A 57671-nucleotide genomic window follows, 5' to 3' on the forward strand; every position below is an offset into this window, starting at 1 on the left:
GGACAACGAGTGGATATCTCCGTATACGTCATGGTCATCGCCATCATGGGGCTAGTGCTGTGGAGAAGGACCCGAAGCATGTCTCGTCCGATTGTGGGAAAAGGAATCCGGCTGCTCATACCGATCTTCTTCATTATCCCGGGTATGCTGGCGCTGGTGCTGAACCCGAACGTGCACGCGTATTTGTGGGAATGGGCCGTTGCGCTCGCCGTCGGAGCGGTGCTGTCGGTCCCGCTGATCTGGACGACGAACTACGAGATTCGGGAAGACCGGAATATTTATGCGAAGAAAAACGTCGGCTTTTTCGTGGCGCTGGTGGCCGTCATTCTCATTCGCCTGGTGTTGCGGGACTACTTCACGATGATCGACAATGATACGAAAACGGCCTTATTCGTAGTCGTCGCCGTCGGCTACGTGGTGCCTTGGAGAGTCGTCTCCTACATGAAATTCCGGGTGCTGCACCGGCAGAGAGAAGAGCTCGCGTGACGTTGGTCGCGCGAGCTTTTTTCAACAGGTGTTAAGGGATATCCCTTGATAATCAAAACGTATGTAAGCCTAAGTGTTAGTGCTTAGGTACCCTTTTCGACACTAATTTAATAAAGAAGCGTTTTACCTGGACCGCTTTGCTGCAATCCTACAAATAACGCTGCCGCATAACGCTACTCCTCGAAATCAACCCCATCGTGGAAAAATAACGTTACGGCATCACCCTAATGCCCTTAGACCGGCTCTTTTTGGGCAAAAGCGGAGGAATAACGCTGTCGCATATCGCTATTTTCCCAGATAAGGTCGTATCAGGAAGAATAGCGTTTTCCCATCACTCTATTGGTTCACACCACCTGGTTTTCACGGACAATTAAGACGGGTACCTTAACTATTTTCACGCCATTTTGGCGGTTTTCGCCGGATAGTAAGGCTATCTTTGATTATTAGTAAAGCGCACATTATTATTAACGCAAGGTAGGTTAACAATTCGACTCGAAGCGTTCCAAACAAGCCCTAACCTATTAGGGGACTATGCTTATTTGTAAACATTGATTAACAACATGGACGGCGCGTACGATCCACATGATATTCAACAGCGGTCGGAACCCCTCTGCCTGCCAGTCCACGCGCCTGCGCGTCCAACGCTGGATCGCCGAGCGGCTCGGCTTGAGCGGCAAGACGGTCGCCAACTACATCACGAACATCCTGAACAAGCTGCAGCTCGCGGACCGGCAGAAGGCGATGCGCCACGCCCGCGATTCGCGGCGGGACACGTCATAGAACGGCCTGCAAGCAGACCAAACCCGCGATTTCGCCCATTTTTCCACGACTCCGCACCAAGACGGGGCGCCTTTCATAAACTACACTGACTGTATCCCTTTACCTTGTAACTATAAACAAAGCCCAAGCAAGGAGGGGTGGCACTATTGAAAGGTAGCGACCATAAAAACAAATTTTTATTAACGAATCGTGAACGCGAAGTCTTTGAACTGCTTGTGCAGGACAAAACGACCAAAGATATCGCCCAGCAGTTGTTCATCAGTGAAAAGACTGTGCGCAATCATATCTCCAATGTGATGCAGAAACTAAACGTAAAAGGTCGTTCACAAGCGGTCGTCGAGCTAATCAAGCTTGGGGAATTGAAGATTTGACGATTCAAGCCACTAGAGAAAGCTTTCCAGCTGCGCTTCCCAAATCCCAGGAGCGCACGGGAAGGCTTTTTTGACTGGTGGCCATTTTTTAATTGACACTGAGAATCAATATCAATTATATTTATGATAATGAGAATCGTTATCACCAATTGCGTTACATAAAATACCCGAATACCCAATCGCGAAAAGATGGAAGGGGGAGTTTCCGATTTACCGCTTAGTTACGGAGAAGCTCAACATTGCTTACGGAGACCGGCTGATCGTAGAAGATTTGAACTTGAGCATCCCCACGGGGAAAATCACGGCGCTTGTGGGGGCGAACGGGTCGGGGAAGTCGACGATTCTCAAATCGATGGCGCGCATCATGAAGCCGCAGCACGGCGCCGTGCTGCTCGACGGCAAGTCGATCCATAGCCAATCGACCAAGGAAGTGGCCAAACAGCTGGCCATCCTGCCGCAGAATCCGATCGCGCCGGAAGGGTTGACCGTAGCGGAGCTCGTCGGATACGGCCGCTTCCCGTACCAGCGGGCGATGGGCACGGCATCCGCGGAGGACCGCCGGTATGTGCAGTGGGCGATCGAAGTGACCGGCATGGCCGACTTCGCCGACCGCCCGGTGGACCAATTGTCCGGCGGACAGCGTCAGCGGGCCTGGATCGCGATGGCGCTCGCGCAGCAGACGGACATCCTGTTCCTCGACGAGCCGACGACGTTCCTCGATATGGCGCACCAGCTCGAAGTGCTGAAGCTGCTCGAGAAGCTGAACCGCGAGGAGAACCGGACGATCGTGATGGTCGTTCACGATTTGAATCACGCTACCCGGTACGCTCAGCACGTGGTCGCGATTCAGGCGGGGCGGGTGAAGCGAGAAGGAACGCCAGAGGAAGTCGTCACCTGCGACACGCTCCGGGAGCTGTTCGGCATCGAAGCCGACATCGTCCCCGATCCGCGTACAGGCGTGCCGATCTGCATTCCGTTCGAGCTGGCATCCCGTTCGGCTGATGCCGCGGCATCGGCGACAACAACTCCGCCGCCAACGGCTTCTCGATCGACGGAGCCCTCGACGGAGCGGAGCAAGGAACCGGTCCATGCTGTGTAGCCGCGAAGTCAGCCGCGCAGTCGCCGGGATCCACGACTAGGGAGGAACATGCACGATGGCAGCTGGACCTACGGTATCTTTTGATTTGCTGGAACGTTATTTGCATGTCACCGACAAGGCCCCAGAAGAGGCGATACTGTCCGTCCCCTTGACCGATCTGCTGAAGAAGGACACGATGCGTCAGCTCCTGGAGCTCGGCCGCGAGCAATATAAGGCGACTTCGATGGAACTGCCGGCCTCTTTTCTCGGCTTATCTTTGTTCAGCCTGTGCGGAGCGATACATTACGTATCGGCATCGAACGATGCCTGGCTGGATGTGAACCCGGACAACGTGAATTTCTTCCTCGAATCGCATGGCGATCATGTTCATACCGGCTATCAGCTCCAAGAGGTGCGGCTCGTCCCGCTGCCCGAATCGAACCGGGATGAAGCGCTGAAGGAGGCGTACGAGAGATATTTCACCGAGCACTTCAACGTCTTGCTGCTGTCGATCGCCGAGACCGCCGATGTGAAGCCCGACATGATCTGGAGCCAGTACGCGGCCCGGTTGACCTATATGCAGGATTTCCTGCTGGAGAATGAGACGCGACCGGTGATCCGGGAGCGGTACATAGCGGGGCATCGGGTATTAACGGCCGCGCTCGAGCCGGACGTGTTCGGCCGCAGACGCAATCCGTTCCATCACATGAAGCCGGTGTACCTGGACAGCCCTTATGAGCCGGGCCGACAATTGCTGATGCGGTCCTCCTGCTGCATGTACTACAAGAGGGAAGACGGGGAGATGTGCTTCAATTGTCCCCGGATGCGGGAGGAAGACCGCGAGCGGCTGCGTCAAGAGAAGCTGGCGGCCCGGAATAAGTAGAATTATAGAATACTATAACAAGTTGGAGGTTTATGATCCCGATGATAACCCGATTGCGCTTGACCCCTTTGCTGCTCCTTATTTTCACGATTCTACTCTCTGCCTGCGGCGGCGGAACGGATAAGCCTGCAGCTGCCCCGTCCGGCTCCACGGCTCCGACTGCAAGCGCCGCTCCCTCCGCGGAACCGGCCCGTCCGATCAAAGATGCTCTGGGTACGGTAGACATCAAGGGGACCCCGAAGCGGATCGTCACCCTGGAATGGACGTACACTGAGAACGTCCTAGCGCTCGGCGGCACCCAGGTAGGGGCGGCCGACATCGCGAATTATAAGAAGTACGTGAAGATCAAGCAGGACCTGCCGACCGATGTCCAAGACGTAGGTACCCGCCAAGAGCCGAACCTGGAGAAAATCGCCGCGCTGAAGCCGGACCTGATCATCGGCGTGAAATTCCGCCACGAGAAAATTTTGAGCCAATTGAAGGCGATCGCGCCTACCCTGATTTTTGACCCGTATTCCCCGACGTCTTCCGCCGACCAATACAAGGAAATGGAAGAAACGTTCAATACGATTGCCGACGCGCTGAACAAAAAGCCGGAAGCGCAAAAAGTAATGAGCGACTTGACGGCCAAGATCACCCAAGGCGCCGATAAGGTGAAAGCCGCGAACAAAGCCGGTGCCGAAGTTGTCCTCACGCAAGCTTACAGCGACCAGAATGCAGCCGTCTTCCGCTTGTTCACGCCGGAGTCGCTGCCAGGTAAAATCTTGACGAAGATGGGCTTGAAAAACGCCTACAGCGCAGGAAAGGTGGAAATGTACGGCTACTCGACTGCGGGCGTAGAAGCCCTGTCGGCGATCCAAAACGCAAACCTGCTGCATATCATCCAGGATTCGGACAACGTCATCGAGAAAATTTTGAAGGACAACGCCGTTTGGAAGAGCCTCGGCTTCGTAAAGGATAACCGGCTGTACGCGCTCGGCGGCGACACATGGCCGTTCGGCGGTCCCTGGTCGATGGAAACCTTCGTGGATCGCGTCGTCGCTACCTTCGCCAAATGAGCCGATCTCTAACCGTCACGCAAACCGGCCCGGCAACAGGCCGGTTTGCTTTGTCGTTACGCTATTTGCTCGTGTTCGGCGGAGGTCTTGCCCTGCTGCTAATGCTCTGGATTGTGCACATCGGCCACGGGGAGACTGACATCAGCACCCATACGGTGCTGAAGGCGGCGCTGAACCCCGATCACAGTCCGGAGCAGCTGTCGGTCCGGACGCTCCGGATGTCGCGTGCTACGCTCGCCGTGCTGGCCGGTGCCGCCCTAGCCGCTGCCGGGGTCCTGCTGCAGACGATAACGCGCAACCCGCTGTCTTCCGCTTCGACGCTCGGGATCAACTCCGGCGCGTTCCTGGCCGTTACGATTGCCATGATCGCGTTCCCCACGCTCAAAAACGAGCATCCGCTTGCCATCGCCTTTATCGGCGGGGTCGCCGCGCTCGCACTCGTCTATGCCATGGGAGGAGGAAGCTCGGCCTCGCCGGTCCGGCTGACGCTCGCCGGAATGGCGGTCACGATGGCGATTGCAGCGGTGACCGGCGCGCTGCAGCTGATCTTCGAGGCGCAGACCGCCCGCTTATTCCTGTGGGGCTCCGGCTCGCTGAAGACGAGCGATTGGAGCGGCGTGGGCTTCGTTACCCCTTGGATCGGGGCGGGGGCGCTGTGCGCCTTGCTCATGAGCCGCTCCCTCGATCTGTTCCAGATGGGCGACGAGATGGCGCGAGGCCTCGGCCAGCGCGTCGGCCTTATTCGCCTAGGTGCGATGCTACTGGCGGTGCTGCTGGCCGCTTCCACCGTCAGCGTGGCGGGCGGCATCGGCTTCATCGGCCTCATCGCGCCCCACTTGGTGCGGCTGCTCGGGATTCGCCGCCATATGCCGCTGCTGCTGGCGTCGATGATTTGGGGCGGCGCCGTCCTCGTCGGAGCGGACCTGATCACCCGGATGTTCCGCGACGCTTACGGCGAGTTGCCTGTCGGCGCCGTCACCGCGATGATCGGCGCGCCGTGGATGATCCTACTCGCCTTGCGTGCGCGCAGCGGGGGCCGGCCGGTGCAGCGGGCGGACGAAACCTCGATGTCGTCCGGGCTCGCCGGCCGCATCCCGTACTCGCTGCTGCTGGGCTTGCTGCTTATAGGCTGCACAGCTGTATGGATCGCGGGCGTTTCGTTCGGCGAGCTCCGGTTCTCCGTCAGCCAGGTGCTGCATGTGGCGATGGGCAGCGGGGATGACCTGGCCCGCAACATCATGCTGAACATGCGGATGCCGCGGATGCTGATCGCGGCGTTCGCCGGCGCGGCGCTGGCGATCAGCGGCGTGCTGCTGCAGAGCGTCGTGCGCAACCCGATGGCCGATCCATCCGTCGTCGGCGTGACCTCCGGAGCGGGCGTAGGGGCCATCTCGCTCTTGATCCTGTTCCCGGCGGTCAGCCTCTCGTGGATCCCTATCGCGGCGTTCGCCGGTGCGGTGCTGTGCGCGACCATCGTCTATCTGGCCGCGAGGCGTAGCGGCTTGCAGCCCGCGCTGCTCGCGCTCGTGGGCATCGCCGTCTCGGCCTTCGGCTCCGCGATCATCCAGCTGCTCGTCGTGAAGGCGCAGTTCCGCGCCGGCCCGGCGCTCGTCTGGCTCGCGGGCAGCACCTACGCCCGCGTCATGCCGCAGCTGTGGCCGCTCCTCGCCTGGATGGCCGTGCTGCTGCCGATCGCCTGGTGGCTGCATCGGCGCCTCGACCTGCTCGGGCTGTCGGACGAAGCTTCGACCGGGCTCGGCATCCATGTGCCGCGCACGCGGCTGTGGGCCGGCGCCGTCGGGGTCGGCCTGGCGGCCGCAGCCGTGGCGACGGTGGGCGCGGTCGGCTTCATCGGCCTGATCGCCCCGCATGCGGCCCGGCTGCTCGTCGGCCCTCATCACCGCCGCCTGCTGCCGATCGCCGCTCTATTGGGCGCGGTGCTGCTCATGGGTGGCGACCTGGTCGGCCGAGTGGCGCTCAGCCCGAAGGAAATCCCGTCCGGCCTCGTCGTGGCGCTGCTCGGCGCGCCCTACTTCATCGGATTGATGCGGGCCTCGCAGCGAGGCAAAGCCTAGCGAATACGTTCTACTATTGAACAGCCCGACCGGAGCGTGATCCGGTCGGGCTGTTGCGTCTGACTAACCGTGCTTCGCATTGCGCTAAGAGGACCATTTGGTGTTAAATAGTAGAGACGGAGGGGATATTCGGATGAAGGCGTGGTATGAAGAAAGCTTTGGTACAGACTACCTGCTGGTCTATAAACACCGGGACAAGGCAGGAGCCAGTGACGAAGTCCGCACGATGATCGGCTGGCTCGGGCTGCCCGAGGGGGCGTCGGTGCTCGATCTGTGCTGCGGCATGGGACGCCATGCGCTGGCTCTGGCCGATGCGGGATGCCGGGTGACGGGCATCGATCTGTCCGGTGCGTTGCTGTACGAGGCGGAGCGGCTGGATGTCGCGAGGCGCGTGAAGTGGCGGCAGGGGGATATGCGCGAGCTGCCTTACCAGGCCGAGACGTTCGACGCGGTCGTGAACTTGTTCACCTCCTTCGGCTATTTTCAGGATGACGAGCAGAATTTGCTTGTCTTGAAGGAGCTTCACCGGGTGTTGAAACGAGGCGGCCGGTTCCTCATTGATTTCTTGAACCCGGAGGACGTCCGGGCTCGGCTAGTTCCCCATTCTGTCCGCATCGAGGAAGGGAAGAGGATCGAAGAGACGCGCACGATCGAGGACGGGTATGTCCGCAAGCGGATCGTAGTGAGCGAGGAAGGCCGAGAGGACCGGCGATACATAGAGCAGGTGAAGCTGTACGAGCTGTCCGAATTCCGACGCTTCCTGCAGGAGGCCGGACTGGTGCTGGAGGACGTCCGGGGCGGCTATGACGGACTCCCGTACTGCCCGGACAGCTCCAGACGGTTGATCCTGATCGGCTCGAAGCCGAAATCCAATAGAGATAGAGGGACCGCATGAGAACGACTAGAATAGAGATTCGAGATGGGTTCTGGCAGGTGAAGGTGCCGCTGCCTTTCCCGCTTCGCTGGGTGAACAGTTACATGCTCCGAGGCCGGGACGGCTGGACCGTCATCGATCCCGGTCTGCATACGCCGGAGTCGGAGGCGCTTTGGGTGGAGACGCTCAGCGCGCTCGGCATCGGGCTTGGCGATGTGGAACAGGTGGTGCTCACTCACCATCATCCCGATCATTACGGCTTGAGCGGCTGGTTTCAAGCCGGGAGCGGAGGCGCACCGGTCTACTTGTCCCGCACGGGTGGGGAGCAGGTTCGCGAGCTGTGGGGCGAAGGGGAACCGATGGGGGAGCGGCTGCTCACCTTATTCCTGCTGCATGGGCTGGACAAGCAGCTCGCGGAGCCGATGGAAGAGCACATGCACAGCTTCATCCCGCAGGTGTCTCCGCAGCCGGAGCTGACCGTTCTGGAGCCGGACGCCATCGTGCGGCTGGGCGACAGGCCGTTCCGATCGATCCATACGCCAGGCCACGCCGACGGGCATCTGAGCCTCCTCGACGAGGAACGGGCGGAGCTCATCTGCGGGGACCATGTGCTGCCGCATATTACGCCGAACGTCGGCTTCTTGCCGGGGTTCGATCCGAACCCGCTCCGCACCTACCTGGCGAGCCTCGAGGAGGCGGCCGACCGTCGTGTCGAGCGGGCGTATCCGGGCCACCGGGAGCCGTTCGCCGGCTATGCCGAGCGCGCGGTCGAGATCGTCCGCCATCACGAGGAGCGGCTGCAGCGGATGCAGGAGCTGCTGGGCGAGCGGCCGCACAACGCGTACGCGCTGTGCCGGGCGCTGTTCGGTGACCGGCTGTCCGTGCATCAGCTACGCTTCGCCTTGTCGGAGACGATTGCGCACGTCATCTACATGCACGAGCTCGGTCAAGTGCGTGAGCTGCAGGCTGAAGACGGGACCCTCTTATACGGAATCCCGGCCAACCATTAAGAGAACGAGAGGAGCAAGTGAACATGGCTTCGTCAACAAAAACAACTACCTCAACTGTCGAGTGGGAGTTGGCGGATACGTACGAGGAAGCGGCGGCGGTCATCGCCCGAGTCGGCATTCTCCCTTTATCCTCCTTATTCCCGGAGCATCCGTCGCTGGAATCGATAACCCGCCGGGAAGCGTGGCATACCGGCCTGGCTACCGACCCTTGGCTGTGGAGGGACCGGTTCGCCGGCGAGGGAGTCGCCGCGTATGGCCGGTTTATGGCGAAAAAGCCGATCCTGGCGGATGCGGCCTTGTTCCCGCTCCTGCAAGCGGCGCTGCAACCGGCTAAGGGCCTTAGAAGCCGCTACGCGGACGGGCTTGTGTCGAAGGATATGCTGAGGATCTACGACATTGTGGAAGGGCATGAGGGCGTCGATGTCCGGGAGCTTCGCCGCGCGTCCGGGCTGCAGGACAAGGAGTCCAAGAAGCGGTTCGACGCCGCCCTGATCGAGCTACAGAGCACAGGCGACATCGTCATCTCCGGCATCTCGGACCGGTTGAACGACCAAGGCGTGAAGAGCGGCTGGAACAGCACCTGCTACATGCTCGCTACGCAGTGGATGGCCCGGCATGGTTTGGAGCCGGTCCATATGGACCGCACCTCAGCGCGAAACGAGCTGTTAGCTCGGTTCGGCGAGGTTAGCCGGGAAGCCGCCGTTCAGAAGCTTGACAAGCTGCTGCGGTGATCGATCGGGGTTATCTCCGCCGCTAGTTCTGCGTCTGCAGCCGTCGCTCCACCCAATCGACCATCGCCGTGAATACGGTGTCGCGGTCCAGCTCGTTGTGCAGCTCATGCTTGAGGCCCGGCCATTCCCGGAACTCGGCTTTCCCCAGGGAACGCTCCGAGAATTGCCGGCTCGCGTGGATCGAGGTGACCTTATCGTTCCCGCCGTGCAGGAGCAGGATGGGCACACCGAGCTCGCCCGCATGCTGGAGCGCCCATCGCCCGGCACGCGCCACCCCGAAGAAGAACCTTGCCGTAATGTGGCCATGGCGAACGGTATCCTCCTCGATCCGGCGGATCATGACCGGATCCGAGGTCAAGTTGTTCGGCCTCATCGGCCGGTAATTGGAGTACTGGGGATACAACCGTTCCATGAGGCTTCCCATCACGTATGTCAGCTTCGGCGGATCGAAAGCCAGCTTGAGCCAGGGGCTCGAGATGATCGCCCCTTGGATGTCCGGCTTGCGCCGCAGCAAGTAGTTAAGCGTCACATTGCCGCCCATGCTGTGTCCGTACAGGAACCGGGGCACGCCCGGATAACGCTTGTCGGCTTCCTCCAGCATCCGGTCGATGCCTTCCAGGAGATGCTCATACGTGGGCGCATGCCCGCGCTGTCCCTCGGTCTGGCCGTGCCCCCGTTGGTCGAAGAGCAGCACGGCGTAGCCTTGCTCCACGAACATCTCCGCCACGTGCCTATACAGCTCCGTATGCTCTCCCATGCCGTGTACGATGCCGATCACGGCCCGAACGCCGCTCCGGGTCTCGGGTTCGTGGGCGCACGCGAACATCCGGGTCCCGTCCCCGCAACGCCATTCGAACGATTCATAAGCCATCCAGGCCGCCCCCTTGTAACAAACTAATTGATTAGCGCCAACATCTGGTACACCGGCCGGTTGTCCCCAGCGAGGCGGACTTGCCTGCTCCGCAGCTGCGAAGAACCGTCCCCATCGAGGAATATTCCGTCCACCAAACCGCGATGACCTAATGTCTCTAGAATCGCGGCGCGGAATTGCGGGACTGTGCACGGGGTCGGAGTCACGATCATGTACACGTTCTGCCGAGTGTCGTACACAAGCCCGGAACGAAGCCGCTCTTCGTCATACGCCGGCATCTGCTCCTCGATCATGCTCGCTTCCCAGCTCGTCTCCCGGTCCAGCCCCATGCTGACGCCGCCCTGCGCCCAGAAGCGCCGAGGGTCGGTCACCCGCAGCTCGCTCGCATCCGCCGCCACCTGCACGGAGAACCGCTGCGCAGCCTCATCCCAGACGAGCGTCCCGCGCCGTAGGTCGGAGTCCACGCCTCGGTTGAACCAGCCGGAGCCGTACTGCTCCGGTTCGCCCTTCACCGGCCGGCCGTTCTTCACGGCGATGCTCAGCAAATAGCCTTCCCAGAAAAAACCTCCGTTGATTCCATAGAAAGGAGCCGCGGTCACATTGCTCTCGATCGGCACCAGCTGAATGTTATCCGGTCGAGTCTCCATCATATGCAGCACAATCCCGTCGGCGGAACGAAGCTTCATGTAAGTATAGTGGGTCGGATAGATCGGTTCCTGTCGCGGATGGAAGACGATTAGAGTCGTCGCGAGGCTGATCAGGAAGACGATGGCCACGAGGGCCCTATGCGATCTCAGAGGGGCTGGAAGCCGGGCCAGCCATACTCTCGTTTGGGAAGCGATGGATGGTTTCATACTTTGGATTATACTGGATTTCGGTTCGCGAAAATAGATGGTTCCCCATCACTTCCGAAGGCTTACCGGGATTCTTCGTTCTGATTCAGGATACCGTAGAAAAACAGGTCGATGATTTCCTCCACGCCCCCCGGCCGGTCCAACTGGCTTATGACTTCCTCCGAGAACGCGGCTATCGCTTGAGTGAGCAAATTCATATACATGAGCAGCGCCTCGTCATGAATGTGGCTTCGCACTTTCCCGTACGCCCTGCCCTCCTGAACCAGCTTCAGGAATAACGGAATCGAGTGCTCGTGATTAAAGGCTTGGACGTAAGCGTGCATCTCCGGATTGTCCGCAATAAGCCTCACGTAAGTATCCGGATGCACGAGCTGGGACGCTTCGCGCTTCATCAGGATCATCCGCTTCAGCTTCTCGTCGAAGGACAGGCCGCTTTCCACCAGCTGTTTGAACTGCTCGACTCTGTCGCCGAACATCCGCTTGAGCGCGGCGATCAGCAGCGCTTCCTTGCTGCCGTAGTAATTATAGATCGTCACCTGGGAGACGCGGGCAAGCTTTGCGATCTCGGCGACCGCGATGTCCTGCACCGGCTTATGAAGCATTTGGATGGCGCATTGCTCGATTTGGTCCATTTTGGCTTTCGTTCGTTTCTGAAACCCGTTCAACGCGGTGGCCCCCAGACTTTCGATATGTGCTTCTAGTATACCATGTTTTGAAATATTTTTGCATTCATAGTTTAAAACTACTTCACAAATCGGAGGGGAAGGTGTATATTGGTTTTGAACTAATCGATGTATCATATTTCAAAAAAAGAAGGTGCAAGCATGATTAAACTGGATCGGTTGACGCGTACGTTCAAGAACGGCAAAGGGATTTTCGATGTGTCGTTCGAGGTAGGGCGCGGCGAGGTGTTCGGATTCATAGGTCCGAACGGCGCCGGGAAGTCGACCACCATTCGCCACCTGATGGGCTTCGCCCGGGCGGATCGGGGCCAGGCCATTGTGAACGGAATGGACGCATGGAAGGATGCGCCGGAGATTAAACGTTATGTCGGCTATTTGCCTGGGGAGATTGCGTTTCTCGAGCGAATGAGCGGCTTGGAATTCCTCCAACTGCTGGGCGACATGCGCGGGATGAAGTCCACCAAGAAACGCGAGACGCTCATACAGCGGTTCGAGTTCGATCCGGGTACTCCGATCGTGAAGATGTCCAAGGGGATGAAGCAAAAGGTAGGGCTTGTCGCCGCCTTCATGCACGATCCATATATCGTCGTGTTAGATGAGCCGACCTCGGGTCTCGATCCGCTCATGCAGCAACGGTTCATCGAGCTGATCCTGGAGGAGAAGCAGGCAGGCAAGACGATCTTCATGTCCTCCCATATTTTCACCGAGATGGAGAAGACGTGCGACCGGGCCGCGATGATCAAGGATGGACGCATCATTCTCGAGGAATCGATCGAAGCGATCCGCGCCCGACGGAAGCAAAAGCTGTTCGTGACGCTGGCGGACGAAGAAGAGGCAAGGCGGTTCGTCGGTCATCCGCTCGTCGCCTCCGTGAACGGGAGAGTCGCCGAATTTCATATACAGGACAATTGGAATGAGATAATCCGGCTGCTGTCGACGGTCCGGGTCGTGAAGCTCCAGGAGATCGAGCAAGACCTGGAGGACTTGTTCTTGAACTATTACGCAAAGGAGGGCTCGCAATGAGCTTGGTGTTGTTCCGGGCACTGCTGAAGCGCAATACGAAGCTGATCGCTGGCTATGGCATCGGGTCTTCGCTGTACTTGCTTATGATGGCTGCCATCTTCCCAAGCATCAAGACGGCATTGGAAGCGAAGATGGAGCTATACGAGGATATGCCGGAGGGATTCCGGGCAGCCTTCGGGATGGAGAACGGCATGGCCATTCAGAATGTAACTGACGTGCTGTCGATGCAATATTACAGTCTGATCTTCCTGCTGCTCATGACGCTGTTCACGCTGTCCCTCGCAGGCAAAATGCTGGCGCATTTCATGGAACAAGGCAGCATGGCCTACCTGCTGTCCGCTCCCATTCGCCGAACGACGGTGCTCGGGACGCTGATGGCGGTGTTCCTCACCGGCCTGTTCATCGTGATCGCGCTGAACGTCTTGTTCAGCTTTGCCGGCGGCTGGCTCGTCGGGGAACCGATCGGGAACGGCGGCGCGTTTCTTACGCTGCATGTGATGGGATTCCTCCTGTTCGCTGCGGTAGGCGGGTATTGCTTTCTCCTCGCGGTCTTGACCGGCGACGAGCGCAAGACGGTTGCGTATGCCGGCGGTCTGACGCTCGTATTCTACGCGCTGGATTTGATCGGGAAGCTGAGCGACACTTTCGCATCCAAGCGGTACGCGTCCGTGTTCTACTGGTTCCAGCCGAACGAAATCCTGGATGGCACCGCCTCGTTCCTGAACGCCGTGCTCGTATATGCGGCCATCGGCGTCGTCTGCTACGTGCTCGCCCTGGTGCTGTTCCGGCGCAAGAGCATGATGCTGTAAAGGGAGCTGCTTCTTTTGCTCGCATCCCCACCTCTGGAGAATTCTCCAGAGGTTTTTTGAAGTCGACAAATGGGTGGCGTGAGTTGGAGCTGCTTAGTTCGAATTTGGAGACAGTCACTCTTGGAGGAAGCTCCTTCTGCCGAATCTGCCCTCCGAGTAAGAATGACGTGTAGTTTGATTTTGCCAAACTGGAGTCGGGGCCCAAGGAAAGACCATGCTATGCAGTTCGATATTGCCTAACTAAATGGCGGTATTCCACGGCCCGTGTTCTTAACGTGCGTTGCAATTCGGCGAAATCGAACTAGAGCTCATCCATAGTAAATCTAGCCTTCTGTAAGTTGATGAAATCGAACTAATTCGGCAAAACTCGAACTGCGTGTGGCAATCCGGCATTCAGAAACCATGTATGTGGGAGTAATCGAACTGCGCTTGGCAATTGAGGTTGACAGACGGCCCCACTAGCGCATATAACTAATATATGAACACTTATTCATATGTTATTGTTCGCCTTTCCGGGCAACCTAATGGATTCTAGGCACATACATATGGTAAGGAGCTTGAGTAGGGGGCGTATTCCAATGTCGATTCATGAGGACCGGTATCATAATAAGTCCAACGCTAAGCACGACCATAAATCTGGCTGTGACCACGAGCATGAGCACGATCACCATCACGACCACAAGGACCCCAAGCATGACCATCGTGACGGACAGGAACGCCATCACAGCCATCATAGCCATCACGATCATGATCACTTCGGGCATGCGCATCATCACCACGGGTCCGACGGCAGCCGCAGAGGGCTCATGATCGCCTTGATCATTACCTCCGGCATTTTGCTGCTCGAGTTTATAGGCGGACTCGTGACCCGCAGCCTGGCCTTGCTCTCCGACAGCGGGCATATGCTGAGCGACGCGGCGTCGCTGCTACTTAGCCTCGTAGCCGTCGGATTCGCAGCCAAAGCGCCGTCTCCGGGGAAAACGTACGGGTACTACCGGTTTGAAATTTTAGCTGCCCTCATCAACGGCATTACCCTTGTCATCGTGTCGGGGTTTATCCTATGGGAGGCGATCGGCAGGCTGCAGGCACCGCCGGAAGTGAGCAGCGGCTGGATGATGCTGATCGCATGCGTCGGCTTGCTCGCCAACCTCGCCAGCGCATGGTCGCTCCTGCGGCAGGGCAACCTAGAAGACAACTTGAACGTGCGAAGCGCCTACTTGCACGTCATGGGGGATGCCCTTGGATCGGTCGGGGCGTTGCTGGCGGGTGCGGTGATGGCCTTATTCGGCTGGTACATCGCCGACCCCATCATCAGCATGATTGTGGCGCTGCTCATCCTCAAGAGCGCATGGGGCATTCTGAATCGCTCGGTGCATATTCTTATGGAAGGGACACCTTCCCGCGTGGATCAAAATCAAGTGAAAGAATCGCTGCTGACGATCGAGGGCGTGCTGAGCGTGCACGACGTGCATATCTGGTCGCTTACCTCAGGGATGGACGCGTTCAGCTGCCACCTGGTCATCCGCGATGAAGCGGACAGTCAGACGGTACTCCAGGCGGCGATCGAAGCAATGGCCCAGCGTTTCCATATTACGCATACGACGATTCAAGTAGAGACCGCTCGCATTCAGCATGCGGAGTTGCATTAGCCTTTTTTTCGCTAGATGTCCCAAAAGTTGCGTTTGACAAACTTTTTTTGCTATGTACAATAAAGATAGGAAACATTAGAATGTTGCCGTCATAAATTGAGTGAGAGCTCGATTTTTTTTCGAATGAAAGTTGGCCTGAACCAACTTATTGTCCCTAGACAAACATTAATTGAGGTGAGTACGATGAATGACACGACCGCGCAAACTCGCGAGCTCGGCTGGAGACAATCTCGGGATGCCGAGACGCTTCCCGAAGTGTACCGGTCGATGCGGATCCCGACCAAAGGGTCCGTTATCAAAAAATTTCTCGCCTTTGCCGGGCCCGGCTACCTGGTAGCCGTAGGCTATATGGATCCCGGCAACTGGGCTACCGATATTGCCGGCGGTTCCATGTTCGGCTACACGCTCTTATCCGTTATCTTGCTTTCCAACCTAATGGCGATCCTGCTGCAGGCTCTGGCCGGGAAATTAGGGATCGTCACCGGCCGCGACTTGGCACAGGCGTGCCGGGACCATTACAGCAAGCCGGTCTCCATGGTCTTGTGGGTGCTGTGCGAGCTGGCGATTGCCGCCTGCGACTTGGCGGAGGTCATCGGGACCGCGATCGCCTTGAATTTGTTATTCGGCATCCCGCTTATTTGGGGCGTGATCATTACGGCGGTCGATGTGCTGATCGTCCTGCTGTTGCAGCATAAAGGGTTCCGGTATATCGAAGCGCTGGTGATCACCCTTATGGGGACGATCGGCGTCTGCTTCCTGATCGAAGTGATTTGGTCCCGTCCGGAAATCGGCGGGGTGCTCCAAGGCTTCGTGCCTAGCGCCGAGATCATTAAGAACCCCGAGATGCTGTACATCGCCATCGGGATTCTGGGAGCTACGGTGATGCCGCATAACCTGTACTTGCATTCGTCTATCGTGCAAACGCGGCAGTATGAGCAGACCTCGCTAGGCAAGCGTGAAGCGATTCGGTTCTCCACGTGGGATTCCACGATCGCCTTGTTTTTCGCCCTGCTGATCAACGCCTCGATCCTGATCGTATCCGCAGCGGCCTTCCATACGGCCGGATTTACGGATATCGCGGACATCAACGATGCTTATCATTTGCTCACTCCGATATTAGGGTCTACGATCGCCAGCATCTTATTCGGGGTCGCTCTGCTCGCCGCCGGGCAGAACTCGACCTTAACCGGCACTCTGGCCGGTCAGATCGTCATGGAGGGCTTCCTGAATATCCGGCTGCCAGCATGGCTGAGACGGCTGATTACACGCTTGATCGCGATCATCCCGGCCGTCATCGTAACGGCGATCGCCGGCGAGGACGGCACGATGGACCTGCTCATCCTGAGCCAAGTCATCTTGAGCTTCCAGCTCTCGTTTGCCGTCATCCCGCTCGTGAAATTCACGAATGACAAGAAGAAGATGGGCGAATTCGCCAACCCGCTCTGGATGAAGATATTGGCGTGGACCGTAGCTGTTTTTATCGCCGTGTTGAATGCGTACTTGCTTGTCATGACGGTATTCTGATCAAGAAAAACATATCCTCCGTCACCAATAAACCGTGTCCCCTTTTCCGGCGGCACGGTTTTTAGTTTGTTCGGGACCGATAACAAGTTCAGCCGCTTCCTCTGATTTGATAGCACATGAATAGCGAAATATTAAACTTTTGACAATGTCACATTTGACCATAACGATGTCATGAATTCGTCATTTGAAGTTCTCCAGGGTGGTTCTATAATTTGTTTTGCTTAACCAGATTTTATTTCAGAGAAAGGAGGAAGCGCTTACAAACGGGCATTTTAATTCGATAACGGGAGGAATTGAAAAGATGACCCAAATGAGTAAGTTTATCAAGACATGGACGAAATATGGGATCGGGCTGATGACGATAGGGGTTACCGGATTTGGTCTGGCATCGGTCGCAAGTGCACAAACGGAGGTGATGCAGTACCCTGCAGGCGATCCTACTCAAATCGTCTGGAAAGCCCAAGATTCCGGGGGAGTCCGCGAGTTGTCGCAGTTTCCGTTCGCGTATTCCTTCGATACGGTAAATCCGCAGGGTGATACGGTTCGCAAAGTATTTGTCAGTTGGTCGGCTTCGCTTGATACCAGCTCTACTCCGCCGTTATATCGTTACTCCGTGTCTGACGACGGTGGAGTCACCTATCGAAAGGACTCGAACGGCAACCAGATCGTGAAGGAGGAAGGAGTCACATTCACCAATTCAATCAAGAAGAGGGACGGAAGTATCGTTAGCGTTGACTTCGTCCCCGTTCCGTCAAGCACGACATCGTCCGATTGGGATATTAATTATCACACTTCAACGGACAACGGTGAAACATGGACTCATCATGTGACGGCAGGAGATATCGGGAAGGTGACTTTCCCTGTGAATGTAGATTGGTTTCGTCTGCATAGGGGAATCGTCGAGAATAGCGACGGATCGCTGCTGGCGGTTGCCTACGGCAACTTCAACACCGACCCAACCGACACCATTGAGCAGCAGCAGGGGTCGTCGATCGTGACCGGATCTACCCGAAGGGATCGCGCCATGCTTATTAAATCGGTCGACGGCGGAGTCAATTGGTCGTACGTATCCACCATTGCTTATGATCGAAATTTGTACAACAGCTACAAACAGACCGGGGTCATCGACCGATATGACCGGTATGAGGGTTTCAATGAGACGGCGCTTGCGCGAACCAAAGACGGGAATCTTCTGGCTGTCTTGAGAACGGGAGGCTATATATCACTGTACCAAAGCCGTTCCACAGATAACGGAATAACGTGGTCGGCGCCGCAGCTTCTCCCGAGCGTGACCGACTTTAACGATCAGCAAAGCGTCGACCCCGACTTGCTTCTTATGCCTAACGGAACGCTCGTTTTGAGCTATGGACGAAGCTATACGAAGCTTCTTGTGTCAGACGACGGGAACGGGAATAGCTGGACCGCTCCTCCCTTGATCACCTATAACGAAATTCCCGGCTCGAATACGAAAGAAACATCAGGCTACACAGCGATTGTCCCTGTCGGGCCGAACAGGCTGCAAGTATACGGGGACACGGGAGCAAACTGGTCATATCCTGCCTCGGATCCCGTAAATCGATTCAGTATCTGGAGTAAATATGTGGATATCGCAAATACATCGAGGTTTAACAAGATAGACCTGAAGACCATGCATAAGCTAGGACAAATTGCGGTTTCGACCGATATGAACTATACCGACTCGGCTCATCCGGAAGCGCGCGTCTCCGGAGCATTCGACGGAAGCACCGATTATTGGAGCAGCGCCTTCAAGTCGGGAACCGCAGGCTCTTTTCAGATCGATCTGAATCGGATCTATCGAATCACCGATCTTGGGATCAGTTTAAAGAACGGAAGCTCTCAGTCAGCCTCGATCTATTTCTCCATCGACGGTACGAACTGGGGACAGGCGGTCAAGAGCTATTCGAATGCGAAGCATTATGCCCTCGACTATACCAGGTTCAATGTGCCGATCTCCGCTCGTTACGTAAAAGTGGTCGCCACGGGTACGGACGGTATGGTCAGCTTGAACGAAATCGAACTATACACGGATGAAGACACGTTCGAGAATCATCCGACTCCCAAAGCGCCAACCGGCTATCAGAATGCTAAAATGGCTTGGGTCAGCGAAGGCGATGCTTTCGAGAGCAAGCGTTCACTGATCATCAGTGACACAAGCAGCACCCAAATCGCAGAGATTTTCAAGTATGGCGTGGAAACCGCAACGAAGAGCCTATCCTTCCGAGTAAATCCTAAGACGATAGCCAGTGCGTTTATGTTTGACATTAAAGGAGTCGTCACTTCCGGTACGACTTCCGTCTTTCATTTGGCTGTTTTCCCTGACGGAAGTATTAAATCTTATAACGGCTCCTCCTGGGTGTCCGTCAGTGCGGCGGGAACCGTACCGATGAATTCGTGGAGTTTGATACGGGTTGACGCGACCAAGACGAGCGCAAATCTATATGTTAACAATACTGCGGCAGGTACGGCTTCTCCATATGCCAATCCGGCTAATGTGGAGAGCTTGAACGGATTCAGCTTCTCAAGCGGAGGGACCGTTCCGGTAGGCGATTCGGTGTATGTTGACGACGTACTGTTCCAAGAGTATGCGAGCGCATACTACTCATTTGAAAGCGATACGGTAGGAAGTGCGCCACAAGGCTTTGTTGCCGGCTCCACAATGGCCACCGTGTCCGCAGCCAAGGCATACGCCGGAACCAAGTCGCTAAGAATTTTCGACAATTCTGCATCTGCAATCGCTAAAATTGAAAAGGCGGCCAATGCTTCGGACTACAAGGCCCTGGAATTTCGCGCATTTCTGGAGGCTGTGCCCAGCGCCTTTATCATGAATATTATGGGAGAGGTGACATCCGGGTCCGATACGATTTATCATTTGGCCATTTTCCCGGACGGAAGCGTCAAGTATTACAACGGCAGTTCGTGGATCCAGATTGCCGGGGCAGGAACAGTGTCCAACTTTCATAGTTGGAATTTAATTCGAGTCGAAGCAAACAAAACGGCAGCCAACGTATACATCAATAACAACTGGATTGGAACCGCAGGCATGCAAGTCAATCCTTCGAGCGTGCAATCGTTGACCGGTTTCCAATATGCAAGCGGCGGCACAGTGCCTGCCGGGGATGACGTATACGTCGATGATGTGTATTATGGTCCTTGAGACTTATAAAAGGTTCACAATCCGCGGGATGCATCTGCATCCCGCTTTTTGGGTATATCACGGAATAGCATAAATAACGTTGAAGTATCACTTTGTTTACCAATATCAAATTTTTACCCATTTTAATCATAAACGAGTTATTTTCTTTTACTGAGGGTTTACGTATGCTTGACTTAGGAAACGCTTACATTTGCGTCGTGAAGAAAAGAAGATTGCGGCGTGCGCGCAGCGCAAACAGCCGCCACCGGGAGGGAGCTAATATGTTGAACGAGAATACCCGTACATCGGAACATGGAGTCGTAACGACGAACAGAAGGTTCGCGCGCGAGCAAGAGGGCTTCTTGCGGGCCGTGGGACTCGCCGATAATGAAATTCCCAGATGCAGCACCATCCCGTTCGCGGCAGGGGCAGCATTGTCCGATTTCAGAGGGCGACTACCCGGCCATGCAGGTCCCCAACAATTGCGAACCTGGATCGAGTGGGAAACGACTCCGGCTGAATCCACCGAAGCGACCGTGTTTACATGGATTGGCGGCAGTCAGGTCAGACCGGTACGAGCTGCTTTTCCCTATGTCAAGGCCGCTCTCTTCGTGAATGGCCAGCCCGTGCTAAAGTTTGCGCTCGGTTTAGCCAAATCGTATGAGGTCAGCGAGAACGGCTTCAAGCTGAGCTTCGAGCCGAGAAGGTTTCAGTCGCTAGTGGAAGATAGCCATCGAGTCTGGCATCCGCATGGGATCAGCGGCTTCTATCGGCTCGAGGTACCGGCCTCGCATCTCGCAGCAGGCCAACCGCTCCGACTTCGTGTGGAGTTGGATCCCCCGCATGGCAATTACTCGGTGATCTACTATGTGAGCCCGCGAAGCGACGCGCTTCGCGTCGACCTGGTGACATTGCGCGACGAAGTCGCCCAACTGCAGTCGGATATGGTGCAGCTCAAGAAATCTCATGAGATGCTGTACACCCAGTTGTATCCGGAAATGTTTCCTAAACGGATCAACGGCAAGCTTGTGCTGATTCACACCGATGACACGCTGCACTACCACCCGGCCACGGTCTCCGTCTTATCTGACGGCGAAATTGTTGTCACGTTACGGGAAGCGACCGATCACTTGAGCCCGGATGGAAGATTGGTCCTGTTCCGCTCAAGAGATAACGGACACAGCTGGGGGAGCAAGGAATTGCTGTACGATCTGGGGAACGCCGACCACAGGTGCGGCCCCATCTTCGAGCTGCCGAACGGCGATTGGGTGACTACGGATTACCGGTACGGAGCGGCAGGATACGACGAAGCGGGGCTCTTCAAGCATTACTCAACCCGGGTAGATACGCCCACACTATGGGGGGCTTGGTCCACGGATAAGGGAAAGAGCTGGAGGTTTACAGATAAACCGATGACCGTTCCGGACGCTCCATTTCCATATGTCGAGGTCGAACGCCATATGATTCGACTGCCGAACGGGCGATTGCTCGTCGCGGGGAATTATTGCGACACCATGAAGCCGGACGGAGGGGCTGATTACACAAATGGGTTTGCATTGGTCATCTTCTATTCGGACGATGACGGCAGATCCTGGGATGTGCTTGCCAAGCTGCCGAGGCATCAGCATACGGGCGGGGAGCCAACCCTGTTGAGAACGAAGAGCGGCAAAATTCTCCTGCTCGCGAGAACGGAGCGAACTGGCTTCGAATGGATTCATAAAGGCCATATTCTCCAGTCGGAATCCTATGATGACGGTAGGACATGGAGCGGGCTGAGGCCGACTTCCCTGAGCAGTATGAGTTCTCCCGCTCACTTGCTGCAGCTGCAGGACGGCCGTATCTTATGCTCCCACGGCTCGAGAGAGCACCCAAATTCTATTTATGTGACGGTTAGCCATGACGAGGGAGCAACCTGGGCGACAGAGCATACGAAGATTTTGGCAAACGATCTGCCTTCCTTTGATTGCTGCTATCCCACCAGCGGTCAACTTGCTGACGGTACGATCATTACCGTTTGGTACGGGAATCTGTTCGGCAAGTTTTTTGCGAAAGCCATGCTGTATCAACCGGATCATCTAGGTTGAACGGAGGAAGGTCATCCAATGAAGATTAGCAATAAGGCTGGAAAAGCTGTCCCCTCCATTATTCTGGGAGAACCCGTAATCGTTTCTCAGGCGCCTCCGGATATCCGCAGTTGGGGGCCATGGCAATTCCCGCGATTATACCGATTGCCTGACGGAAGGCTTTGCGTGGAGTTTCATAAAGAAAAGGATTCGATCTCGGCATACGGATTTCCCAAGGGTATCGCCATATCGGAGGATGGCGGGCAGTCATGGCAGGAGACCCGCGAAGACCGTCCTCTCGGGCTGGTGCTGGCGAACGGCGACGTGCTTGCTCCGCTATGGAAGCCGAGCGAACATGTCGATCGACTTGAGATTAGGAAGGCTCCGGTATTTCTCAAGCCTTACTCATATGGCAATCTTATAAATTCGTTCTTCGACATCAATGATTTGCCAGAGTCCCTGCGATTGTTTTACTTCGCGCGCCAGGCTTGCGGCGCCGCAGAATGGCAAGTAGAACAGGCGCAACTGAATATTCCGGACGCCCTGAAAATCATGCAATCCGGCTTTATTCCGCATTCCGCGTTCTGGCGGATGCGGCTTGCGCCGAACGGCGACGTGTGGGGAATTCATTACCAGCACGGCTGGAATTTGAGTAAAGATGACGTGCAATTCCACACGCTGTTTTTCCGTTCGAAGAACCATGGCCGGAACTGGGATTATATCAGCTGCATACCGTATGAACCCGATCTGGAAGCCGATCCGAAAGGAGCGCTCCGCGACGGCTATGCGGAGCCGGACATTTGCTTTCTGCCGGACGGCTCCGTGTATTGTCTGATGCGTACTACGGATGGGAATGGCGTGGGACCGACGTTCTGGAGCAAAGCGCTCGATGACGGCATCACATGGAGCAAGCCTGCAGTGTTCGATGACTTAGGCGTATGGCCAACATTGCTCCATCTGGATTGCGGAGTGACCCTCGCGGTTTACGGCAGACCCGGACTGTACCTGAGGGCTTCGACAGATTCTGGCGGCATGATTTGGGGGGGGAGGCGAGAGATTATCAAACCGGGCGCTGCCCTGTCGAGCGGAACATGTGCGTATGCCGAACTTATCGCCCTGGACGATCATACCGCCTTGCTCGCGTATTCGGACTTTGATTATCCGAATCCGAACGGAGAGCCTTGCAAGACGATCTTAACCCGGTCCGTGGAGATGGCTCTTTGAACGCATAGCTTTGGGTTTTACAGGAATCGCTAATGGCTTAATTTCAGAACTGTAACCGCTCTCATTCCGGTCAGCTTGTATAAAAAGCACAAAAAAATAATCAGGAGGGTATGCCATGGTTAATAAGAGTGTGCTGTGGCTGTTTATGCTCATTTTGTTCTCGACTGTGCTTGCGGCTTGTTCCGGAGGCAACACCGGAAGCGAAAATAAGGGCGCCACGGCGTCCGAGAAGCCGGCGGCGGCTTCACAGAAGCCCGCAGAGCCGGTTGAGCTGATGTTCATGGGCTCCACCGATAAGGAAAGGTTCATGAGAGAGCATGGAAACGATCTTGCCCAAAAGTTCCCCAATATCAAAATCAATTATTACTTTCTAAGTGCGAAAGATGATGAGGAAAAAGGGCAGTTATCGATTCAAGGGGCGCTCACCAGAGGAATGGCCATTGACATCATGCACGTATCGCCGGACAATATTCAGCCCTATTTGATGGATACCCAATTGGGCTATGATATCAGCGACTTGATCAAGAAGCACAAATACGATTTGAGTGTGCTTTATCCGCAAGCTGTAGAAACCATTAAATTGATTACAGGCGGTCCGTTGTTTGGCTTGCCATCGAATCGCAGTGTCAACAAGTTATATTACAACCGAGACTTGTTCGACAAATTCGGAGTGTCCTATCCGAAGGACGGATTGACCTATGATGAGGTTTACGATCTGGCCAAACGGATGACGCGCACCGACAGCGGGGTGCAATATCAAGGGATCATCGTCGTATTTCCGACTCAAATGGGCATGAACCAGCTGTCTGCACCTTTTGTCGATCCGCAGACGAACAAGTCGACAGTGGCAACCGACCCCCGTTGGAGTAAAATGTTCGCCAATTTGGTTCGTTTCCATCAGATCCCCGGCAATGAAAAAATAGATGGAAACGCCTTTACCACAAACGGAACCGCGGCGATGTTTCTTACAGCCTACGATTTGAATCAAACCTGGAAGGTCAATTGGGACATAGCGCGGGTTCCGGAGTACCCGGAGCTTCCCGGAGTGGGCCCCGGAATGGCAGGCAGCATCTTTGCGCTGGCCAGCACAAGCAAGCATAAGGATGAAGCCTTCCAGGTGATCTCTTACCTGTCTTCTAAGGAAAAACTGCTGTCCATGGAGAGAGCCGGGGCGTTGACCGTAGTTAATTCGCCGGAATCGAAGCAGGTGTTTGGTAAAGACGCTGCCTGGCTTCAGGAGAAAAAAGTCAACTTGGCGGCGATGTTCCCCGAGAAGCCGGCAAAGTCCTATCAGATCACGAGGTATGACGGTTTGGTCCAAAAAGCTTTGAACAATCAGTTCAATCTGATGGTTCAAGGAAAAGTGCCCGATGTGAATACGGCCTTGCGCAACGCCGCAGATGACGCCGACAAAGCGATTGCTGAACAGCTCGCAGCTAAAAAATAATCTATGGTGCGGAGCAGTGACAAACGAAATTCCTGCTCCGCACCTCATTCTTGCTATCGGGAGGTACAAGATGAAGAAATTTGCGTTTATCGGTGCCGGAAGCTTCGCCTTTACCAGGAAATTGGTGCGTGACATTCTGTCATTCCCCGCATTTGCAGACAGCACGATCGCGCTGATGGATATTGACGGCGAACGGTTGTCGTTCATCAAGAGGGCAGTGGATAAAATCGTCGAGGCCGGCGGCTACCCTGCCAAGGTTATCGCAACGCAGGACCGGGCCGAGGCGTTGGCGGATGCAGACGGGATTATTTGCACCATTTTGTCGGGCACCGTGGATGTATGGCGGTATGATATTGAAATTCCGATGAAATATGGGGTCGATATTAACGTAGGGGATACCCGGGGACCGGCGGGCATTTTCCGGGCGCTGCGAACCATTCCCGCCATGCTTGATATTTGCCGCGATATAGAGAAGTACTGCCCGAACGCGGTTTTTCTAAATTACACCAACCCGATGACGATGCTGTGCGGAGCGATGCAAAATTTTACGAACGTCAATGTGACAGGGCTATGCCATAGCGTACAAGGGACGGCTCATATGTTGGCCCGCTGGATCGGTGCCCCTATGGATGAAATAACATACTTGTGTGGAGGCATCAATCATCAGGCATGGTTTCTTGAATTTAAGTGGAAGGGCAAGGATGCCAATCCTTTGATTCGCGACGCCATATTGAACAGCACGGAAATCTACAACGTGGAGCCTGTCCGAAACGAAATGTTTCTGCATCTAGATTACTACGTGACGGAATCGAGCGGTCATAACTCCGAGTACAATGCGTGGTTTCGAAAAAGAACCGATCTAATCCAAAAATATTGCGATACCGGCACGAGCTGGAACCCCGGGAAACACGCCTACATTCTGAATAGCTATTTGGCAAGGAAGGAAACATGGAAGGACGAAATCCTGAAATGGCTCGAACAGGAGACGGTGGATTTGCGCCGGGGACACGAATATGCGGCGAACATCTTCAACGCCATGCTAGGCGACGGTACGATGTTTAAGTTTAACGGAAACGTCAGTAATCGGGGGTATATCGAGAACCTTCCGGAACACTCCTGTGTCGAGGTGCCGATTTTGGCTTCCAAGAGCGGGTTGGAACCCATCCATGTCGGGGTGCTTCCGCCGCAGTTGGCCATTTTGAACAGCCTTAATGCGCAATGCGAGCAGCTGGCGGTGGAAGGATCCATGTCGGGCGATCCGCGAAAAATCTTCCATGCCATATGCCATGATCCGCTGACTGCCGCAGTTCTGAGCTTGGCTGAAATCAAACAAATGGTGGATGAGATGTTCCAGGCAAACCGGGAATGGCTTCCGCAGTTTAAGCATTTTTCATAGTGCAGTCGCAATGTGATTTAGGCTATTCTTTCCGGAAAGGGCGATCACGTTGAGAATTAGTAAAATCGAGCTGTTTCATGTGCGGCCCCGATGGACTTTCTTGAAAATGTCGACGGATGAAGGGTTGGTCGGCTGGGGAGAAGCCGTATTGGAAGCCCGATCGCGATCGGTCGAAATGGCGGTTAAGGAGCTTGAGCCCCACTTGATCGGTCAAGATCCGCGGCGAATCGAGCATCTGTGGCAGGGGATGTACCGGGGCGGTTTTTACCGCGGAGGGCCCATTCTGCTTAGTGCTATTAGCGGACTTGAGCAGGCGATGTGGGACATCCTGGGAAAGTCTTTGGGAACCCCTGTATATCAGCTGCTCGGGGGTGCGGTGCGCAGCCGCATTCGCATGTACAAGGGCGTTGGAGGAATAGTCGCGGACGAGGCCTATACCATGTCCAAGAGACTGCGGGCGGAGGGCTTTACAATGGTGAAAACGGGACTTGAAGGGATGGCTCATCTTATCGAGTCGCCTTCCTGGATAGCCCGTCAGGTGGACCGGATCGAACGAATTCGCGAAGCCATCGGGCCCGATTGCGAGCTTGCCATCGATTTTCACGGCAAGGTGAGTCCTGCTTTGGCGATCCAGCTCATTAAGGCGTTGGAGCCTATACACCCGGCATTCATCGAGGAGCCGTGCTTGCCCGAAAATGTCGACGCCATGGTAACGATTGCCCGATCGACAACCGTTCCGATCGCAACGGGAGAGAGGCTGTTCACGAAGTGGGCGTTCCGGGAAGTGCTGGAGAAGCAGGCGGCAGTTATTGTGCAGCCGGATTTGGCTCATTGCGGTGGAATCATGGAAGGCAAGAAAATTGCGGCGATGGCGGAAACGTATTATGCCGGCTTTGCGTCGCACAATCCTCTAGGCCCTATTAATTTGGCTGCGAGCCTTCAACTCGCGGCTAATGTGCCGAACTTTGTGTGCCAAGAATATGCCTCTGAAGGCGAAGGCTATTTGAAGCAGCCTTTTGTGGTCAAAGACGGATACATCGAGCTGCCGACCGGACCCGGATTAGGGATTGAAGTGGACGAGGAGGCGTTACAAGACAAGCTTTATAGCGGGGACTGGGATATTCCTCGATGGTTTCATGCCGATGACGGCTCGGTTGCCGATTTTTAACCGAACGATAACGGCGTGGCGGTGTTCCGTTATCCGAACGGTCCGCTGGCCGAGGTCAATTGTTCTTTTGCGTGCCATGCAGCGGAGAGCACGACGAGTCCCGAGTGTGGGAGCTGTTCGTCGGCAACGTGGAGCGTTGGCGTGCCGGCGTGCCGCAGCTGAACGAAAAAGCCGCGTCCGAGCTGGGCAGCTAAAGGGCAGAGCCCGAGGAAATTGCTCAATATCCGTCACATATCATTATTTTTACTTTGTCATCATTTTCTTATCGATATCACAACTCTGATGTATCCCCATTCTTTTTTCTAAGCTATGGTAAACACAAGCCGTCATGACTTGGCTATGAAAGCGCTTTTATAATCGGTGGTTACACGGATGCACACAATCCTGTAATAAATTATCCAAACTTGGGGGGAAGATTCGAATGGAGGAGAAGAGCATAAGATCGAGGTTAAACAGAAAGGTCACTGTCACAGCCGTCACAGCCGCTATTTTGGCTGCAAGCGTCATTCTTCCCGCGTGCTCGAAAAACGAGAGCACCAGTCCGAGTCCGTCGGCGACTCCATCAGGGTCAAGCGCCAGCCCATACGCGAAGCCGCTTGAAATTACATGGATCGGCCACGGCGCTTTCGGGAAGACGTACTCAGATTCTAATCCCGCGCAGAAACTGATAGAGGAAAAATTTAATGTGAAGATCAAGATCGTCAACATGGATTTGAGCAATGCAGAGCAGATCAGGCTGTACTTCGCGGATGGCAAAACGGCCGACCATATCCGGATGAACACAGCGGCGGACGCACAACTGCTGATGGATCAGGGCTTGCTGAAGGAAATTTCGGAGGAAAAGCTGCGAAAGTTTATGCCGACGTGGATGAAAAGCCTTGAAAGCATGGTCGATCCGAAAATCGTAAAAAGTTCGATGTACTACAAAGGCAAAATATACGGCGTCCCGTTCTTCAACTTTGCCGGCATTCAACCGAATCTCATGGGGATCCGCAAGGACTGGCTCGATAATGTCGGGATCACAAAGTACCCGGAAACGATAGAAGAATACCACGAAGTGCTCAAACGCTTCACCTTCAACGATCCGGATAAAAACGGCAAAAACGACACTTATGGCGGACACGGTGTTCAATTGTATTTGAAAGGCGCATTCGGACTCGGTGCCCCTGAGATCAATTACTATGTGGACAAAGCGGGCAAAATTTATTCCACGGCGACGTCTGACAACTACAAGCAGTATTTAAAGGTTCTGCAAAGCTGGTATAAAGAAGGGCTGATCGACCCCGAATCGATTACGGATCAGCGGCCGCAGCAGCGGGCGAAATGGAGCAGCGGCAAATTCGGCGTACTGGCCGACCATCCTTGGTGGTTCGCAGGTTCGACGCCGGACAATTTGACGAAAATTTTGCTGGACAAAAATCCGAACGCAAAATTGGACTTTTTCAAACCGTTTGCCGGGCCTGACGGGCAGAAGGGTGCCACAACGGGTCTTAACTACCCCGCGATGAACTTCGGCTTTGGCTTCGGTAAAGACACTAGCGACGAGAAAATCGAACGCATCATGGCGATCAAGGAATATATCGCGGCTAACGACGACTTCTGGACTCGGTTGTATTACGGGGAAGAAGGCAAGGGCTACACAAAAAATAAGGATGGCATCATTCAAGTAACACCGGAGTATTTGAACAACGATAAGCTTGTTGCGGAAGGCTTGAACAACTTCTATGCACTCCGTCCGGAAACGTGGGAGTTTAAGAAAAAGACCGGCGTGTTCAAAGACGAATTGCCGGCCTACGAAATTGCGATGAACAGCCCGGTCGTGTATAACACGGTCAACTTCACCTATTCCGGAAAAAATGAAGCGCAGTCGAAATACGGCACGGCGTTAAACACCATCGTCACTGAATTCATGACCAACGCCATTACTGGCAAGCTGGATATCGACAAGGAATGGGAGGCGTTCAAGAAGAGATATCTCGACGCCGGCGGTACAGCGACGATCAACGAATGGCAGAAGCTGTACGACGAATCGAACAAATAACGGATCCCTAGAAAGATAGAACGGGGCTGTCTCAAAAGCGCACTTGGGAATCACTCAGTCCCAAAAAACTTTAGGGGAGCCCCATCTCTTTACAAGGAGGAGAGCGTGTGAATAGCGGCCCTGTCGTCAGTCCCCAGATTGCATCCCGAAAAAGAACTGGCACTACAAGATGGAAAAAGTATGGGTTCTATTACCTCATGGCGGCGCCGGCTCTCATCGGTTTTTTTATTTTCGATTATCTTCCGATGTACGGCATTATTTTGGCATTCAAAGACTATCGGTTCGTCGATGGCATTATCGGCAGTCCCTGGGTAGGACTGCAGCATTTCGAACAGTTTTTTTCCGATATTTTCTTTTGGCGCATCCTCAAAAACACGCTGATCATAAGCAGCCTGCATATCGTGTTCGGCTTTCCCGCACCGATCATTTTGGCGCTGCTGTTCAACGAACTCGCTAATAAACGATTCAAGATGGCCGTCCAAACGATTTCCTATTTGCCGCATTTCATGTCGTGGGTTATTTTGGCAGGCATTATGGTTGAGGTGCTTTCGCCTTCCCGAGGAGCGCTCAATTATTTGATTACCCTGTTCGGAGGCAAACCGATCTACTTCCTGGCAGATACCGATTACTTTGTAGGCGTTCTGGTCGCCAGCCATGTGTGGCAATCGATCGGATGGGGCAGCGTCGTTTATTTGGCAGGCATCGCCGGCATCAACCAGGATCAGTTCGAATCGGCCAAAATCGACGGGGCGACACGCTTGCAACAAATGAGGTATATCACCATTCCGTCGCTTGTGCCGATCATGACGATCCTGTTCATCTTGAGTATCGGCGGGATCATGAACGCCGGGTTTAATCAAATCTTCAATCTGTACAGCCCGGCCGTTTACAGTGTGGCCGATGTCATCGACACGTACGTCTACCGGGTAGGGCTGATCGAAACAAAGTACGGCTTTTCCACTGCAGTCGGCCTGTTCAAGAACGTGATCGGGCTGATTCTCGTATTGGGAACCAACTACATCGTTAAACGATTCAACGAATATGGCATTTGGTGAGGTGCTTGAATGAATGCGCTGAGTAGGAAAAGCATGCCGGACTTCGTGTTCAATGTCTGCAATTATACGCTGATGATTGTGCTGTCGTTTTTGTTCCTTTATCCGTTCTGGGATTTGCTGATGCTGTCATTTACGGGGCCGGCTCACGTCAACGAGCTCGGATTCCGATTTTGGGCGAAAGACTTTAATCTTCACTCCTACAAACAAGTATTTTTGAATGATCTTGTCCTTAACGCATATGGAAATACGATCTTCCGTACAGTGGTTGGCGCCGGTCTGACCGTACTCGTTACGTTTGGGGCGGCGTATGCGCTTGCTCAGCGAACGCTGCCATACCGCAATGCAATCACGATTTTCATCCTGGTGACGATTTTTTTTAACGGCGGCTTGATACCGACTTTTCTGAATATCAGAATGCTCGGGTTGATCGGGTCGTTATGGGCACTTATTCTTCCTACGTTGTGGAATGCATGGTATATCATTCTGGCGCGCAACTTCCTGATGACGTTTCCGAAGGAGCTGGAAGAGTCTGCGCTGATCGACGGTGCAAACCCGGTGCAGGTGGCGTTTCGCATCATATTCCCTCTTTCGATGCCGATTATTGCAGTCATCGCCTTGTGGTCGGCGGTCGGGCATTGGAATTCATGGTTCGATGCGATGATTTACTTGCGGGAGAAGAACGATTATGTCCTGCAGCTGCTCGTGCAAAAAATATTCCAGCAGGAACGGATGGACCATTCCGCCACAGGCATCCTGATTCCCATCACGTCGGAGGTGACCAACCAGACGGTCAAGGCCGCCACAATTGTGGCCTCCATATTGCCGATCATACTCGTCTATCCCTTCCTGCAGAAATACTTCGTCAAAGGGGTTATGGTTGGTTCGCTTAAAGGTTAAAAGCTCTATCGTGAAAAAAAGTCGGGTACATTCCGTTTTAGCCCCATATGCGGACAGGTCCGAGATCACGATGTAGTTTTTGGGTAACAGGGTCACTTCATTATAGGAACAAGGAGCTAAAGCTCATGAAAATTACCGATGTGCGCACCGTGCTGCTGACGGGGCCTTGCACGAACGATCCGTTTATGTCCGAAGCCCGCAAAAGGAGGGGCGCCGCATTTATCGAGGTGACTACAGACGAGGGACTAACTGGTGTCGGAGAGACGTATATCGGGTACTTTCTCCCGGAAAGCGTTCCGACGATCGTCGAGTTTTTCAAACCGATTTTAATCGGACAGACGGTAGACGATATCCAAGTTCTGTGGGATCGCATGTACCATTGCGGCAACTTCTGGTGCCGCGTGGGGCTCGGTTTGTCGGTGCTGAACGGCATCGAGGCCGCGCTGTGGGATTTGAAGGGCAAGCTGCTCGATCTGCCCGTCCATAAGCTGCTTGGCGGTTCCAAGCATGATAAGCTGCCCTGCTACGCGACAGGCGGCCCCTCCAACTATCCGAAGGAAAAACTGGCCCGTAAGCTCGAATATTATGCTTCCCTCGGCTTCAAGGGGATGAAATTCGGCGCCGCCTGCTTTTGGGAGGAGAAGGGCGGCTGGGTGGCGCCGGACTCGCCGGAGGGGATCGCCGAATTCGAAGCCGACAAGATGCGTTTTGTGCGATCCGTCGTATCGAAGGATACGCGAATCATGATGGATGGCCATATGGGGAACAGCTTCGTAGGGACATGGGATGTGAATACGGCCAAGATGGTTATGAAAGCGCTGGAGCCGTACGACTTATTTTTCTTCGAGGAGCCGCTGCATTACACCGACCCATGGGGCTACCAAGAGCTCTGCCAAAGCACATCGATTTCGATCGCGGGCGGCGAATGTTTAACCGGCACGGCCGAATGGAAAGGGTTTATCGAGCGGGATGCGTTCGATATCGGACAGCCGGATGCAGCCTTTACCGGAGGCATCGGGACGTTCATGGAGGTTGCAGCCATGATGGAGGCGAGAGGACGCGGTATCGCCACACACGCGTGGGGAGCGGCCGGGTGTCTCATGCAGAATGTACACTGCGCCTTCGCTTGTGCGAATACGAAGATTTTGGAAATCCCTCCGGCATACGGGGGATTGCACATCGATCTGCTGGGGGAATCGTTCGTCATGAAGGACGGCTACGTGCTGCCGCCGGAAACGCCGGGCTTCGGCATTACCTTGACGGAAGAGATCAAAAACAAATATCCGTTCATACCAGGGTGCGGGGAATTTAACAGCGTGCCCGGCAAAATATTTAAGGAATAGGTCCCCAATGAAAAATATACTGATCGATGTAGCGGTGGAGCCGGCGTTCTTGAATAGGCTGGAGGGCGTCGCGGGCATTTCGCTCGAGGTCATACCTGAGAATACGGCTCCGCATGAGGAACCGAAGGAGCTGCTTAGCGGCAAACAAGTCTTATTTTGCCATCTTCCCCCCCGCAACATAGACGATATGCGCGAGCTCGAATGGATTCAGCTTGCTTCCTCCGGCTATACGCAGGCGATCGGTCTGGGGCTGGCTGCGCGAGGCGTACGCGTCTGCAACGCCAGCGGCGTGTTCGATACGGCGATCGCGGAATGGAATGTGGCCATGATGATCAATCTTCTGCGCGATATGCGAACCATGATCCGCCATCAGGAAGCGGGCGTTTGGGATCGGTCGGCCCGGTTCCAAAAGGAGCTTCGAGGCTCGGTGGCAGGCATCTGGGGCTATGGCGGTATAGGTCGAGAGACCGCACGCCTGCTGAAGGCGCATGGGGTGAAGGTGCATGTCATGACCCGCGGGGGAGTCCGGCCAAGAAACCGGCAATTCGTGCTGCCGAACGTCGGAGATCCGGAGGGGATATTGCCGGATCGGGTGTTCGTCAAGGGGCAGGAAGCGGAGTTTCTGGAAGGCCTCGACTTTCTCATTCTGTCGATGCCGCTCTCGGACCATACGCGAGGCATCATTGGCGAGCGGGAGCTTCGGTTGCTGCCGTCCCATGCTTACCTGCTAAACCCTGCGCGCGGACCGCTGGTCCAAGAAGCCGCATTGCTGCACGCTTTACGCGAAGGCTGGATAGCCGGTGCCGCACTAGATACCCATTATGTTTATCCGATGCCGGCGGATCATCCGCTTTGGTCGTTTCCGAACGTCATTATGACCCCGCATATTTCCGGTTCCGTAGGCAATCCGTATTTTCTGTCAAGAGTGTGGGAGCTGTTCGTCGGCAACGTGGAGCGTTGGCGGGCCGGTATGCCGCTGCTGAATGAAATAGCCGCCGCCGAACTCGATAACCCCGCTCGGAACTAATCCTCCATGTCGCTGGAGAGGAAGGGCACGAGAACATGACGATCAAGGTAGGAATCGCGGGCGCGAGGGGGCTCAGTTCGCTTCAGGGGTTTAAAAACATCCTGGATACGGAGGTGGTTGCGCTGTGCGATTTGGACGGGGAGTATGTCCAAGCCGCGGCAGACAAACATGGAATCCCGCGTACATATCGCATTTTCGAAGACATGCTGGAGTCGGATATTGATGCGGCCGTTATTTCGACGCCGATGCAGTTGCACGTGCCGCAAGCCATTCAGGCGATGCATGCCGGCAAGCATGTCATGAGCGAAGTGACGGCGGCCGTCACAATGGACGAGTTGTGGTGGCTGAAGGAAATGCGGGCTGATTCCGAATGGGTCGGTTCCCCTGACAAGAAGAAGGCTTTATGCAGATCCATTCGAAAGGAGTGCTTTAGATGGGTTTACGAAAAATAAACGATACGGTCATTTATCAAGACGAAAATTACAATTCATTTCCGAACGCCGTTGTTTTGCCGGACGGAACGTTGATCGTCGGATTTCGGCAAGCTCGCGATCTGCAGCGTCTGTACGGAAAAGTAACGCATGTTGATCCTGCTTCCAAAGCGGTGTATGTTACCTCCTCTGACGGTGGCAGGACGTGGGATTCAAATGCTTCGCTTCTGCATGACGATTATTTACGCGGGATTCAGGATCCTTGCTTGAATGTGCTTAAAGACGGTTCGATATTTTGTACGTTCTTTTGTTGGAAAGCGTTTGCTTCTGAAGATGTGGAAAATCGACTTCCGACCGACCACCATATTTATGACCGGTGGATAGGAAGACTGGAGGGACTTTATTCCATTCGGTCAAATAACGGTGGGGAGCAATGGGACGATCCGATTCGGATCTTGGGCGGTGCCGGGGCGGTTCGGGGCAATGCCGCTGAATTCCCGGACGGTTCGCTTGTGCTGGCCACATACGGAGGGAATGAGCACAAGGAACGGGTTGTGGTGATGAAGACATCCGACAAAGGAATGAGCTGGTCGAGTCTTGCGGTGCTGGAGCATCCCGATTATATTCTGGGCGAACCGAATCTGTATTTAACCCCGTCCGGGAAGCTCGTCGCCTTTATTCGTACAGCCCCAAAAGCGGCAGGGAAATCCGGGCCTGGAACCCATCCGCTCATCACCGCAGAATCACAGGACGGGGGTTTGACATGGAGCGAGTTGGCAGAACGGCCGTTTTTTTCGCCTAGTCCGTTCCATGCTCTGCGGTTAAGGAGCGGCAATGTGCTCGTAACGTATGGCTACCGGTACGCTCCTTATGGAGTCCGCGCCTTTCTGCTGGATGCCGAATGCAACTTCGAACACGCAGAGGAAACCGTTCTTCGGAATGATGGGCTGGGCTATGATATTGGGTATACCAGCGCTGTGCAACTTCCCGACGATAGGATAATAGTTACCTATTATTACTATGACGACAGCGGACGGAGAGTAATAGCGGGTACGGTTTGTATGGAGGAATAGGAACATCGGCTTTCGTAATTTCTGGAAGCCTCTGCAAATAGATCAGGGAGTATTCCCTGGTCTATTTTCTATTTTATTTGCGCCGGCAGAGGGGCTTAATCATTAGAAACAAATTGATTTACAATACGACGAGCATAAATTAAGATTAATGTATCATATAAAGTCACAATGTCACATATAATGTGACGCAATGATTTTGAGTAGAAGACATAGCGTACCATCCTTGCCGCCGTAAGTATTAGCGAATCAGTTGAATCTGGGGGCTGATCTATGTTGAACAAGTTACGGACTTACCTTCGGCACAAACACTTTTATATGAAATTAGTGGCGTTTTTTTTGATCCTGTACTTGATCCCCATACTAGTGTGGAGTGTGTTTTTTTACAACAATGTCCTGAATTCGATTCGCAAAGAGGTGGAATCGGCGAATGACCGTTATTTGAGTCAGATCGTCAATACTTTGGAGTTGATTGTGAATCAAATCAATAACGGGTATAGACAGGCGATCTCGAATCGCATTTTCGTGGATTTTGAGTTGTATTCATTGGGGAATTATTACAATGAGTTGGATGACAAGTACAAATCGGACGACATGCCTTCCCTTATGGATTATATTCTTAGTAAAGCAAGGCTCCTGAATAACCTTGACGCCTTGCAGAAATCGAGCGAATATATACATTCCGTCTACTATATTAATTACGAGAAACAAATCGTATTTACATCCGGATATATGCAATATCCTCTCACTGGTTTCTACGATTCCGAATCTCATACAGGGATAGCCAAACTTAATACCGGCTATCCGATCATTATGGATACTCGGGACTCCAAACAGAGCGACGGAACAACCTTAAGAGTGTTGCCGGTCGTTTTTCAACCCATCGCTAGCAATTACAGTGTGATTATCAACTTGGATGTGAAAGCGCTTGAGAAAAATCTAATCAGCAAGCTCAGCGAAGGAGAGACGAAACTAGCCGTTTTTTCCCGCAATGGAAGTCTTCTATTTTATGACAGCGATCCGGATAGCATTGCGCTAATGGAAACGGTCAGATACGCTCTTGCCACAACCGCGGTCGATAATCAAAACCATTCCGAAGTCGATTCGGTCAATCATAATAAACTGCTGATCGCTTGGAAGACTTCCTCCGTGTTTGGCTGGAAAGTCGCGAGTGTCACCGAATTGAATAAATTGTATCAAAGCGCAACGAATTTGCAGCTGATTTTCTGGGTTATATTGATTGCGCTCATTTTGGTTATCGGAGCTTTGATGCCTATAACGAGTCGAAACATGTATAAGCCTATATTTCGGCTGCTTCACTATATCAAAAGCGATGAACCTCATATGCAGCATCGTTCCACAGGAGAATTTCAATTAATACGCGAAAGCTTAACCGATGCCTATGAAGCGCGGAAAAACTTGCAGCTGCGGCTGAAAGAAAGCTTTCCGGCTTACCAGGAGAAGTTTGTCCGTTCACTCTTGAGGATTAAATCGCTTGATTTATCGAAGGTACGTGAAAGGCTTACTTTCTTTGGCCTCGATCTAAAGCCTGAGGGTATTGCTCTGCTTCTCGTATCCATAGAAAATAACGACAAATGGAAATCATCGGACATCGAAAGCTCGGAATTAAAACATTTGCTCATTCGTGATGCTATCTCCGACTCGATCGATCCACCGTTTAAGCGACTGGTAATGGAGTTGTCGGAGGGCTGCTTTATTGTTTTGATGAATTGCGGCGATATGTCGGAAACTTTTACCGCTGCCTATCAGATCAAACATAAGTTGTTTGAACGGCATGGATTCGAATGTACACTTGGAATCGGCGGATACTGCGACACCATGGGCGACATTCCCCGATCCTATAAGGAAGCTGAAGAAGCTTTAAGCTATCGCAATATGGCGGGCGGCAGCGAGGTCATCTATATCGAGGATATCCGTCTGGAATCCAAGCCCTCTCTAACGTATCCAAAAGAAAAGGAAGCTTCTTTGATCGTTTATATAAAGAATGGGGATGGAGGCCAGGCTCTTCGTATATTCGACGACATGGTGGAGGACTTCAGCGACTTTTCCATTAAGGTTCCGTTCTCGGAAGTCCAGCAGGTTTTCCTTATTTTACTTGTTCGTCTAATGGAAACCGCTCGAGAGCTGCAGATCGACATCAAAGAGCTTGAACTTGAGCGTACACCTCTGATAACTACTTTTCTCGAGAAAAATGATTGGAACGAAATAGTGAAATTGTTCAAGTACATCATCCTTACGATGGCCTTGCAAATAGGAGACGCTTTTCACAGAAAAAATAATAAACATGTGGAGCAGGCGCTCGAAATAATCGAGTCCTCCCATTATGAAGAAGTCTCGTTAACATCGGTCGCGGAACGACTGAAGCTCAATCCTGCCTATTTGAGCCGCATATTTAAAGAGCATACAGGATCTACGTTCACGGATTACATAACGCTTGAGCGGATCCGAATGAGCAAGGGACTCCTACTGCGAACCGAGCTGCAGGTTCAGGAAATAAGCAAGCAGCTTGGTTATATGCAGGTGAGCTACTTTATCAAACTATTCAAAACCGTAACGGGTGTTACGCCAAACGAATACAGAAAGAACTACAAGCAGTTCGAGTAGCATTATTTTTACATGTCATCAAATTGAGTATCTTTGTCATGATCCAATCATTACTTTTACCGAGTGTTTAACCTATGATAGGCTCACAGACTGGCTCCAACCGCATTCATGAAGCCAATAAATGACCTGGATTAGGAGGAAAGAATGATGGTGAGCTTCAACAAGTTAGTAAAATTGCGGGCAGGCCTCTCTTGGATGATACTGGTTTCGCTCGTGGTCATGGCATGGCTGCAGCCGACCGCCGTTCATGCGGCTAACACAGAATTTCAAAAACTGGATGTCCGAGTCGGCGAGGAGTTCATAGTGGAGAGCACGGAAGTGAAAGAACCCCGCTCCTTCCCGTTCGCGTCATCCGTCAAGTCGGCCGTTTATGGACAGCTGGTCACGAAGGTGTTCGTCGGTTTCCAACGGAATGTGGACAGTTCAGCGGTTCCGTCCCTATATGCGCACAGGCTTTCGATGGACGGAGGAAAGACGTTCAACAGGTATGTTCCGGATATTCCCATGACCAACGTCGTTCAATTGAAGGACGGCACATTGCTTAGCGTTCGCTACGATACGAAGATCATCCCCGGAACGAATAATCTGAAAGAAGAGGTTTATTATTATACATCAAACGACGATGGGGAGACATGGTTGTCACATGTCGGGACACTGACTTCCGAATGGGCAATAGGCCACCGTATCTTGTTCCATCGCGGATTGATGGAGATGGAAGACGGCTCCATTCTGGCGCCCGTCTACGGAGGGGCGTCAACGGATACGAAGACGAGAGCAATGATCGCCAAATCGACGGACCGTGGGGCATCGTGGACTATTCTTAGCACAATTGGAAACGATCCGGCCTTATCATCCGATACGGATTATACCGGGTTTAGCGAACCGGTGATAGTCCGCAGCTCCGATGGAACGTTACTGGCCGTCATGCGGGTCGGCAACTGGATGCCGATGTATCAAAGCCGCTCGACGGATAACGGGTTGACATGGAGCACGCCGGAGACGCTGCCCGGTCAGCCTTCGATCAATGCACAAAGCGTTGACCCGGATTTATTGCTGCTTGAGAATGGCGTACTGGTGCTCAGCTATGGCCGACCTAACAGCAATCTTCTGTTTTCCACGGACGGTACCGGACAATTTTGGACGCAAATGACCAACACGTATGCGGGGATAACAAGCGGATACACCGGCATGACGGCTGTAGGTCCTAATAGGTTCCTGCTTGTGGGGGACAAAGGAGCAAGTTGGAGTTATAATTTGAACCCGTTTCCGGTCCCCAACCCTTTCAAGATATGGGGAAAGTTCGTCGAAGTGGATCCGACCGGTAAAAGCGCCCAACTCTCCGTGAATAAGCTTGACCTGCAGACAAAGTACGGGATGGAAAAGATTTCTGTGTTGACCAACATGAACGCCGTACCAAAGGGATTCCCGAAAGCCGGTGTCGCGGCCGCCTTTGACGGCAGCACCGACTATAAAGACAGCGCATTCAAGAACGGCGCCCCCGGAGACGGAGTCTATACACTGGAGCTGGACAAAGCGTATCCCATTACCGGATTTGGCGTCAGTCTGCATCCCGGAGTTCCGCAATCGACCGATATTTACGTCTCCCTGGACGGGGTGCGATGGAACGACCCGGTTAAATCGTATAATAAAAAGAATACGGAAACAACGGATTACACATATTTCTCGGAACCGATGATGGCCAAGTACGTCAAGCTGGTCAGCAAATTTCCGGAAGCCCGCAGCGCCCTAAACGAAATCGAATTGTTTGTTGCCCAAGATACGTATGAATCTGAAAAAACGGGGCAAGCGCCGGCCGGATATGAGATCATCGGTGGGAACGCGGAAATTTCGGAGAAACAGGCTTATGAAAGCACGCGTTCTCTTAGATTGTTTGATGTTACAGTGACCGGCTCTACCTATATCGGCAAGTTTGCCCAGCCGTCAAGCAGTAAAACATTGGAGTTCATGTTGTACCCTAAAACGATGTCCGTTTCTTTTCATGTCGAATTGCTTGCGGGCCCGCAGGAGCAGCTGGTTACCAATTACCAAATAGCGGTGCAACCGGACGGAAGCATTCGTTCCGATAACGGATTAGGGTGGAAGGAGATTGCGGGTAAACAAACCATCCAGGCAAACGAGTGGAGTCGTTTTCGAATGGTTGCGGACGAAAAAGCGTTTAAATTGTTTGTCAATCAACGATTAATCGGCGTAATCGATAAGATGCCGGATGAAAAGCCCCCTCTATTAAGCGCGTTCAGGATGGTAAGCGGAGATCCTGACGGTAAAGGCGACGATTATTACGTGGACGATGTGGCGTTTACCACAGATCCGGTCTATGCGGATACGTTCGAAAACGACGCTTCAGGAGCTCTTCCGCAAGGTTACGGAGAAGTAACGCTCACTGGTTCGGTATCGGCAACTAGAGGCTTTGAGAGCTCCAAATCGCTACGGGTTTATGATAACTCCGCATCGGGTATAGCATCAATTAGCAAAGAAACCGATCCTTCGTCCAATAAGAGCCTTGACTTCCGCATCTATCCGGAAGCGATTGGAGCCGCCAATATATTCGGCATTACAGGACAAATGATAAACGGCAAGCAAACGGCTTATCATTTGGCCGTATTTCCCGATGCAAGTCTCCGTTTTTACAATTCCAAGGCATGGGTGGTCATAGCGCCCGCGGGAAGCGTTCCTATTAAAACTTGGAGTCGTATTCGTTTGGAAGCGAGCTTGACTTCCGCAAATATATATGTGAACGGGAAAAAAGTAGGAACCGTCGGAACATCCTATCCGCTTCTGTTCGATGCATTGGATGGGATTAAATTCGCAAGCGGAGGTACCGCCCCGGTCGGGGACGATTTCTATATAGACAATGTCATGTTCGGGGAATTTTAAACGCACCAGACCGATTAACTCAATCACAAAGAACCTGACCTGTGAAACTATAGGTCAGGTTTTTTCATAAATTACCTACGGCAAGGGAGCTCCCTTGGCCTCATGCTCCGCTTCCTTCTCCGCCTGCTTGCGGTGCGCGATCCGGCTGCTCGCCGCCGCCGCGATCGCACCGACGATATCGTCGAGGAACGTATGCGTCTCGCCTGTCGACTTGTCGTTCAGCCGCTTCAGGATGCCCGGCTTCACCTTGTCGATGTAGCCGAAGTTCGTGAAGCCGATGCTGCCGTATACGTTCACGATCGACAAGGCCAACACCTCATCGCAGCCGTACAAGCCTTCGTCGTTCTCGATCATCTCCTGCAGCGGGGGGAGCAGCTTGCCTTCCGCGGCCAGCATATCCAGCTGGATGCCGGTCAGAATCGCATTTTGCACCTCGCGCTTGGACAGCACCCGTTCGACCGTCTCTAGGCATTCTGCCATCGTCAAGTTAGGGAAGTAAGGCTGTTGGAGGAACATGACCAGCTCGGCGATCTCTTCCTTCGTCACTCCGCGATCTTTCAGCCAGGCAAGTGTGGCGGCTTCAACTTTTTGACTATTCAGGCTGTAGGCCATGGGGCATTCCTCCATTGTGCGTATTCTTCTCAGCATACCATATGCTGGATCATTCCCAAAATCAACGGGGACTTTCACTTTCCGAAGCTTAGGACAAAATGTAGGTATATAACTTGTCAAGGCTCGTATACATAGTAACACCTAGTCCCAAGAAACCATGAGGAGGATTCCAATGAAGCCGAGCTATTGGATGAAGTGGGGAGCCATCGCAGGGGTTACGATTCTGCTGACTTCCGGGTGTTCCCTGATGAAATCGGGCGAGATCGATCCCCCGCCTGCCGATGTCGCCGTGAATGACGGTCAAGGAGGCGCTGTCCCTGTCTCTGCCGGGGTGCAAGGACAGACCCAGCCCACAACCCTGTATCTGAAAGACCGTAACGGCCTAATCGCGCCCGTGACGATGAATTTGCCCAAAGTGGAAGGCGTCGCCCGCAAAGCATTGGAGTTCATGGTGGAGGACGGTGCCTCGAAGGGTCAGCTCCCCAAAGATTTCATGGCGGTGCTGCCGAAGGGCACGCAGATCAAGGGGCTCGATATCAACCAGGAGAAAAAGCTCGCGACGGTCGATTTTTCCAAGGAGTTCAAGAATTACGCCGTTCAAGACGAGCGCAGGCTGATGGAGGCGATCACGTGGACGCTGACCGGGTTCTCCGGCATCGACAACGTACAGATCTGGCTGGACGGCAAAGCGCTCACGGAAATGCCGGTAGGCGGCACGCCGATTGACGGAGCGCTCACCCGGGCGATTGGGATCAATCTCGAGCGAGCCGAGGGTGCGGAGTTCGGCCAAACGACGCCGGTCACCTTGTACTTCCAAGGCGAGACGAGCGATAAAACGAAATATTACGTGCCGGTCACCCGCATGGTGAAGCGAACGGACGACAAAGCGAAGGCCGTCATGGAGCAGCTGATTCTGGGACCAACCGTCAAGTCCAAGCTGCAGTCAGTGCTCGCCCCGACGCTCGAAATACCTAAGCTCGAATTGGGCGCAGACGGCGTCATGAACGTCAACTTCACCGGCAAGCTGCTGGGAACGGATAAGAAAGCGCCTAGCGCGGCGATTCAATCGGTCATTCTCTCCCTGACGGAAAATGCCGGCGTCTCCAAGGTACAGATCAAGGTGGACGGCAACACGACGGTAACTTCAACCGACAACCAAAACCTGAGCAAGCCCGTAACGCGCCCGACAGGGCTCAACCCAATCAAGATGTAAGTGCTGCATCAAGCCAATCAGCCGAAGCCGATCCCTCTGCGGATCGGCTTTTCCTATGCGCTTGTAGTACGGACTTTGGCAGCTGCAGCAGGGGGTTAATGCTTTTCCGGTCGGACTTTGGTAAAATGAGGGGGTTAAGCGCACAATAGGGAAGTTGGAACGGAAAAGAGATGGAGGCTGTGAACGTATGGGTTTGAGAGCTGACGGAAGAGATTATGCGGAGCCGCGGTCAATCGCGATTACCCCCCATTATATCAAGCATGCGGAAGGCTCGGTGCTGATCGAGGTCGGCGATACGAAGGTGATTTGCACCGCCACGATCGAGGATCGGGTGCCTCCTTTTATGAAAGGCCAAGGGAAGGGCTGGGTGACGGCTGAATATTCGATGCTGCCCCGCGCCACGCAAGTGCGGAACCAGCGGGAAGCTGCGAAGGGCAAGCTCGGCGGACGCACGATGGAGATCCAGCGTCTGATCGGCCGCGCGCTGCGTTCGGTGATCGAGTTGGAAGCGCTCGGCGAGCGTACGATTACGATTGATTGCGACGTCATCCAGGCCGACGGCGGGACGCGGACGACTTCGATTACGGGAGCGTTCGTGGCGCTGTGCTTTGCCATTCAGAAGCTGCTGGAGACTCAAAAGCTGAAGAGCTCCCCGATCACGGACTTCCTGGCTTCGATCAGCGTCGGCGTCATTGACGAGCAGCCGTGCCTGGACTTGAACTATGTGGAGGATTCGCAGGCCAAGGTGGACATGAACGTCGTGATGACGGGGCAAGGGAAATTCGTCGAGGTGCAGGGCACCGGCGAGGAAGCGCCCTTCTCTCGCGAAGAGCTGAATGAGCTGCTGGCGCTCGCCGAGCTCGGTATCGAGCTCATGATCGAGAAGCAGAAGGAAGTGCTCGGGCCGCTCGTCTCGGTCGTAGGCGGAGGGAAATATGCGGGGGGCGCTTAACGGAAACGTACTGGTCATCGCGACCCGAAACCAAGGCAAGGTGAGAGAGTTTGCTCACCGATTCGGCAAGCTCGGGCTCACCGTGAAGAGCCTCGCAGATTATGAGGCGCTGCCCGACATCGTTGAGGACCGGGACACGTTCGCCGGCAATGCCGAGAAGAAGGCCGTCGTCATCGCGCAGGCACTCGGCTTGCCTGTGCTGGCCGACGACTCCGGCTTGTGCGTCGATGCGCTCGACGGAGCGCCGGGCGTCTACTCGGCGCGCTACGCCGGCGAGCCGTCGGACGACGCGGCGAACAACCGCAAGCTGCTGCGGGAGCTGCAGCAGCTCAGGCCCACGCCGGCTGCGGCCTTGGAGCCGCCGGCCCCCGAGCCGGCGCCGGATGGTGCGCGCGCGCTGAGCACGGCGCGATTCGTCTGCGCGCTGGCCGTCCACGATCCGGAGACGGGCGCCACGCTCCACGCGGAGGGGGCGTGCGAGGGCTGGATTCTCGACCGCGCGCTCGGCGACAACGGCTTCGGGTACGATCCATTGTTCCTCGTACCTGCTTATGGGCGGACAATGGCTCAGCTGTCGATAGAGGAGAAAAATGCGATCAGCCATAGGGCCGTTGCGATCGATCGCCTGTTGGAGCTATGGCGGGATCAATAAGTGGAGTGAGGCCGGTGCGTCTGTTGATGCATCGGCTTTTTTTCTTATGGGTACTATCCCATTCGCTCAGGAAGGTGGTATGATAACCTTTAAAAACCTGGGAGGGGTAGGGATGGACTATACGATCAGCACGGATAAATCGCGGTTGGATGTGGGAGTCATCAAAGGTTTTTTGGAGAGAAGCTATTGGGGGAAGCATCGGGCGGAAGAGACGATCATCCGTACCTCCATCGACAACTCTTTATGCTACGGGGTGTACGACGGCGGCAGGCAGATCGGTTTTGCCCGCGTCATTACGGACTTCGCGACCAGCTACTATTTGTGCGACGTGTATATCGACGAGGACTACCGGGGCAAGGGCGTGGGGAAGTCGCTTATTGAGGCGATCACAACTTCGGACGAATTGAAGAATGTTCAAGGAATCCTTGGGACGAAGGATGCGCACGGCTTGTACGAGCAATATGGATTCGCCCGGGACGCGGAACGGTTTATGCGCAGAGTGCCGGATTATTTGCGCGAGCGGATTGCTAATGGGCAGGGGTGAGGCGTTGATTTTCTCGAAAAAATATTGACGATAGTGCAATCTTTGATTGATATCGGAACGAATGTTCGATTGATTAGCACGATACCACATATCAGTCTCCCGTGATAAACTAAGATTAGTTTAGGGAAGGTGTGAACAGAATGGAAGCTCTGATTCAGGAAATTCTCGTTAGGTTGGAGCGCATGGAGTCCGGGATGAATGAGAAACTTGCTGTGTTGCGTCAAGAAATGAACGATCGTTTTGACCACCTTTATCGGAAATTGGACGAGTACCAAGCCGAGAATATCGCTGCGGACGAGAAGCTGCTCACGTTGATCGGCGTCACGAACGACCGCCTGGATTACCAGCTCAGCAGGGTGGTCAAATCAGAAGAAGAGATTTTCCTGCTCAAGCGTGCAGGCAAGCTTAGGTTTGATCCAACCTGATAAGAAATTTCCTTTACGATATTCGATGCAATCCGCTATATGGCGGATTTTTTTTGTTGTATCAGCAGGCCATTGGTCCTGCTTTGTCAGTTCCTTGTCAGTTTTGCTTTCTATAATGAGAGAAAGGAGGGTTAGCTCCGATATGAACTTCACGAAAGGAGCAGGAACCGCATGAAGCTGGGAACCGACATGCAGGCCGATCCGTACGTCGGCGAGATTCGGTTGTTTGGCGGACTGTACGCGCCTGTGGGATGGGCATTTTGCCACGGACAACTTCTCCCCATTGCCGAGTACAAAGCTCTATTCTCCGTCCTCGGCAGCCTGTACGGCGGGGACGGCCAAACTACATTCGCCCTGCCCGATCTGCGAGGCCGAATCCCGGTTGGCGCCGGGCCAAGCCGGAGCGGCAGCGTGTACCCGATCGGCGGCACCGGAGGCGCGGAGACCGTAGCGCTCCTGCCCGAACATCTCCCGGCACACACGCATGCGGTTGCCGCAGATGCCGGTCCCGCTAATCAGACCGATCCGACGCTCCAAGTATGGGGGAGAGGGACGGAATCCAAATACACCGCGCTGCCTCCCGATGCGACAATGAACCCGAAGGCCATTGCATCCACAGGCGGCGGGGGCGTACACGGCAATATGATGCCGTTCCAGGTCGTCTCGTTCATCATCGCCTTGACCGGGGCCTACCCTGGGAATGATTCCAGAGACGGGCGACAGGAGGGGCGAGAATGACAAAACCTTTCTATGGCGAAATCAGGGCCTTTCCCTATGGGCACGTACCTCCCGGATGGGCGCAATGCGACGGCCGTGTGCTCCCGATCCGACAAAGCTTGGAGACGGAAGCGCTGTTCCGCGTCATCGGCAATTTGTACGGAGGAGACGGGGAGACCACATTCGCTTACCCGAATCTGCAAGGGAGGACGCCGATTCACTTCTCGTCCAAGATCCGATTGGGAACTACGGGCGGCGAAGAGACGCATACCCTTACGATCGACGAGCTTCCCTCCCACACGCACTTGGCCGTCTGCGGAGGTACTGCGACCAGTCATGAGGCAGCCGGGAATTACTGGGCATCCGGAGAAGCGAGCGAATACTCCGATGAGTGGACGACCACGATGGGCTCATCCTTGCTTGGGAGCGTCGGCCGCAATGAACCGCACCCGAACATGCAGCCGTATTTCTCCGTGCAATATTGCATTGCGACGAGCGGCATTTATCCCATGCGGGTTTCCGAGGCCATGCAGAGCCGATCGCTCGATGACTTCGATATGGATCCTTATTACGGGGAGATCCGGCTTTTCGCCGGGGGGTACGCACCCCCAAATTGGGCGTTCTGCGAAGGTCAATATTTGCCTGTAAACGATAATGAAATTTTGTACTCGGTCATCGGCGATACGTTCGGCGGGAATCGCTCGAGATACTTCCGCTTGCCGGATCTTCGGGGAGCCGCACCCATGCACTTCGGGAACGGATCCGGGCTGACCCCGCGCACAGTCGGGCAATCGGGCGGCTCTTCCAGCTACAACCTCAGCATCGCGGAGCTGCCGAATCATACGCATACGGCGGAGTGCGGCGTGGAAGGCACGACAAGCTCCCCCTCGCAGTCCTATTGGGCCGGGACCGGCGATTCCGGGAGCCCCGTGTTCTCGGAGAGCCCGGCGGCTCTGATGAATCCGAACGCGATCAGGGTGACGGGGGCGAACGCGCCGCATAACAATATGCAGCCCTACTTGGCCATGAGTTACATGATTTGCGTGGATTACGGCTTATACCCCTCGCGCAGCTAAGCGGCGCCAGTCTGCAATGTAAAATAAAACGTTACGCCGTCTGCGGTGTTGTATACGCCGTACCGGCTCCCGTGCAAAGCCAAAATGTTGCGTACAATCGCGAGTCCAAGCCCGGAACCGGCGGCATGCTCGCGATTGTGCGATTTCTCTACCGTATAGAACGTCTCCCACAACCGGGGCAGCTCCTCGTCCGGAATCGGCGCTCCGTCATTGTGGACCCGTATCTGCACCCCGTCCTTATCATCTTCCGTCTGGATGCGAATCGTTCCCCCGTCCGGTGTATGCTTGCTCGCATTGGACAGCAAGTTCGCCAGCACTTGGCCGATCCGGGACACGTCCCCATACGCTTCGGCCGACCCTCGCAAATCCATACGACATTGAATCCCTCTGCGGCGGAAGTCCATCTCCATCTTGTCCGACATGGAGCGGATCAAGTCGTGCAGCGGGAACTTCGCCTCGTTCAGCTTGAACTTCCCCGATTCGAGCTGCGCCAAATCTAGCATATCTTGAACGAGCCCCGCCATCCGGCTGCTCTCATCGAGAATCACTTCGATATACTCCTCCCTGCGCGTGCCTGTTACGATCCCATCCTTGATTCCCTCGGCGTAGCCGCTGATCAGACTGATCGGCGTCTTCAGCTCATGCGACACGCTAGCGACGAACTCCCGCCGCTGTTTCTCCAACTGTTTCTCCTTCTCTATGTCGGCCTTCAACTGCTCATTCGCCGAGTGGAGCTGCCGCAGTGTCGCATCCAGATTGCCCGACAGGAAATTGAGCGTATGCCCGAGACTGCCGAGCTCATCCTGAGAACGTACGTCGCACCGGACGGTAAAATCGAGCATCGCCATCTGGGATGCGGCGTTATTCAGCTTTTTTAGCGGCCGCGTAATCATGCGGGAGTACAAGTAAGTCAGGAGCAGGATCGCCGCTACCGCCAGCAGGAGGAAGTAGACGTAAAAATCTTTGAGGATCCCGGCTGCCTCACCGACCGGCTGCAGGGAGACGGCGGCGATAAGTGCATATTCCGCGGCTCCGTTGCCGCTTGCGAGCGGAAAGACTCCGGCTACCGAGGCGCCTTCGGGTCCCAGCGCCGGAGGTAGGAACGACACGGTGTGTCCCAGATCGGCCACTTGTCGGGTCAAGCCGATATCGTTTCGAAACCTCTTCAGCGCATTCATTAGGGGCATCAACGTTTGCGGCTCGAAGGCCGGGGACTGATTGGACATGCTGATCACGTTGCCGTTTTTATCCATTTGCACAATCGCTTTAGTTCTTGCCTGAGGCCCCAGCGTGAGCGTTCCGTCGCGAAGCTGCATAATGCCTGCTGTGGCGGACAAGCGCTCCTCCAGCTCGGGGATGAATTTGGGAAGCGCGTTCAGATCGGCGGGGGACTGATAGTGTTGGGCCGCGAAGGCTGCCAGTTCCGCCTCAAGCTGGTTCATTTTCTTATGTCGGTAATACGATTCGAAAAAGTTGGATTGGATGACGAGGAGCAGTGTCAGGAAAGCGATCAGCAAAAGCGAAGTGATCGCGAACAGCTTCGTAGAGATGCTTCGCGGCCGTAAGTAACGCGGCGTCCATTTTTTCCAAATGTCCACTCTCATCGTTTCACCTGGAACTTATAGCCGAAGCCCTTTACGGTCGCGACATAGTCGGCACGCTGCGCCAGCTTGTACCGCAGGCGGCGAACGTGCGTGTCCACCGTTCGGGCATCCCCCTCGTAATCGTATCCCCACACATGATCGAGAATCTGCTCCCGGGAGAGGGTGATGTTCTTATTCTGCACGAAGTATAGGAGCAGGTCGAATTCTTTGCGCGTGAGCGAAACGGGCTCGTCATCCAGCCATAATTCGTTCGAGTGCGGGCTGAACTTCAGGCCCTCCAGCTTGATGATTTCGGCCGCAGCCGCACCCGGCTGAGCGTGATCCGCATTGATCCGCTTGAATAACGCTTTGATCTTCGCCATCAGCACCTTCGGGCTGAATGGTTTGGTCACATAATCGTCGGCTCCCAGGTCATAGCCCGTCAGCTTGTCATATTCCTCAGACTTGGCCGTCAGGACAATGATGGGGATGCCCGAGCGGGCGCGAACCGTCCGGCATACTTCGAAACCGTCCATATACGGCATCATGACGTCCACGATGAGCATGTCCACCTCTTGTGCGTCCAACAGCCGCATGGCTTCCAAGCCGTTCGCCGCTTCCCTCACCGCATACCCCTCATGCCGGATATAATCGGCCAGCAGCTGGCGCATCTTCCCTTCGTCTTCCGCTATGAGAATCGTTTTGCCCATCGTTCGTTTCCTCCCCACACTCGCTTCCGGCACCATTGTAGCACCTTGTCACACCGTTGTCACATTGACGCCCTATGATACGGTTAGCCCATCCGACCGCAAAATTTGGAGGGCAGGGAGGGTGAGGAGGATGCCTGGAATTCGAGTGCGCGAATGGTGGTTGGCCGTCTTGTTCTTGGCGCCGAGCTTGGGCGGGTTTCTGCTGTTTTTCGTCGTTCCGTTCCTCATCGGCCTCCGGTATTCGCTCTACGATACGCCGATTGACGGCACCTTCGTGGGGCTGGCGAATTATGCCGACCTGCTGCACAACGAAGTGTTCCGGCGGGCTGCGTTCAACACGTTCCGGTTCACGGCAATCAGCGTTCCGCTCAATATGGCTTTGTCGCTGGGGCTAGCCATGCTGCTGAACCGGAGCTTGTACTTCCGGCGTTGGTTCCGCGTCGCGTTCATCGCTCCGCTCGTGATTCCGGTCGCGTCGATCGTGCTCGTCTGGCAGGTGCTGTTCGATCTGAACGGCACGCTGAACGGCTGGCTTCATGCCTGGGGTGTAGCGCCTTTGGACTGGATGGAGAGCGGGGCGTCGCTCTGGGTGGTCATCATCGTGTACTTGTGGAAAAACGTCGGCTACAACATGGTGCTCTTCCTGGCCGGCCTGCAGCACATTCCCGCCGAGTACTACGAAGCCGCCTCGATCGACGGCGCGGGGCCTTTTCGCCGGTGGAGGACGATCACCCTCGTCTACATAACGCCGACGTCGTTCTTCGTCTTCATCATGTCGATCATCAATTCGTTCAAGGTGTTCCGCGAGACGTATACGATCGCCGGGGAGTATCCGCACGACAGCATCTACATGCTGCAGCACTACATGAACAACATGTTCCAGGCGCTTGATTATCAGAAGCTGACGAGTGCGGCGTTTTTGATGGCACTTGTGGTGGTGGGGCTGGTGCTCGTGCTGTTCGTGGCCGAGAGGCGAATTAGTAAGTCGATTGGCGGGTGACAGTTGGTGGGAGCGCGGGTGAGGCTCCGAAGAGGCTCCGGAGAGGCTCCGAACAGAAAAAGGGCTCCGACCGCTGTTGAAATCTCGTCCCTTGGATGGAACTTGTTACGGTTGGGACGAGATTTCAAAGGCGGACGCTCCGCTTCTCCGCTCCTTCTTCTGTTCTCCGCTGCGCAGAAGTCCGCCTCCCACCAGCTGGGGAGTAGAAGGGCGGAATGTTGCAGGGGCAACATTCGCAGTTCGCCACAATTGCACCATAGCGAGTGGCAGGGTTGTCCGGAGGGCCGTCCAACTTTGCCAGCTCCAGAAGAAATACGAGGGGGGGCGAGGCCATGCAAGTGTTCAAAAAAACGATGCTGACCGCGGTCATGGCCGCGCTGGCGTTGCTGTTCCTGTTCCCGGTGGCCCTGACGTTCACGAATTCGCTCATGAGCGAGAGCGAGATCACAGCGAGCTTTTACCCGATCTCGGAGAACCGGACCGCGCAGAACGCCGACGATCCCCGGCTGCAAGGCGCGTACGTCAGCCTGAAATGGATCCCGGACCGGGTTACGCTGTCGCCCTATTACAACGTGCTCGTCAAGAAGCCGCAGTTTCTGCTTCTGTTCTGGAACTCGGTACGGCTCACCGTGCCGATCATTCTGGGACAGCTAGCCGTCGCTTCACTCGCGGCTTACGCGTTCGCGCAGCTGCGATTCCGGTTCCGGGAGCCGCTGTTCTTCATGTACATCGTAACGATGCTCATGCCGTTCCAGGTGACGCTCGTCCCGAACTTCATCATGGCCGACAAGCTCGGCTTGCTGAACACGTACGGCTCCATCATCTATCCGGGCATCTTCAGCGCGTTCGGGGTGTTTTTGCTAAGGCAGTACATGATGTACATTCCGTATGCGTATCTCGAGGCCGCGCGGGTGGACGGGGCGGGCACGCTGCGCATCTTTTGGCAGATCATCGTCCCGATGAGCCGCACCGGGATGGCGGCGCTCGCCATTCTGGTGTTCATCGACAACTGGAACATGGTGGAGCAGCCGCTCATCTTCCTGCAGGACGCGATGAAGCAGCCGTTGTCGGTCTATCTGGCCGTCATTAGCGTTGGGGAGCGGGGTATCGCCTTCGCGGCGTGCGCCCTGTACATGCTGCCGACGCTGTTCGTCATGCTGTATGCAGAACAAGATCTGATCGAGGGCATTCAGCTGTCCGGGATCAAAGGCTAACAATGGAGAGCGAGAGGAGGAAAGCCGATGGAATCGACACAACCTGCCGTCATCGAGGGAGAGCTCCAGAGTCGGGCGGGCGAACAGGCGTCCGGCCGGCCCGGGAGCAAGCGCGCCATTCGCCGGGCCATGCTCGTTTTCGCGCTCATGCTGATCGCGCTGACCCTGCTGTCCAGCACGCTGCTCACGTACTCCCTCCCGCAGGTGACGGTGCAGAAGGCGGCGCCCGGCTCCTTGTCCCATGACGTGAGCGGGAGCGGGATCATCACGCCGGCCGAGATCGTCGATTATGTCGCCGATTCGCGCTGGGCGGTGGACCAGGTGCTCGTGGAAGTGGGCGATACGGTTTCGGCGGGACAGCCGCTCCTGACGTTCCGGACGGCGGACGCCCAAGTGACGCTGCTCGACGAGCAGGCCCGCTATGAGCAGAAGAAGCTGTCGCTTGAGAAAATGAAAGACAATTACATCGAAGCGCAGAAGACCGGCGCCGAGAAACAAGCCCGCGACCTGACCCGGGATATGGAGAGCGCGAAGCTCGACATGCAAATCCAAGAGCGCAAAATCGCCCAGCTGCAGGAGCAATTGAGAACCGGCTCCACCCTGGTCTCGACGGTATCCGGTATCGTCACCGAGGTGAACGCCACTGCGGGACTAGCGGTGAACGCGAGCCGTTCGGCGGTCCGGGTTACGAATCAGAGCAAAGGCTACCAGTTCAAAATGAGCGTCGTCGCCGAAAAAGCGGCCTACCTGACAGTAGGGGACACCGTGGAGGTCATGATGCCCTCGCTGAATAATGTGCGGATCAAAGGCAAGCTGAGCGCCCTAGACGACGTAACAACCTCAGGCAGCGGTACGAGCGGTTCCGGCAGCTCCAGTTCCTCGAGCAGCAGCTCGAGCAGCTCCGCCTCGGCGGGACGCAAGGAAATGGTCGTCGATCTCGCCGACAGCCGGTTGAAAGGCGGGGAAGCCGGAGAGGTGCTATTCTCGAAGCGGATGCCGGCGTCCCGGATGCTGCTCCCGAACTCGGTCATTCGCGAAGACGACCAAGGGCAATACGTGTATGTGATGAAGGAGCGCAAAGGCCCGCTCGGCACCGAATATTACGCGCTGCGGGCGAACGTCGCCGTCAGCGACGCGGACGACAGCATGTCCGCCGTCGAGACGGGCATTACGCCGCTCGATCAAGTCATCGCCTCGACAAGCAAGCCGATCAGCGACGGCGACCGGGTCATGCTGGCACCATGAGGCCGCTCAATTCACGGACAGGGAGGAGGGAAAGCCCATGAGGATCCCCGCACGGCTGTCCACATGGATGGTGTTCGTCGGCCTGGCGCTGCTCCTGGCCGGGAGCGGCCTATCGGCGGCGTTCGCGGACCAGTGGGAGCTCGCGAACGGCGCCGTGGGGCTGCGCAAGGTGGCCGCCACGGTCGATCTGGCGGCCGACCCAAGCGCCTCGGCCGGACTCACGGCCGAGGACATGGAGGAGCTCGACCGCCGGTGGAGCGCCGGCCGCACGTCCTACATGGCGCGCACGCCCGCCATGGTCACAACTGCCGGCGGCCGCACCGCGAACGCCGATCTGCTCGGCGTGAGCGCCGGCTATGCGGCGTTCCACCGCCTGCAGGCGCAGCCGGGCAGCTGGATCGGCGCGACGCCGGTGAAGGAGGCGAGCCGCGTCGCCGTCGTGAGCGGGGCGCTCGCGGACGCATTGTTCGGCTCGCGCGAAGTCGTCGGCTTGACGGTCAGCCTGCTCGGCGAGCCGTTCCGCATCATCGGCGTAGCCGTCTCGCCGGATGACGGGTCGCTCCTCGCCAGCATGACCGACAACGGTACGCCGGACATGTACATCCCGGTCACGACGCTGCTGGAGCTCGCCCCTCGAGTCAAGGTCGGCGCGATCGAGCTCGAGATGGGCGACGGCGCGATCGTGAACGGCGTTGCCGAAGCGCGTACCGCGCTCGCCGCGATCGGCCAGCCTTCGAGCCGCTACGCGTTCGTGAACTACGCACGCGAGCAGCGCTGGACGGCACAGAAGCCGGCGCTCGTGCGGCTCGTGCTCGGCGCCGCGGCGGCGCTCCTCGCCGCCAGGCTCGCCGTCCGGGCCGCGAGACGCCTCGCCGCGCGGACCGCCGCCGGCTTGCGCCGCCTCGATGCGGCGGACCTGCTCCGCGCGGACGGCGCCGCGTTGGCCCGCCTCGCGCTGGCCGCAGCCGCCTGCGCCGCCGTCGCGAGCTTCGCGGTTGTCTGCGCGCGCTACGGCTTCTACATCCCGCCGGAATCGTTGCCCGACGAGCTGATCGACGTCTCGTTCTACGTCGATCGGCTGCGTGAGGCGTGGCAGGCGCAGGCGGCCGGGATGGGCTACGTCCCGTCGCCGCCCGAGTGGCTGTGGCAGCGGACCGACAGCCTCGTGACGGGCCTGAGCACCGCAGGCCTGCTGCTAGGCCTCCCGCTGGCCGGGCTCGGCCTGCGCGAGTGGGCGCTGCTTCGCATGCCGGCGAGCGCCCAGGCGACGCGGCTCTGCCTCGCGCTGACGGCCGGCGTCGGGCTGAACGCAGCGGCAGCCTGGGCTGCAGGCGCCGGCGCCGTGTATGCGGTCCGCCCCGGCGAGCTGTTTCTGCTCGCGGCGGCGAGCGTCATGTGGAGCATCAGCCGCCATGCGCGGCAATTCCAATCATTCTATGAACAAGGAGTGGAGTATCGATGAACAAACGCTGGTACACAACCGCCTGGACGACCGGGACCCTTACGGCCCTGCTGACGCTCTCGGCTTGCGGCAGCACCCCGCCCGCCACCCAATCGAAGGAGACGCCGGGGGCATCCGGCACACCGGGCACGAAGACGATTTCGCTTTCCGTCATTACATCCAACCGATATTTGGAGACCGCGAAGGCCAACTTCGAAGCGAAGCACCCGGACATCAAAATCGACATCAAGGAGACGATCGCCGCGCCCAAGACGGACGGCAAGCAGATGGTCAACATCGGCGGCCCTAAGGATACGCAGAGCCAGGAGAAATATTTGTCCACCGTCAGCACGGAGCTGATGAGCGGCAAGGCGTCCGATTTGATTTTGGTCGATCAGCTGCCTTACAAGAAATACGTGGACAAGAAGCTGCTGGACAACTGGAACGATTGGATCAAAAAAGATACCTCATTCGATCGAAGCCAGTACTTCACGAATGTGTTCGATGCCTTGATCTATAAGGATGGCTTGTACACCTTGCCGATCAAAGCTTCGTTGAACATGCTCTTGGGCAACCAGGAGCTGCTGGCCGGCGCTGCCATCGACGATACCAAATGGACGTGGAAAGATTTCAAGGCGATCGCGGACACCAAAATCCAGGACGTGAATAAAGATGGAGTGCCGGACGGCCCGGCGATCGGCAACTTGACGGACTCCGACTTGCTAGGCCTGCTTTTAGACAGCAGCTATACGCAATTCGTCGACGCGGGGGCGAAAAAAGCGAGCTTCACGGGCAAACCGTTCCTCGACATGCTGGAGCTGGCCAAGTCGATGCCGAAGGGCCCGAGCGGGGCGAGCCGGGATGCGGCTCTGTTCCAATCGATCAGCCCGCGCCAATACGAAGATATGTACTTCCTGACGCAGACATCGTTTAACGGCAATGGGGTGTATTACAACTTGCCGACCGAGAAGGAGAAGAAGGGACTCAGCTTCACGTCCGATCTGATGCTCGCGATGAACAGCAAGTCGAAATACAAGGCGGAAGCCTGGGAGTTCGTCAAATATTTGCTGTCGGAGGAGATGCAAGTGTCCCGCGATCTCGCCGGCTTCGCCGTCCACAAAAATGCGAACAAGAAGCGGTCGGAGGAGCTCGGGGTGTCCAAACCCGGCCAGCAGATTAAGCTGATGGGCAAGGACGGCAAGGAAATCGTGCCGAAGCCGCCGGAGCCGAAGGATCTCGCGCGGATCGAAGCTTACATGTCGAGCGTGCAGACGTTTGCCGAGACGGACCCGAAGGTGCGCAAAATCGTATTGGAGGAATCCGCCCCTTTCTTCAGCGGACAGAAGACGGCCGAGGAGACGGCCAAAGTGATTCAGAACAAGGTGAGCACGTATTTGCAGGAATAGGCGCCGATCAGGCAGTATGCTATATTAAAAAATAGGAGACGGACACGTCACGTTCAGTAAGGGGGAGGAAGGAATGACCCAGGAGGATAAGAAGCCGAAACAAGAGCCCATTCGCAAGCCGGACGAGATCAAGGAACAACCGGTCACCTACGAGATATATGCCGCAATGCCTGACGACGGCAATCGCTACGAGGTGGTGGACGGGAAGCTGGAGCTGATGTCGCCGGGGCCTTCATTCCCGCACCAATCGATCAGCGGAGAGCTTGAATATATTCTGAAGAACAGCTGCCGTTCCGAATATATGATCTGTGATGCCCCTCTGGACCTTATATTGAGTGAGCATGATGTACGGCAACCGGATATCATGATGATCCATCGAAGCCGATTATCCATCATAACGAAACGAGGCGTTGAAGGAGCTCCGGATTTGGCGGTCGAAATCTTGTCGCCAGGCTCGCGCAAGCGGGACAAAGTAGGTAAAGCCGCTACCTATGCTCGGTACGGCGTTCCCGAATATTGGATTGTCGATCCGGAAGCGATCACGCTAGAGCGCTTCGTATTGCTCGACGATCGTTATGAACTTCAGGATTTGTTCGAAGAAAACGACCGCGTGCATTCCGAGAAGCTTCCTTGCGTCTCATTCATAGTCAAAGACCTGTTCGCCGATATCCCGCCTTTATAGACTTGTACCGAACAAGACCCCGCCATTGTTTCCGTTCCGTCGGAACATGGCGGGGTCTAGTTATTAAGCATGCCAGATGCGCGGCATCGGCATCGATTCTTTGCCCAGCTCGGCCCAGATATACTTGAGCAGCAGCTCGGACTTCAGCGCAGCCGAGTCCGGATCGTCCCATAGGTTCCGAATCTCGCCGGGGTCGCGCTCCAGGTCGAACAGCTCGCCGTACGTTTGATTATAGTACACGGTCAGCTTGTAGCGGCGATCGACGTATGTCTTCTGGTGGATCGTCGTCGGCTCGTGACGGAACTCGCAGATCGCGTGGTCCCGGGCGGCGCTCTTCGTGCCCGCCCACACCCCGCTCTGATCGACCCCGGTCATCGCATGCGGAATCGGCAGGCCGGCGAAGCTCAGGAATGTCGGGGCCAAGTCGACGAGCGACTGAATCGCATCTGAACGATGTCCGGCCGGGATACGTCCGGGATAACGGGCGATGAACGGCAGCTTGATCAGATCCTCGTACATGAAGCCGCCCTTCGCCTGCAGGCCGTGCTGGCCGAAGAAATGCCCGTGATCGGTCGTGAACACGACCAGGGTATCGTCCGCGAGTCCCAGCTCGTCGAGCTTGTCCAGAATATGGCCGATATACTTATCCATCAGACTCGTCATCGCGTAGTAGGTGGCGACCAGCTGCTTGCGCTCCTGGTCCGACAGGCGGACATGCGAGTGGTAGCCGTGAATGCCGTATCCGGTTTCCTTCAGCGCGGAGAAATCGGGATTCGCCTCCTGCGTCATCCGAAAATGCGGCGGGTTGCCGTCATGCTCGCCCGGCGTCGCCTCCGGGATCGTCAGCCGATCGGGATCGTACATCGTGTCCCAAGGCTCGGGAACCAAGTAAGGCGGGTGCGGGTCGAAGAAGCTCGACCAAAGGAAGAACGGCTCGTCGGCCTCTCGGTATTGCTCCAGCAGGGCGTTCGTGCGCTCCGCGATCCACGCATCGTAATGAAGCTCCTCCGGAATCGGCCACTTGTGCCGCTGCTGCGGATCCATCGTCCCAGTAGGCGCGACGAAATAGTCTCTCCAGTTCAAGCATCCCTTCTCTTCCATCCAGATCGCGTAGTGCTGGCCGGCGTGAGCTTCATTCGCATGGTTGCGCGCCAATTCCACATGATCGAACCCATAGAACGAATCCTGGAACGTTCTCCAGAAATCCAAGTCCTGCATGATCGGGTACGATTCCAGCGAAGGATAAGTATCCGTCGACTTCAGCGGTTGAAAATGCGCCTTGCCCACGAGGGCGGTGCGATAGCCGGCATCGGAGAACAACGCCCCCACCGTCTGCCGGTCCTCGAGCAGCTTCGTGCCGAGTGTCCAGGCGCCATGCTGGCTCGGGTACATCCCGGTGATGATGGAGGCGCGCGTCGGCGTACACGTCGGGTTCGGGCAATAGGCGCGCGAGAACGCGGTGCCCTCCCGGACGAGCCGGTCCAAGTTCGGGGTCGAGATTTCCGGGTTGAACGCTCCGATCGTATTCCAATGCTGTTGATCGCTTGTGATTAGCAATATGTTTGGTTTTCGCAAAGCCCCAAGCCCCTCTCTTCTGCTATACT

50 protein-coding genes are annotated in these 57671 nt (G+C 55.4%); 43 read left to right on the top strand and 7 right to left on the bottom strand.

Features of this window, described 5'->3' with window-relative positions:
• Nucleotides 1-9 precede the first annotated feature (9 nt).
• The 10 genes from ACI5FR_RS15020 (at nt 10) to ACI5FR_RS15065 (ending at nt 9346) form a co-directional block, all read left to right on the top strand.
• Nucleotides 10-486, top strand: a complete 477-nt coding sequence (locus tag ACI5FR_RS15020) for a CcdC protein domain-containing protein (RefSeq protein WP_405455554.1) — start codon at nt 10-12, stop codon at nt 484-486.
• A gap of 582 nt (nt 487-1068) precedes the next feature.
• Nucleotides 1069-1266 (top strand): LuxR C-terminal-related transcriptional regulator, encoded by a 198-nt coding sequence (locus tag ACI5FR_RS15025; RefSeq protein ID WP_405455556.1) that lies wholly within the window; start codon nt 1069-1071, stop codon nt 1264-1266.
• Nucleotides 1267-1412: 146 nt separating this feature from the next.
• Entirely contained in the window at nt 1413-1637 is a 225-nt protein-coding gene (locus ACI5FR_RS15030) for a helix-turn-helix domain-containing protein (protein ID WP_009672290.1), read from the top strand.
• Between the two features lie 208 nt (nt 1638-1845).
• Complete coding sequence (locus ACI5FR_RS15035) at nt 1846-2736, top strand: ABC transporter ATP-binding protein (protein ID WP_405455802.1); 891 nt, start codon at nt 1846-1848, stop codon at nt 2734-2736.
• A gap of 55 nt (nt 2737-2791) precedes the next feature.
• The gene (locus ACI5FR_RS15040) at nt 2792-3598 is read left to right on the top strand and encodes a (2Fe-2S)-binding protein (protein ID WP_405455559.1); all 807 of its coding nucleotides are present in this window, start codon (nt 2792-2794) and stop codon (nt 3596-3598) included.
• 41 nt (nt 3599-3639) lie between these two features.
• Entirely contained in the window at nt 3640-4656 is a 1017-nt protein-coding gene (locus tag ACI5FR_RS15045) for an ABC transporter substrate-binding protein (protein WP_405455561.1), read from the top strand.
• A gap of 50 nt (nt 4657-4706) precedes the next feature.
• Nucleotides 4707-6731, top strand: a complete 2025-nt coding sequence (locus tag ACI5FR_RS15050; protein ID WP_405455563.1) for an iron ABC transporter permease — start codon at nt 4707-4709, stop codon at nt 6729-6731.
• Between the two features lie 133 nt (nt 6732-6864).
• Nucleotides 6865-7626, top strand: a complete 762-nt coding sequence (locus tag ACI5FR_RS15055) for a class I SAM-dependent methyltransferase (RefSeq protein WP_405455565.1) — start codon at nt 6865-6867, stop codon at nt 7624-7626.
• Complete coding sequence (locus ACI5FR_RS15060) at nt 7623-8615, top strand: MBL fold metallo-hydrolase (RefSeq protein WP_405455568.1); 993 nt, start codon at nt 7623-7625, stop codon at nt 8613-8615. Before ACI5FR_RS15055 ends, ACI5FR_RS15060 begins: the two co-directional genes overlap by 4 nt.
• Nucleotides 8616-8638: 23 nt before the next feature.
• Nucleotides 8639-9346: an AlkZ-related protein gene (locus tag ACI5FR_RS15065; protein ID WP_405455570.1), complete on the top strand. Its 708-nt coding sequence runs from the start codon at nt 8639-8641 to the stop codon at nt 9344-9346.
• A 22-nt stretch (nt 9347-9368) separates the two neighbouring features.
• Here ACI5FR_RS15065 and ACI5FR_RS15070 read toward each other — a convergent pair whose 3' ends face one another.
• The 3 genes from ACI5FR_RS15070 to ACI5FR_RS15080 form a co-directional block, all read right to left on the bottom strand.
• Nucleotides 9369-10217 (bottom strand): alpha/beta hydrolase, encoded by an 849-nt coding sequence (locus tag ACI5FR_RS15070; protein WP_405455571.1) that lies wholly within the window; start codon nt 10215-10217, stop codon nt 9369-9371.
• Nucleotides 10218-10240: 23 nt separating this feature from the next.
• Complete coding sequence (locus ACI5FR_RS15075) at nt 10241-10993, bottom strand: hypothetical protein (RefSeq protein ID WP_405455574.1); 753 nt, start codon at nt 10991-10993, stop codon at nt 10241-10243.
• Between the two features lie 140 nt (nt 10994-11133).
• Nucleotides 11134-11736 carry a TetR/AcrR family transcriptional regulator gene (locus ACI5FR_RS15080; RefSeq protein WP_405455577.1) on the bottom strand — a complete coding sequence of 201 codons (603 nt, stop codon included), beginning with the start codon at nt 11734-11736 and terminating at the stop codon, nt 11134-11136.
• Nucleotides 11737-11895: 159 nt separating this feature from the next.
• Between ACI5FR_RS15080 and ACI5FR_RS15085 the strand changes: the two genes are divergently transcribed.
• The 20 genes from ACI5FR_RS15085 to ACI5FR_RS15180 all read left to right on the top strand — a co-directional run bounded on the left by ACI5FR_RS15085 (nt 11896) and on the right by ACI5FR_RS15180 (nt 40595).
• Nucleotides 11896-12777 carry an ABC transporter ATP-binding protein gene (locus ACI5FR_RS15085; RefSeq protein ID WP_405455578.1) on the top strand — a complete coding sequence of 294 codons (882 nt, stop codon included), beginning with the start codon at nt 11896-11898 and terminating at the stop codon, nt 12775-12777.
• Nucleotides 12774-13586 carry a permease gene (locus tag ACI5FR_RS15090; RefSeq protein ID WP_405455580.1) on the top strand — a complete coding sequence of 271 codons (813 nt, stop codon included), beginning with the start codon at nt 12774-12776 and terminating at the stop codon, nt 13584-13586. Before ACI5FR_RS15085 ends, ACI5FR_RS15090 begins: the two co-directional genes overlap by 4 nt.
• Before the next feature lie 578 nt (nt 13587-14164).
• Nucleotides 14165-15235 carry a cation diffusion facilitator family transporter gene (locus ACI5FR_RS15095; RefSeq protein WP_405455582.1) on the top strand — a complete coding sequence of 357 codons (1071 nt, stop codon included), beginning with the start codon at nt 14165-14167 and terminating at the stop codon, nt 15233-15235.
• 183 nt (nt 15236-15418) lie between these two features.
• Nucleotides 15419-16759, top strand: a complete 1341-nt coding sequence (locus ACI5FR_RS15100) for an Nramp family divalent metal transporter (protein WP_405455584.1) — start codon at nt 15419-15421, stop codon at nt 16757-16759.
• A gap of 301 nt (nt 16760-17060) precedes the next feature.
• Complete coding sequence (locus ACI5FR_RS15105; RefSeq protein ID WP_405455585.1) at nt 17061-19934, top strand: exo-alpha-sialidase; 2874 nt, start codon at nt 17061-17063, stop codon at nt 19932-19934.
• A gap of 260 nt (nt 19935-20194) precedes the next feature.
• Nucleotides 20195-21997: a sialidase family protein gene (locus ACI5FR_RS15110; RefSeq protein ID WP_405455587.1), complete on the top strand. Its 1803-nt coding sequence runs from the start codon at nt 20195-20197 to the stop codon at nt 21995-21997.
• Nucleotides 21998-22162: 165 nt separating this feature from the next.
• Nucleotides 22163-23200, top strand: coding sequence for a sialidase family protein (locus ACI5FR_RS15115; RefSeq protein WP_405455589.1), 1038 nt, complete (start codon nt 22163-22165; stop codon nt 23198-23200).
• A gap of 115 nt (nt 23201-23315) precedes the next feature.
• Nucleotides 23316-24647, top strand: a complete 1332-nt coding sequence (locus ACI5FR_RS15120) for an ABC transporter substrate-binding protein (RefSeq protein WP_405455592.1) — start codon at nt 23316-23318, stop codon at nt 24645-24647.
• On the top strand, nt 24619-26043 hold the full coding sequence (gene melA / locus ACI5FR_RS15125) for an alpha-galactosidase (RefSeq protein ID WP_405455595.1): 1425 nt from the start codon (nt 24619-24621) through the stop codon (nt 26041-26043). The genes ACI5FR_RS15120 and melA overlap by 29 nt, the downstream gene beginning before the upstream one ends.
• A 49-nt stretch (nt 26044-26092) precedes the next feature.
• Entirely contained in the window at nt 26093-27211 is a 1119-nt protein-coding gene (gene dgoD / locus ACI5FR_RS15130) for a galactonate dehydratase (protein WP_405455597.1), read from the top strand.
• A gap of 59 nt (nt 27212-27270) precedes the next feature.
• Nucleotides 27271-27405: a hypothetical protein gene (locus ACI5FR_RS15135; protein WP_405455600.1), complete on the top strand. Its 135-nt coding sequence runs from the start codon at nt 27271-27273 to the stop codon at nt 27403-27405.
• Between the two features lie 491 nt (nt 27406-27896).
• The gene (locus tag ACI5FR_RS15140; protein ID WP_405455603.1) at nt 27897-29252 is read left to right on the top strand and encodes a type 2 periplasmic-binding domain-containing protein; all 1356 of its coding nucleotides are present in this window, start codon (nt 27897-27899) and stop codon (nt 29250-29252) included.
• Between the two features lie 107 nt (nt 29253-29359).
• Entirely contained in the window at nt 29360-30307 is a 948-nt protein-coding gene (locus tag ACI5FR_RS15145; protein ID WP_405455605.1) for an ABC transporter permease, read from the top strand.
• Between the two features lie 9 nt (nt 30308-30316).
• Entirely contained in the window at nt 30317-31204 is an 888-nt protein-coding gene (locus ACI5FR_RS15150) for a carbohydrate ABC transporter permease (RefSeq protein ID WP_405455608.1), read from the top strand.
• 125 nt (nt 31205-31329) lie between these two features.
• Complete coding sequence (locus tag ACI5FR_RS15155) at nt 31330-32547, top strand: mandelate racemase/muconate lactonizing enzyme family protein (protein ID WP_405455609.1); 1218 nt, start codon at nt 31330-31332, stop codon at nt 32545-32547.
• A gap of 7 nt (nt 32548-32554) precedes the next feature.
• Nucleotides 32555-33574, top strand: a complete 1020-nt coding sequence (locus ACI5FR_RS15160) for a D-2-hydroxyacid dehydrogenase (RefSeq protein ID WP_405455611.1) — start codon at nt 32555-32557, stop codon at nt 33572-33574.
• A gap of 35 nt (nt 33575-33609) precedes the next feature.
• On the top strand, nt 33610-34026 hold the full coding sequence (locus ACI5FR_RS15165; RefSeq protein ID WP_405455613.1) for a Gfo/Idh/MocA family protein: 417 nt from the start codon (nt 33610-33612) through the stop codon (nt 34024-34026).
• Nucleotides 34008-35078: a sialidase family protein gene (locus ACI5FR_RS15170; protein WP_405455615.1), complete on the top strand. Its 1071-nt coding sequence runs from the start codon at nt 34008-34010 to the stop codon at nt 35076-35078. Before ACI5FR_RS15165 ends, ACI5FR_RS15170 begins: the two co-directional genes overlap by 19 nt.
• A 471-nt stretch (nt 35079-35549) precedes the next feature.
• A complete protein-coding gene (locus ACI5FR_RS15175) occupies nt 35550-37700 on the top strand; it encodes a helix-turn-helix domain-containing protein (protein ID WP_405455617.1) in 2151 nt (716 codons plus the stop codon).
• Nucleotides 37701-37847: 147 nt separating this feature from the next.
• Complete coding sequence (locus tag ACI5FR_RS15180) at nt 37848-40595, top strand: exo-alpha-sialidase (protein ID WP_405455619.1); 2748 nt, start codon at nt 37848-37850, stop codon at nt 40593-40595.
• A 75-nt stretch (nt 40596-40670) separates the two neighbouring features.
• Here ACI5FR_RS15180 and ACI5FR_RS15185 read toward each other — a convergent pair whose 3' ends face one another.
• The gene (locus ACI5FR_RS15185; RefSeq protein ID WP_405455621.1) at nt 40671-41207 is read right to left on the bottom strand and encodes a phosphatidylglycerophosphatase A family protein; all 537 of its coding nucleotides are present in this window, start codon (nt 41205-41207) and stop codon (nt 40671-40673) included.
• Nucleotides 41208-41379: 172 nt separating this feature from the next.
• Here ACI5FR_RS15185 and ACI5FR_RS15190 point away from each other — a divergent pair, with 172 nt between their 5' ends.
• The 7 genes from ACI5FR_RS15190 to ACI5FR_RS15220 all read left to right on the top strand — a co-directional run bounded on the left by ACI5FR_RS15190 (nt 41380) and on the right by ACI5FR_RS15220 (nt 46786).
• Complete coding sequence (locus tag ACI5FR_RS15190; protein WP_405455623.1) at nt 41380-42420, top strand: GerMN domain-containing protein; 1041 nt, start codon at nt 41380-41382, stop codon at nt 42418-42420.
• Between the two features lie 193 nt (nt 42421-42613).
• Nucleotides 42614-43372, top strand: coding sequence for a ribonuclease PH (rph, locus tag ACI5FR_RS15195; RefSeq protein WP_405455803.1), 759 nt, complete (start codon nt 42614-42616; stop codon nt 43370-43372).
• The gene (locus ACI5FR_RS15200; RefSeq protein WP_405455625.1) at nt 43356-44024 is read left to right on the top strand and encodes a non-canonical purine NTP pyrophosphatase; all 669 of its coding nucleotides are present in this window, start codon (nt 43356-43358) and stop codon (nt 44022-44024) included. The genes rph and ACI5FR_RS15200 overlap by 17 nt, the downstream gene beginning before the upstream one ends.
• Before the next feature lie 112 nt (nt 44025-44136).
• Complete coding sequence (locus ACI5FR_RS15205) at nt 44137-44568, top strand: GNAT family N-acetyltransferase (RefSeq protein ID WP_405455626.1); 432 nt, start codon at nt 44137-44139, stop codon at nt 44566-44568.
• Nucleotides 44569-44708: 140 nt separating this feature from the next.
• A complete protein-coding gene (locus tag ACI5FR_RS15210; RefSeq protein ID WP_405455628.1) occupies nt 44709-44993 on the top strand; it encodes a hypothetical protein in 285 nt (94 codons plus the stop codon).
• 171 nt (nt 44994-45164) lie between these two features.
• A complete protein-coding gene (locus tag ACI5FR_RS15215) occupies nt 45165-45731 on the top strand; it encodes a phage tail protein (RefSeq protein WP_405455629.1) in 567 nt (188 codons plus the stop codon).
• Nucleotides 45728-46786, top strand: coding sequence for a phage tail protein (locus ACI5FR_RS15220; protein ID WP_405455631.1), 1059 nt, complete (start codon nt 45728-45730; stop codon nt 46784-46786). Before ACI5FR_RS15215 ends, ACI5FR_RS15220 begins: the two co-directional genes overlap by 4 nt.
• Here the strand turns inward: ACI5FR_RS15220 and ACI5FR_RS15225 are convergent.
• Nucleotides 46783-48384 (bottom strand): sensor histidine kinase, encoded by a 1602-nt coding sequence (locus ACI5FR_RS15225; protein WP_405455632.1) that lies wholly within the window; start codon nt 48382-48384, stop codon nt 46783-46785. The genes ACI5FR_RS15220 and ACI5FR_RS15225 overlap by 4 nt on opposite strands.
• Nucleotides 48385-48386: 2 nt before the next feature.
• On the bottom strand, nt 48387-49079 hold the full coding sequence (locus ACI5FR_RS15230; protein ID WP_405455634.1) for a response regulator transcription factor: 693 nt from the start codon (nt 49077-49079) through the stop codon (nt 48387-48389).
• Between the two features lie 130 nt (nt 49080-49209).
• Here ACI5FR_RS15230 and ACI5FR_RS15235 point away from each other — a divergent pair, with 130 nt between their 5' ends.
• The 6 genes from ACI5FR_RS15235 (at nt 49210) to ACI5FR_RS15260 (ending at nt 56067) form a co-directional block, all read left to right on the top strand.
• Nucleotides 49210-50079, top strand: coding sequence for a carbohydrate ABC transporter permease (locus ACI5FR_RS15235; RefSeq protein WP_405455636.1), 870 nt, complete (start codon nt 49210-49212; stop codon nt 50077-50079).
• A 332-nt stretch (nt 50080-50411) separates the two neighbouring features.
• Nucleotides 50412-51293: a carbohydrate ABC transporter permease gene (locus ACI5FR_RS15240; RefSeq protein ID WP_405455638.1), complete on the top strand. Its 882-nt coding sequence runs from the start codon at nt 50412-50414 to the stop codon at nt 51291-51293.
• Nucleotides 51294-51320: 27 nt separating this feature from the next.
• Nucleotides 51321-52538 (top strand): efflux RND transporter periplasmic adaptor subunit, encoded by a 1218-nt coding sequence (locus ACI5FR_RS15245; protein ID WP_405455640.1) that lies wholly within the window; start codon nt 51321-51323, stop codon nt 52536-52538.
• 37 nt (nt 52539-52575) lie between these two features.
• Nucleotides 52576-54000, top strand: coding sequence for an ABC transporter permease (locus ACI5FR_RS15250; RefSeq protein WP_405455643.1), 1425 nt, complete (start codon nt 52576-52578; stop codon nt 53998-54000).
• Nucleotides 53997-55385 carry an ABC transporter substrate-binding protein gene (locus tag ACI5FR_RS15255; RefSeq protein WP_405455645.1) on the top strand — a complete coding sequence of 463 codons (1389 nt, stop codon included), beginning with the start codon at nt 53997-53999 and terminating at the stop codon, nt 55383-55385. The genes ACI5FR_RS15250 and ACI5FR_RS15255 overlap by 4 nt, the downstream gene beginning before the upstream one ends.
• 73 nt (nt 55386-55458) lie before the next feature.
• Nucleotides 55459-56067, top strand: a complete 609-nt coding sequence (locus ACI5FR_RS15260; RefSeq protein WP_405455648.1) for a Uma2 family endonuclease — start codon at nt 55459-55461, stop codon at nt 56065-56067.
• A gap of 63 nt (nt 56068-56130) precedes the next feature.
• On the opposite strand, the gene ACI5FR_RS15265 is transcribed toward ACI5FR_RS15260, so the two are convergent.
• Entirely contained in the window at nt 56131-57642 is a 1512-nt protein-coding gene (locus ACI5FR_RS15265; protein WP_405455650.1) for a sulfatase family protein, read from the bottom strand.
• Nucleotides 57643-57671: the final 29 nt, after the last annotated feature.

The sequence above is a fragment of the Paenibacillus sp. HJGM_3 genome (assembly GCF_045062745.1).
Taxonomy (GTDB): domain Bacteria; phylum Bacillota; class Bacilli; order Paenibacillales; family NBRC-103111; genus Paenibacillus_AA.

What these genes read in the sequence shown, in the direction of transcription:
- ACI5FR_RS15025 (WP_405455556.1), top strand. Translation starts at nt 1,069, where the DNA reads ATGATATTCAACAGCGGTCGGAACCCCTCTGCCTGCCAGTCCACGCGC.
- ACI5FR_RS15040 (WP_405455559.1), top strand. Translation starts at nt 2,792, where the DNA reads ATGGCAGCTGGACCTACGGTATCTTTTGATTTGCTGGAACGTTATTTG.
- ACI5FR_RS15045 (WP_405455561.1), top strand. Translation starts at nt 3,640, where the DNA reads ATGATAACCCGATTGCGCTTGACCCCTTTGCTGCTCCTTATTTTCACG.
- ACI5FR_RS15055 (WP_405455565.1), top strand. Translation starts at nt 6,865, where the DNA reads ATGAAGGCGTGGTATGAAGAAAGCTTTGGTACAGACTACCTGCTGGTC.
- ACI5FR_RS15060 (WP_405455568.1), top strand. Translation starts at nt 7,623, where the DNA reads ATGAGAACGACTAGAATAGAGATTCGAGATGGGTTCTGGCAGGTGAAG.
- ACI5FR_RS15065 (WP_405455570.1), top strand. Translation starts at nt 8,639, where the DNA reads ATGGCTTCGTCAACAAAAACAACTACCTCAACTGTCGAGTGGGAGTTG.
- ACI5FR_RS15070 (WP_405455571.1), bottom strand. Translation starts at nt 10,217, where the DNA reads ATGGCTTATGAATCGTTCGAATGGCGTTGCGGGGACGGGACCCGGATG.
- ACI5FR_RS15085 (WP_405455578.1), top strand. Translation starts at nt 11,896, where the DNA reads ATGATTAAACTGGATCGGTTGACGCGTACGTTCAAGAACGGCAAAGGG.
- ACI5FR_RS15090 (WP_405455580.1), top strand. Translation starts at nt 12,774, where the DNA reads ATGAGCTTGGTGTTGTTCCGGGCACTGCTGAAGCGCAATACGAAGCTG.
- ACI5FR_RS15095 (WP_405455582.1), top strand. Translation starts at nt 14,165, where the DNA reads ATGTCGATTCATGAGGACCGGTATCATAATAAGTCCAACGCTAAGCAC.
- ACI5FR_RS15100 (WP_405455584.1), top strand. Translation starts at nt 15,419, where the DNA reads ATGAATGACACGACCGCGCAAACTCGCGAGCTCGGCTGGAGACAATCT.
- ACI5FR_RS15105 (WP_405455585.1), top strand. Translation starts at nt 17,061, where the DNA reads ATGACCCAAATGAGTAAGTTTATCAAGACATGGACGAAATATGGGATC.
- ACI5FR_RS15110 (WP_405455587.1), top strand. Translation starts at nt 20,195, where the DNA reads ATGTTGAACGAGAATACCCGTACATCGGAACATGGAGTCGTAACGACG.
- ACI5FR_RS15120 (WP_405455592.1), top strand. Translation starts at nt 23,316, where the DNA reads ATGGTTAATAAGAGTGTGCTGTGGCTGTTTATGCTCATTTTGTTCTCG.
- ACI5FR_RS15150 (WP_405455608.1), top strand. Translation starts at nt 30,317, where the DNA reads ATGAATGCGCTGAGTAGGAAAAGCATGCCGGACTTCGTGTTCAATGTC.
- ACI5FR_RS15155 (WP_405455609.1), top strand. Translation starts at nt 31,330, where the DNA reads ATGAAAATTACCGATGTGCGCACCGTGCTGCTGACGGGGCCTTGCACG.
- ACI5FR_RS15160 (WP_405455611.1), top strand. Translation starts at nt 32,555, where the DNA reads ATGAAAAATATACTGATCGATGTAGCGGTGGAGCCGGCGTTCTTGAAT.
- ACI5FR_RS15165 (WP_405455613.1), top strand. Translation starts at nt 33,610, where the DNA reads ATGACGATCAAGGTAGGAATCGCGGGCGCGAGGGGGCTCAGTTCGCTT.
- ACI5FR_RS15170 (WP_405455615.1), top strand. Translation starts at nt 34,008, where the DNA reads ATGGGTTTACGAAAAATAAACGATACGGTCATTTATCAAGACGAAAAT.
- ACI5FR_RS15180 (WP_405455619.1), top strand. Translation starts at nt 37,848, where the DNA reads ATGGTGAGCTTCAACAAGTTAGTAAAATTGCGGGCAGGCCTCTCTTGG.
- ACI5FR_RS15185 (WP_405455621.1), bottom strand. Translation starts at nt 41,207, where the DNA reads ATGGCCTACAGCCTGAATAGTCAAAAAGTTGAAGCCGCCACACTTGCC.
- ACI5FR_RS15190 (WP_405455623.1), top strand. Translation starts at nt 41,380, where the DNA reads ATGAAGCCGAGCTATTGGATGAAGTGGGGAGCCATCGCAGGGGTTACG.
- ACI5FR_RS15200 (WP_405455625.1), top strand. Translation starts at nt 43,356, where the DNA reads ATGCGGGGGGCGCTTAACGGAAACGTACTGGTCATCGCGACCCGAAAC.
- ACI5FR_RS15205 (WP_405455626.1), top strand. Translation starts at nt 44,137, where the DNA reads ATGGACTATACGATCAGCACGGATAAATCGCGGTTGGATGTGGGAGTC.
- ACI5FR_RS15210 (WP_405455628.1), top strand. Translation starts at nt 44,709, where the DNA reads ATGGAAGCTCTGATTCAGGAAATTCTCGTTAGGTTGGAGCGCATGGAG.
- ACI5FR_RS15215 (WP_405455629.1), top strand. Translation starts at nt 45,165, where the DNA reads ATGAAGCTGGGAACCGACATGCAGGCCGATCCGTACGTCGGCGAGATT.
- ACI5FR_RS15220 (WP_405455631.1), top strand. Translation starts at nt 45,728, where the DNA reads ATGACAAAACCTTTCTATGGCGAAATCAGGGCCTTTCCCTATGGGCAC.
- ACI5FR_RS15230 (WP_405455634.1), bottom strand. Translation starts at nt 49,079, where the DNA reads ATGGGCAAAACGATTCTCATAGCGGAAGACGAAGGGAAGATGCGCCAG.
- ACI5FR_RS15235 (WP_405455636.1), top strand. Translation starts at nt 49,210, where the DNA reads ATGCCTGGAATTCGAGTGCGCGAATGGTGGTTGGCCGTCTTGTTCTTG.
- ACI5FR_RS15240 (WP_405455638.1), top strand. Translation starts at nt 50,412, where the DNA reads ATGCAAGTGTTCAAAAAAACGATGCTGACCGCGGTCATGGCCGCGCTG.
- ACI5FR_RS15245 (WP_405455640.1), top strand. Translation starts at nt 51,321, where the DNA reads ATGGAATCGACACAACCTGCCGTCATCGAGGGAGAGCTCCAGAGTCGG.
- ACI5FR_RS15250 (WP_405455643.1), top strand. Translation starts at nt 52,576, where the DNA reads ATGAGGATCCCCGCACGGCTGTCCACATGGATGGTGTTCGTCGGCCTG.
- ACI5FR_RS15255 (WP_405455645.1), top strand. Translation starts at nt 53,997, where the DNA reads ATGAACAAACGCTGGTACACAACCGCCTGGACGACCGGGACCCTTACG.
- ACI5FR_RS15260 (WP_405455648.1), top strand. Translation starts at nt 55,459, where the DNA reads ATGACCCAGGAGGATAAGAAGCCGAAACAAGAGCCCATTCGCAAGCCG.